55 protein-coding genes, 1 pseudogene and 1 riboswitch (2 of these 57 running past the window's edge) are annotated in these 57,671 nt (G+C 44.3%); of the genes and pseudogenes, 49 read left to right on the top strand and 7 right to left on the bottom strand.

Annotation, left to right across the window (positions count from 1 at the left end):
• The 4 genes and pseudogenes from QVE09_RS04555 to QVE09_RS04540 form a co-directional block, all read left to right on the top strand.
• On the top strand, positions 1 to 176 hold the 3' end of the coding sequence (locus QVE09_RS04555) for a phosphotransferase enzyme family protein (RefSeq protein ID WP_315935861.1). 844 nt of this gene lie to the left of the window's left edge; the window shows 176 of its 1,020 coding nt (coding positions 845-1,020); the start codon falls outside the window, past its left edge; its stop codon occupies positions 174 to 176.
• Positions 177 to 565: 389 nt separating this feature from the next.
• The gene (locus tag QVE09_RS04550; protein ID WP_315935860.1) at positions 566 to 979 is read left to right on the top strand and encodes a hypothetical protein; all 414 of its coding nucleotides are present in this window, start codon (positions 566 to 568) and stop codon (positions 977 to 979) included.
• A 599-nt stretch (positions 980 to 1,578) separates the two neighbouring features.
• Positions 1,579 to 2,245, top strand: a pseudogene (locus QVE09_RS31515) (Ger(x)C family spore germination C-terminal domain-containing protein).
• A gap of 527 nt (positions 2,246 to 2,772) precedes the next feature.
• The gene (locus QVE09_RS04540) at positions 2,773 to 4,074 is read left to right on the top strand and encodes an aldehyde dehydrogenase (RefSeq protein ID WP_315935858.1); all 1,302 of its coding nucleotides are present in this window, start codon (positions 2,773 to 2,775) and stop codon (positions 4,072 to 4,074) included.
• A gap of 103 nt (positions 4,075 to 4,177) precedes the next feature.
• On the opposite strand, the gene lexA is transcribed toward QVE09_RS04540, so the two are convergent.
• Positions 4,178 to 4,804 (bottom strand): transcriptional repressor LexA, encoded by a 627-nt coding sequence (lexA, locus tag QVE09_RS04535; protein ID WP_017688034.1) that lies wholly within the window; start codon positions 4,802 to 4,804, stop codon positions 4,178 to 4,180.
• A 297-nt stretch (positions 4,805 to 5,101) separates the two neighbouring features.
• Between lexA and QVE09_RS04530 the strand changes: the two genes are divergently transcribed.
• The 8 genes from QVE09_RS04530 (at position 5,102) to QVE09_RS04495 (ending at position 11,991) form a co-directional block, all read left to right on the top strand.
• Positions 5,102 to 5,479 (top strand): LysM peptidoglycan-binding domain-containing protein, encoded by a 378-nt coding sequence (locus QVE09_RS04530; RefSeq protein WP_315935857.1) that lies wholly within the window; start codon positions 5,102 to 5,104, stop codon positions 5,477 to 5,479.
• Between the two features lie 95 nt (positions 5,480 to 5,574).
• Entirely contained in the window at positions 5,575 to 5,784 is a 210-nt protein-coding gene (locus QVE09_RS04525; RefSeq protein WP_017688036.1) for a DUF896 domain-containing protein, read from the top strand.
• Positions 5,785 to 5,909: 125 nt separating this feature from the next.
• Positions 5,910 to 6,419, top strand: coding sequence for a hypothetical protein (locus QVE09_RS04520; RefSeq protein ID WP_017688037.1), 510 nt, complete (start codon positions 5,910 to 5,912; stop codon positions 6,417 to 6,419).
• A 28-nt stretch (positions 6,420 to 6,447) separates the two neighbouring features.
• Positions 6,448 to 7,239 carry an HAD family hydrolase gene (locus tag QVE09_RS04515; RefSeq protein ID WP_315935856.1) on the top strand — a complete coding sequence of 264 codons (792 nt, stop codon included), beginning with the start codon at positions 6,448 to 6,450 and terminating at the stop codon, positions 7,237 to 7,239.
• A gap of 583 nt (positions 7,240 to 7,822) precedes the next feature.
• Positions 7,823 to 8,752, top strand: coding sequence for an ABC transporter permease (locus QVE09_RS04510; protein ID WP_397387011.1), 930 nt, complete (start codon positions 7,823 to 7,825; stop codon positions 8,750 to 8,752).
• A 12-nt stretch (positions 8,753 to 8,764) separates the two neighbouring features.
• Positions 8,765 to 9,637: a carbohydrate ABC transporter permease gene (locus QVE09_RS04505; protein ID WP_315935854.1), complete on the top strand. Its 873-nt coding sequence runs from the start codon at positions 8,765 to 8,767 to the stop codon at positions 9,635 to 9,637.
• A gap of 56 nt (positions 9,638 to 9,693) precedes the next feature.
• A complete protein-coding gene (locus tag QVE09_RS04500) occupies positions 9,694 to 11,214 on the top strand; it encodes an ABC transporter substrate-binding protein (protein WP_315935853.1) in 1,521 nt (506 codons plus the stop codon).
• 102 nt (positions 11,215 to 11,316) lie between these two features.
• Positions 11,317 to 11,991, top strand: coding sequence for a GntR family transcriptional regulator (locus QVE09_RS04495; protein WP_091020712.1), 675 nt, complete (start codon positions 11,317 to 11,319; stop codon positions 11,989 to 11,991).
• Between the two features lie 96 nt (positions 11,992 to 12,087).
• On the opposite strand, the gene QVE09_RS04490 is transcribed toward QVE09_RS04495, so the two are convergent.
• A complete protein-coding gene (locus QVE09_RS04490; protein ID WP_047843398.1) occupies positions 12,088 to 12,633 on the bottom strand; it encodes a cupin domain-containing protein in 546 nt (181 codons plus the stop codon).
• A 179-nt stretch (positions 12,634 to 12,812) separates the two neighbouring features.
• Here QVE09_RS04490 and metH point away from each other — a divergent pair, with 179 nt between their 5' ends.
• The 26 genes from metH (at position 12,813) to QVE09_RS04360 (ending at position 40,211) form a co-directional block, all read left to right on the top strand.
• Positions 12,813 to 16,253 (top strand): methionine synthase, encoded by a 3,441-nt coding sequence (metH, locus tag QVE09_RS04485; RefSeq protein ID WP_315935852.1) that lies wholly within the window; start codon positions 12,813 to 12,815, stop codon positions 16,251 to 16,253.
• 77 nt (positions 16,254 to 16,330) lie between these two features.
• A complete protein-coding gene (gene rnz / locus QVE09_RS04480) occupies positions 16,331 to 17,269 on the top strand; it encodes a ribonuclease Z (protein ID WP_315935851.1) in 939 nt (312 codons plus the stop codon).
• A gap of 358 nt (positions 17,270 to 17,627) precedes the next feature.
• The gene (locus tag QVE09_RS04475) at positions 17,628 to 18,437 is read left to right on the top strand and encodes a TIGR01457 family HAD-type hydrolase (protein ID WP_315935850.1); all 810 of its coding nucleotides are present in this window, start codon (positions 17,628 to 17,630) and stop codon (positions 18,435 to 18,437) included.
• 6 nt (positions 18,438 to 18,443) lie between these two features.
• Positions 18,444 to 19,265: an Fpg/Nei family DNA glycosylase gene (locus tag QVE09_RS04470; protein ID WP_315935849.1), complete on the top strand. Its 822-nt coding sequence runs from the start codon at positions 18,444 to 18,446 to the stop codon at positions 19,263 to 19,265.
• A complete protein-coding gene (locus QVE09_RS04465) occupies positions 19,255 to 20,103 on the top strand; it encodes a deoxyribonuclease IV (protein WP_315936096.1) in 849 nt (282 codons plus the stop codon). Before QVE09_RS04470 ends, QVE09_RS04465 begins: the two co-directional genes overlap by 11 nt.
• A 19-nt stretch (positions 20,104 to 20,122) precedes the next feature.
• Positions 20,123 to 20,461: a cyclic-phosphate processing receiver domain-containing protein gene (locus QVE09_RS04460; protein WP_315935848.1), complete on the top strand. Its 339-nt coding sequence runs from the start codon at positions 20,123 to 20,125 to the stop codon at positions 20,459 to 20,461.
• The gene (locus tag QVE09_RS04455) at positions 20,461 to 20,778 is read left to right on the top strand and encodes a thioredoxin family protein (RefSeq protein WP_062834898.1); all 318 of its coding nucleotides are present in this window, start codon (positions 20,461 to 20,463) and stop codon (positions 20,776 to 20,778) included. The genes QVE09_RS04460 and QVE09_RS04455 overlap by 1 nt, the downstream gene beginning before the upstream one ends.
• On the top strand, positions 20,775 to 21,554 hold the full coding sequence (locus QVE09_RS04450) for an ABC transporter ATP-binding protein (protein ID WP_397386998.1): 780 nt from the start codon (positions 20,775 to 20,777) through the stop codon (positions 21,552 to 21,554). The genes QVE09_RS04455 and QVE09_RS04450 overlap by 4 nt, the downstream gene beginning before the upstream one ends.
• A gap of 6 nt (positions 21,555 to 21,560) precedes the next feature.
• Complete coding sequence (locus QVE09_RS04445) at positions 21,561 to 22,610, top strand: SAM-dependent methyltransferase (RefSeq protein ID WP_315935847.1); 1,050 nt, start codon at positions 21,561 to 21,563, stop codon at positions 22,608 to 22,610.
• A 227-nt stretch (positions 22,611 to 22,837) separates the two neighbouring features.
• Positions 22,838 to 24,316, top strand: a complete 1,479-nt coding sequence (locus tag QVE09_RS04440; protein WP_315935846.1) for a serine/threonine protein kinase — start codon at positions 22,838 to 22,840, stop codon at positions 24,314 to 24,316.
• A 26-nt stretch (positions 24,317 to 24,342) separates the two neighbouring features.
• On the top strand, positions 24,343 to 25,362 hold the full coding sequence (locus tag QVE09_RS04435; RefSeq protein ID WP_315935845.1) for an SAF domain-containing protein: 1,020 nt from the start codon (positions 24,343 to 24,345) through the stop codon (positions 25,360 to 25,362).
• 75 nt (positions 25,363 to 25,437) lie between these two features.
• Positions 25,438 to 26,151, top strand: coding sequence for a hypothetical protein (locus QVE09_RS04430; protein WP_315935844.1), 714 nt, complete (start codon positions 25,438 to 25,440; stop codon positions 26,149 to 26,151).
• On the top strand, positions 26,148 to 26,978 hold the full coding sequence (locus QVE09_RS04425) for a CpaE/TadZ family protein (RefSeq protein WP_315935843.1): 831 nt from the start codon (positions 26,148 to 26,150) through the stop codon (positions 26,976 to 26,978). The genes QVE09_RS04430 and QVE09_RS04425 overlap by 4 nt, the downstream gene beginning before the upstream one ends.
• Before the next feature lie 7 nt (positions 26,979 to 26,985).
• Positions 26,986 to 28,812 carry an ATPase, T2SS/T4P/T4SS family gene (locus QVE09_RS04420; protein ID WP_315935842.1) on the top strand — a complete coding sequence of 609 codons (1,827 nt, stop codon included), beginning with the start codon at positions 26,986 to 26,988 and terminating at the stop codon, positions 28,810 to 28,812.
• Positions 28,802 to 30,868 carry a hypothetical protein gene (locus QVE09_RS04415; protein ID WP_315935841.1) on the top strand — a complete coding sequence of 689 codons (2,067 nt, stop codon included), beginning with the start codon at positions 28,802 to 28,804 and terminating at the stop codon, positions 30,866 to 30,868. The genes QVE09_RS04420 and QVE09_RS04415 overlap by 11 nt, the downstream gene beginning before the upstream one ends.
• Before the next feature lie 62 nt (positions 30,869 to 30,930).
• The gene (locus QVE09_RS04410; protein WP_315935840.1) at positions 30,931 to 31,416 is read left to right on the top strand and encodes an ABC transporter permease; all 486 of its coding nucleotides are present in this window, start codon (positions 30,931 to 30,933) and stop codon (positions 31,414 to 31,416) included.
• Between the two features lie 16 nt (positions 31,417 to 31,432).
• On the top strand, positions 31,433 to 31,831 hold the full coding sequence (locus QVE09_RS04405; protein ID WP_315935839.1) for a hypothetical protein: 399 nt from the start codon (positions 31,433 to 31,435) through the stop codon (positions 31,829 to 31,831).
• The gene (locus tag QVE09_RS04400) at positions 31,828 to 32,379 is read left to right on the top strand and encodes a hypothetical protein (protein ID WP_315935838.1); all 552 of its coding nucleotides are present in this window, start codon (positions 31,828 to 31,830) and stop codon (positions 32,377 to 32,379) included. Before QVE09_RS04405 ends, QVE09_RS04400 begins: the two co-directional genes overlap by 4 nt.
• A complete protein-coding gene (locus tag QVE09_RS04395; RefSeq protein ID WP_315935837.1) occupies positions 32,366 to 33,349 on the top strand; it encodes a hypothetical protein in 984 nt (327 codons plus the stop codon). Before QVE09_RS04400 ends, QVE09_RS04395 begins: the two co-directional genes overlap by 14 nt.
• 138 nt (positions 33,350 to 33,487) lie before the next feature.
• On the top strand, positions 33,488 to 35,038 hold the full coding sequence (locus QVE09_RS04390) for an ABC-F family ATP-binding cassette domain-containing protein (RefSeq protein WP_062834886.1): 1,551 nt from the start codon (positions 33,488 to 33,490) through the stop codon (positions 35,036 to 35,038).
• Positions 35,039 to 35,113: 75 nt separating this feature from the next.
• A riboswitch (TPP riboswitch) is annotated at positions 35,114 to 35,223 on the top strand.
• Positions 35,224 to 35,449: 226 nt separating this feature from the next.
• A complete protein-coding gene (locus tag QVE09_RS04385; RefSeq protein ID WP_315935836.1) occupies positions 35,450 to 36,112 on the top strand; it encodes a thiamine phosphate synthase in 663 nt (220 codons plus the stop codon).
• Positions 36,113 to 36,129: 17 nt separating this feature from the next.
• Complete coding sequence (gene thiO / locus QVE09_RS04380; protein WP_315935835.1) at positions 36,130 to 37,365, top strand: glycine oxidase ThiO; 1,236 nt, start codon at positions 36,130 to 36,132, stop codon at positions 37,363 to 37,365.
• Positions 37,362 to 37,565: a sulfur carrier protein ThiS gene (thiS, locus tag QVE09_RS04375; RefSeq protein ID WP_315935834.1), complete on the top strand. Its 204-nt coding sequence runs from the start codon at positions 37,362 to 37,364 to the stop codon at positions 37,563 to 37,565. Before thiO ends, thiS begins: the two co-directional genes overlap by 4 nt.
• A 2-nt stretch (positions 37,566 to 37,567) precedes the next feature.
• Entirely contained in the window at positions 37,568 to 38,335 is a 768-nt protein-coding gene (locus tag QVE09_RS04370; protein ID WP_315936094.1) for a thiazole synthase, read from the top strand.
• Entirely contained in the window at positions 38,332 to 39,387 is a 1,056-nt protein-coding gene (locus QVE09_RS04365) for a ThiF family adenylyltransferase (RefSeq protein WP_315935833.1), read from the top strand. The genes QVE09_RS04370 and QVE09_RS04365 overlap by 4 nt, the downstream gene beginning before the upstream one ends.
• Before the next feature lie 119 nt (positions 39,388 to 39,506).
• Positions 39,507 to 40,211, top strand: a complete 705-nt coding sequence (locus QVE09_RS04360; RefSeq protein ID WP_315935832.1) for a winged helix-turn-helix domain-containing protein — start codon at positions 39,507 to 39,509, stop codon at positions 40,209 to 40,211.
• A 111-nt stretch (positions 40,212 to 40,322) separates the two neighbouring features.
• Here the strand turns inward: QVE09_RS04360 and QVE09_RS04355 are convergent, their stop codons facing one another.
• The gene (locus QVE09_RS04355; RefSeq protein ID WP_315935831.1) at positions 40,323 to 40,823 is read right to left on the bottom strand and encodes a C40 family peptidase; all 501 of its coding nucleotides are present in this window, start codon (positions 40,821 to 40,823) and stop codon (positions 40,323 to 40,325) included.
• Positions 40,824 to 41,119: 296 nt separating this feature from the next.
• Positions 41,120 to 41,761: a thiamine diphosphokinase gene (locus QVE09_RS04350; RefSeq protein WP_315935830.1), complete on the bottom strand. Its 642-nt coding sequence runs from the start codon at positions 41,759 to 41,761 to the stop codon at positions 41,120 to 41,122.
• Between the two features lie 186 nt (positions 41,762 to 41,947).
• On the opposite strand from QVE09_RS04350, the gene QVE09_RS04345 reads away from it, so the two are divergent.
• Together QVE09_RS04345 and QVE09_RS04340 are read left to right on the top strand one after the other, a co-directional pair.
• Positions 41,948 to 42,649, top strand: a complete 702-nt coding sequence (locus QVE09_RS04345; RefSeq protein ID WP_315935829.1) for a trimeric intracellular cation channel family protein — start codon at positions 41,948 to 41,950, stop codon at positions 42,647 to 42,649.
• A gap of 1 nt (position 42,650) precedes the next feature.
• Positions 42,651 to 43,121, top strand: coding sequence for a low molecular weight protein-tyrosine-phosphatase (locus tag QVE09_RS04340; RefSeq protein ID WP_315935828.1), 471 nt, complete (start codon positions 42,651 to 42,653; stop codon positions 43,119 to 43,121).
• 164 nt (positions 43,122 to 43,285) lie between these two features.
• Here the strand turns inward: QVE09_RS04340 and QVE09_RS04335 are convergent, their stop codons facing one another.
• Complete coding sequence (locus QVE09_RS04335; RefSeq protein ID WP_091020737.1) at positions 43,286 to 44,020, bottom strand: alpha/beta hydrolase; 735 nt, start codon at positions 44,018 to 44,020, stop codon at positions 43,286 to 43,288.
• A gap of 256 nt (positions 44,021 to 44,276) precedes the next feature.
• Between QVE09_RS04335 and pdhA the strand changes: the two genes are divergently transcribed.
• The 9 genes from pdhA (at position 44,277) to QVE09_RS04290 (ending at position 56,480) form a co-directional block, all read left to right on the top strand.
• Positions 44,277 to 45,344: a pyruvate dehydrogenase (acetyl-transferring) E1 component subunit alpha gene (gene pdhA / locus QVE09_RS04330; protein WP_017688072.1), complete on the top strand. Its 1,068-nt coding sequence runs from the start codon at positions 44,277 to 44,279 to the stop codon at positions 45,342 to 45,344.
• 101 nt (positions 45,345 to 45,445) lie between these two features.
• Positions 45,446 to 46,423: an alpha-ketoacid dehydrogenase subunit beta gene (locus tag QVE09_RS04325; RefSeq protein WP_278294639.1), complete on the top strand. Its 978-nt coding sequence runs from the start codon at positions 45,446 to 45,448 to the stop codon at positions 46,421 to 46,423.
• 176 nt (positions 46,424 to 46,599) lie between these two features.
• Positions 46,600 to 47,922 (top strand): dihydrolipoamide acetyltransferase family protein, encoded by a 1,323-nt coding sequence (locus tag QVE09_RS04320; RefSeq protein WP_315935827.1) that lies wholly within the window; start codon positions 46,600 to 46,602, stop codon positions 47,920 to 47,922.
• Positions 47,923 to 47,925: 3 nt separating this feature from the next.
• Positions 47,926 to 49,341 (top strand): dihydrolipoyl dehydrogenase, encoded by a 1,416-nt coding sequence (gene lpdA, locus QVE09_RS04315; RefSeq protein ID WP_036613658.1) that lies wholly within the window; start codon positions 47,926 to 47,928, stop codon positions 49,339 to 49,341.
• A 465-nt stretch (positions 49,342 to 49,806) separates the two neighbouring features.
• The gene (gene thyA / locus QVE09_RS04310; protein WP_047843377.1) at positions 49,807 to 50,601 is read left to right on the top strand and encodes a thymidylate synthase; all 795 of its coding nucleotides are present in this window, start codon (positions 49,807 to 49,809) and stop codon (positions 50,599 to 50,601) included.
• Positions 50,602 to 50,652: 51 nt separating this feature from the next.
• Entirely contained in the window at positions 50,653 to 51,141 is a 489-nt protein-coding gene (locus QVE09_RS04305; RefSeq protein WP_315935826.1) for a dihydrofolate reductase, read from the top strand.
• Between the two features lie 615 nt (positions 51,142 to 51,756).
• Positions 51,757 to 53,244 carry a glutamate synthase subunit beta gene (locus QVE09_RS04300; protein WP_315935825.1) on the top strand — a complete coding sequence of 496 codons (1,488 nt, stop codon included), beginning with the start codon at positions 51,757 to 51,759 and terminating at the stop codon, positions 53,242 to 53,244.
• A gap of 279 nt (positions 53,245 to 53,523) precedes the next feature.
• On the top strand, positions 53,524 to 54,015 hold the full coding sequence (gene fur / locus QVE09_RS04295) for a ferric iron uptake transcriptional regulator (protein ID WP_036613667.1): 492 nt from the start codon (positions 53,524 to 53,526) through the stop codon (positions 54,013 to 54,015).
• 125 nt (positions 54,016 to 54,140) lie between these two features.
• Positions 54,141 to 56,480, top strand: a complete 2,340-nt coding sequence (locus tag QVE09_RS04290; RefSeq protein WP_315935824.1) for a type IA DNA topoisomerase — start codon at positions 54,141 to 54,143, stop codon at positions 56,478 to 56,480.
• Between the two features lie 28 nt (positions 56,481 to 56,508).
• Here QVE09_RS04290 and QVE09_RS04285 read toward each other — a convergent pair whose 3' ends face one another.
• Both QVE09_RS04285 and QVE09_RS04280 read right to left on the bottom strand, forming a co-directional pair.
• Positions 56,509 to 57,273 (bottom strand): HAD family hydrolase, encoded by a 765-nt coding sequence (locus QVE09_RS04285; RefSeq protein WP_315935823.1) that lies wholly within the window; start codon positions 57,271 to 57,273, stop codon positions 56,509 to 56,511.
• Positions 57,274 to 57,322: 49 nt separating this feature from the next.
• Positions 57,323 to 57,671 carry the end of an ArsR/SmtB family transcription factor gene (locus QVE09_RS04280; RefSeq protein WP_315935822.1) on the bottom strand. 572 nt of this gene lie beyond the right edge of the window, so the window shows 349 of its 921 coding nt (coding positions 573-921); its start codon lies beyond the right edge, outside the window — the gene reads right to left on this strand; it ends in the stop codon at positions 57,323 to 57,325.

Here is a 57,671-nt window from a genome sequence, read left to right as displayed (position 1 = left end):
ATCTGGAATGTTTTTTTGTCATGTTCATGATCGAGAACTCCTGCCATCACTCCTCTGATCCAAGAGAAACAACCAGTTTAATCGATGAACAAAAGTATGCCCAAGCATATATAAAAGAATATTTAAATGGTAATCCATTTTTATTCGAAGTGATCGAGCCTGTAAATGTGGATTAATACTAACCGATACCGGGCTAAAATAATGATATCTTAAGGTGATGATTTACAATAGGTCGCTGTTTAGAGTGTTTGTTCATATCATCAAGTTTTAAAAACGTGAGCTATGACTTCGAGTTTATATAAGATCTACTTGTGTACTTAACGCTGAAACTTTTCTGTTTATTATGAAGATTTATGCTTATTCATGAAGTTTGTCCGATCCAGTTGTTCTTCAGCTTCTCTAGTTCCCCTTCATTTTCGGGGTATATTTTGACGGAGCTGTTTTGGGTCGTTTCGTGATTTTTTAAACTTGCATTCAGTTGGAATGAAGCCGACTCGGATTAGTGGGTCGTCTTTTTTCTTTTCTAGGGGCTTGATAGTTTGCGCCGGATGTGCAGGTCAGCGAGATGCCAAATACGGTTGAGGCATTATGGAAGATCGAGCTTTTATATGGAAATCATCTGTCCTATACGGAGAGTACGTATGTGGTAAAGTTAACAACGAAGCTGGAGGGTGGAGCTTCGAAGTGCTCCTTGGTCATCGATTTGAGGGATAAGTTCGATGAGTTCCTCAGAGATTTTAATGTTTTTGGAAGTATGGAGAAGGCAGATCTGCATCAAACCATTGATTATGTGAAGTACCTTAAAATTAACGGTCTATTCAGGAGAGTGCCTAACCTGCTGACGGAATTGGAAGGCTCCGCTGGTGCTGATAACAGCTTGGAGTTGTTCAGCACGGTTACATTCCTTACCTACCCTTATTTGACTATGCCTGCAGTCCCAACAACGTTCCGTTGGATAATCTTACTACACAAAAATTGACGCTACCCCCAGCCATACGAATATTTTAGAATGTAAGCTTTAAACTTCATATTCTGCAGAATTTGCATGATGTATTTATTAAGAACCCCATTATGTCTTTGAAGCTCCCTAATCCAATTGGACACTCGAAGCCACCTCAGATACACTAAATGAAATGAGGAGAGCGTCCATGAAAAGATGGAAACGGGGAGGCTACAGTCCCATCACGCACATTGAAAACAGCTTTAATCAATCCATGATCCTTCACAGACCTAGGTTTCTCGGTTGGAGCGTCCAAATGGGTAGCTGTAGGAATGATGGGAAAACTTCTGGTAAGAGATGATGGTACATGTCGAGAGAACGGTTACTGTATTCCTAATGCTGAAGGTGTTGCAACTGAAGCAATTGAGAGATATCGGGTATTAGAAAGAACATCACCCATTCAAATGAGAATAGTTGTGAAATAGTAAATTAACAAAAGGGATAACAACTAAGTTATAAGTCCAATCTTCCAGAAGATGAGCTTTTTTGTATTTTGGGATCGTCACACAGATGGTGTTTAATCTTTTGACTACGAGATCTGTATCATCAAATCTCGCTCACACCGGAAATATCGTCCTATGATTTTTTCAGCCAAGGATGCAGGATGGACACCTAATCAATCCATTGTACGGATTTGGGAGGCCCTTCAAAACTTGAATTCTTACACAGAAGATATGGTGCTACCGATGCTAAAAAATGGGGAAAGAACCTTGTTCACCTTCAAAGGAACGGCTATAATGCGCAAAGATCACATGGCAGGCACGCTTAACCAGGAAGAAACACTACTTTTTAACTTATTTAAAGGTAAATATAAGGGAGGAACAATTGAGATTGCAAAAAACACCAGCGTTCTCATCAATAATGCCCAAATAAAACATCAACCTACTTGGAGTGGGCAGATTCCAAAACGGTATACACTCATTAAGCTGAATGTTCTCATTACAGAGAGTCCTGAAGGAAAATCCAAACGCCACTATAGAGAAAGATTTGCAAGAGAAATTAGAACTTCAATTTAATCAGACGGCTAAAAAGATACAATCGTATGGTTCGGATATCCTTGGCGTGGGCATGATATACCGGCCCTACTTAACGGAAAAACAGGTGAATGCCTGGAAAACTATTTTGTTTCCTAAACTGACACAGCATATTAATGTAAAAATTAATGTGTTAAATGAATTATATTTTAAGGAAAATGTTACTGATAAACAAGAACAGGGGAAAATGCTCAAAAAAAATGCTTACTAGCAGAAGAAGTCAACAGATAAAAAATCTAAATCCGTTGACTCCATTTGATATTGGCAACATATAGCGAAAAAAATCGATTGCAGTAGCCATAAAAGTTATCATTTTTTGCTCTTTGGTCCACAGGATGCTGGTCATTACTTCTCTCACTCCTACCCAAACGTAAAGCCCTTTTTGATTTATGAAAGGAGAGTTTTTTGAGTGGTAAAATCTCTCCATCTGAAGAATTGTATCAATTCATGTAAGCGCAAAATCATTGTCATTTATCTGAAAAAGAAACTGAAAATAGAATTCTTTCTACAGTACATTAAACTGTCGAAAGCAAAAGATTTAAATCAAGCTTCCTTAGAAATTTGATAGCTAAGAAATAGGCGGGAGTATTTGCTTTCACACTTTCAAAATTCCAATCATGTTTCAAATTACATGAAAATCAATGTTTCAATTGTATGTTGAAAGTTTCATATAGAAGAGGTATACTTTAATTAAATTTTTAGCAATTTAATTTTAGATAATTAATTGGAGATGTTAATATGGATCAGGCAAAACAACTGGTGACAGAACAACGTACATTTTTTTATACAGGACAAACTAAAAATATCGATTATCGGATTAATGCGCTTCAACAGCTTAGAAAAGGAATTGAAAAGTATCAGCAGCGGATTCAAGACGCACTTCGGGCGGATCTAAACAAATCCGAGGCAGAAGCTTACAGTTCAGAGATTCGCATTGTTTTAGGTGAACTGGATTTTGCATTAGAACACCTGCAGGAATGGGCTGCACCAAAACAAGTTCCAACTAATTCGGCTATGCCGGATGGGGTGAGCACCATTTACCCTGAACCATACGGTGTGGCTCTTATTATTGCACCTTGGAACTATCCTTTCCAACTGGCCTTTGGTCCACTGATTGGAGCAATTGCAGCTGGTAACTGTGCAGTTATCAAGCCTTCTGAATTAACACCAGCGGTATCTCGTCTGACATATGATCTGATTCAGGAGATCTTCCCTCAAGAGTATATCGCAGTTATGGAAGGAGAAGTCGAAGCTAGCACAGCATTGTTGAAAGAGAAGTTTGATTATATTTTTTTCACAGGAAGCACGGGTGTTGGTCGCATCGTTATGAAGGCAGCTGCGGAGCATTTGACTCCTGTAACCCTGGAGCTAGGGGGCAAGAGTCCTGCTATTGTGCACAGTGATGCAGATCTGAAGCTGGTGGCCCAGCGTATTGTTCGTGGTAAGTTCCTGAATGCGGGGCAAACATGCGTTGCTCCGGATTACTTGCTTGTGCATGAACAAGTTCATGATGAACTGATCGATATGATTGGCGCAGAGATCAAAGATAAATTTGGGGATGATGTGTTACAGAACGCTGATTTCCCGCATATTGTTAATGCGCGTAACTTTGATCGGTTGTCGAAATTCCTCACAGATGGCAAAACGCTAATAGGTGGACGTTCTGTACGTGAGCAGTTGCTGATTGAGCCGACGGTAATTGGAGATGTGAACTGGGAGTCATCTGTCATGCAAGAAGAGATCTTTGGTCCCATTCTTCCTGTATTTACGTACAGTGACCTGAACCCCATGCTAGATGAGATTGTTCGCCGGCCAAAACCATTGGCGCTATATCTCTTCACACAGGATGAGCAACTGCAGGAACAGGTTCTGAATCAAGTATCCTTCGGTGGGGGATGTATTAATGACACACTTTCTCATATGACTTCACACTATCTCCCGTTTGGTGGTGTAGGAGAGAGCGGCATGGGCTCATATCACGGACAACAGAGCTTTGATGTGTTCTCGCATCACAAGAGTGTTCTGAAACGCAGTGAATAATTAGCAGTTAAAACAATATAAAAATACAAAAGAGGTTGTCTTGTTCATCAGGACAACCTCTTTTGTATTTCATTGCATCTAGTTTTGTTACTCAAGTTAAATATTAATGAATATCTCGGAAAAGGCCAATGACTTTACCCAGAATACTAACGTGTTTCAAACGTAAAGGTTCGAAGGTCGCATTCTCCGGTTGAAGGCGAATATGATCTTTCTCTTTATAGAACGTTTTCACTGTAGCTTCATCGTCTTCAGTCATTGCAACAACGATATCACCGTTATCAGCAGTTTGCTGTTGACGGACAATAACGTAATCCCCATTAACGATTCCAGCTTCCACCATACTATCTCCCACTACCGAAAGCATAAACACTTTTTGTTCGCCTACATAATGTGTAGGAAGGGGGAAGTAGTCTTCAATGTTCTCGGTTGCAGTGATTGGAACCCCGGCTGTAACCTTACCAACGACAGGAATACGTGCAACGCTATGAGCAAATTGATGAGAATGCTCAGATTCTTCCTGGCTCAAAAGCTCAATGGCTCTTGGCTTGGTAGGATCGCGCCGGATCAAACCTTTTTTCTCCAAACGATCCAAATGTCCATGTACTGTTGAGCTGGAAGCCAGTCCAACAGCTTCCCCAATTTCCCGTACGGAAGGAGGATACCCCTTCAACCGGACTTCATTTCGTATAAACTCCAGAATAGCCTGCTGCCTGCTGGATATCTTCGACATACCGTATCAACCCCATTTTAGTAACGTTTGGGAAAATTATAACATAGAACCTCCGTTCGTACAAACATAAGTTCTAAATAAAATAGCATTAAATCAGTGTTTTTTAACTTATAGAACAGAATTTGTCCAAAAGTCAGAGCATAATACTGCAAATGCCTTTGCAAAAGGATTTCAAATAAGATATTTCCCCTTCAAAAAAGAAGCGAACAATTGTTCTGAAAATCTATTGAACAAAACAAGTGTTCGTGTTATATTGATTTCAACAGATAGGAACAAACGTTTGGAGGCGGGTATTTAATGAGATATTCTACTTATCAAAGCATTTATGAACCGATGAATTCGGAACTGGTGAAGTCTAACATAGGGAATTACAAGAAGGTTTTAGAACGTTTCAAGATTTCTTCATGGATGTTAAAGGTAGCCATTACCTCTTTGATTATATTTATTGGATGCAGCACTGTTATAACTGTATTTGCTGGCAATGAGAATGATGTTTTGCCTGGAGGAAAGATAGCTGTTTCACAAGGGGAAACATTATGGAGTATTTCTTTGGAACATAAACCGACGAATATGGATACACGTATTTATATAGAAGCAATTAAGAAAGTGAATCAACTTTATACGACTTCCATCCAAGTGGGTCAAGTACTAGTTCTACCGCAATTTGCAGAATAAAATGCACATCAATGAGTGTTAACGCGTGTCAGCTTGACAAGCTGCCTTTATCATGGCAAAGTTAATATGACTTTGTATTTTTGGAGGGGACAAGCTTGGATATAGATAGTCTGGTAGCACGTATTAACGAATTGGCTCGTAAGCAAAAGTCCACTGGATTGTCGGAGGAAGAACTTGCTGAACGTGCCGAGCTAAGAGAGATTTATTTGAGTAATATTCGCAGTAATTTCAGACAACAATTAGATACCATTGAGATTGTTGATGATGAGAATGACAAAGGCCACCAAGGCAAACTCAAACACTAACGAAACCTAATGATATCATTATGATATTTAGGTTTCTTCCTGTTATTTTGAGTGTGCAATTTATAGGGGGAAATGTTGGTTTACAGTTATGTAAGCCGATACAAAGACACATAAGGGGGATTCTCATGTCGCGTTCGTTCGAGAGAACGGTTAAGAAAAATTCCAAGCAGTTAAATCAGCAACGCAAAAAAAGTGGTCAACCAATCACAGGTACACCAGGTGAAGAAGTCTTTAAGGGACGCAGCCTTTTGTTCCCTATATTTTTGATCGGTCTCGCCTTTTTGTATCTGTTTATGAGCACGTTCCTTGTGCAAGCTCCGATGACAACTTGGGACTGGGTGACGATGCTGCTTTACGTATTTTTGGCAGTCATCTTCATGCTTCGCCGACCATACATCAAGATTAGCAGTAATCGGATTATAACGACGAAGGGTAATCGTGAACGTTCAATCGGGGTTGACGATATTGTCAAATTCAGAATTGAACCAGGTACAGTTGTTATCGAACATAACAGTCGCGGGAAAAGATGGGTGTTTACCAAGTTATTGAACCGTTACGATACAGATGCGATTGCAGAACGTTTGCTGAAGTTTGCAAAAGCACACCAGATCACCGTGGAAACCGTCGAAAAGTAATTATTGCATAAAGGGGTAGATGATCGGAATGGCGTTAAAAGCGATTTTGTTCGACCTAGATGATACTTTATTGTGGGATGAGCGTAGTGTGCGAGAAGCTTTTCATGAGACTTGTCTAATCGCAGCGAAAGAGACTGGGGTTAAACCAGAAGAACTTGAAGAAGCTGTTCGTAATGAGGCACGTGGACTGTATGAATCATATGAAACCTTTCCTTTTACCAAAATGATTGGAATCAATCCGTTTGAAGGCCTTTGGGCAAACTTTACTGGTGGGGATCAACCTGAGTTCCGTCAGTTGGAACAGCTTGCTCCAGTTTACCGTAAAGAATCCTGGCGTCGTGGCTTGTTGAAGTTGGGTATAGATCGGGAAGATCTTGCTGAACAACTTGCTGCGCAGTTTGGAGTAGAACGGAGATCCAGACCTCATGTATACGAAGAAACGATGGATACCTTGCGTCAGTTACAAGGAAAGTACAAACTGTTGCTGTTAACGAACGGTTGTCCAGCTTTGCAACAAGAGAAGTTGGATGGTGTACCTGAATTGACTCCTTTCTTTGATGAGATTATTATCTCGGGTAACTTCGGAAAAGGAAAACCAGATCCGTCGATATTTGAACATGCTTTGAGTAAACTGGGTGTTAAACCCGAAGAGAGCATGATGGTTGGGGACAAGTTAACGACTGATATTCGTGGTGCTTTATCATCTGGCATCCAATCCGTCTGGATTAACCGTGAGCATAAGACCAACAATGAAACGTATGCGCCAGACCATGAAATAACGCATTTATCGGAATTAGATCAGCTTATTGCTAAGTTCTGAGCAGATCAGCCATAACATCTTTCCTCAGTACCCTGAAACATTGGAAACTTCAATGAACGATGATGTCGTTCTTGAAGTTTCCAATGTTTTTTTATTTGATCTTGTTGACTAAATTACCTTGTTAAATGAGATCTCCATTTTTTGCTAAAAGTTATTGAAATTAGGGGGAAGCTGGATTGGAAAATAAATAAAATACTAGTATGACTAGTATTTAGATTGTCCTAAAGCAATTTCTTTTTGACTTACTTCATTGAATGAAGCAGGGAGTTATTGCTTATTATTTTTGGTTTATTGTAAGCGCTTAATATTTTGAAATAGCTTCATTCGATTTGGAAATCACACCACTTAGTAAGTGCTAATTAATGATGTGAAGCACCTTGGATTGTGTGATTCTACATAATACATCAAATTAATATCGCTTACATTTAGCAATTATCTATTTGGTATGGGGGTGAAGTTAAAGGAGTTGTTGTCTTCTACAAGAGGAGAAACGATGGGAATTGTACATGAATTCTCTTACTTATCAAGTCCTGGATCGGAGTGAAAACACATGGAGTCGGAAACCGCTAAAACAACGTTAACCATGACATCTTTACGTAAAGAGAGCAGATTACGAACGGCAGCAACTTTGTTCCGCAAAGACTGGCAGCTGTATTCACTATTAATCCTTCCCATCATTTATCTCCTTATTTTTAAATATGGGCCGATGATTGGTAATGTGATTGCATTCAGACGTTTTGTTCCCGGGGGAAGTATATTTGGAAAAACGTGGGTTGGATTAAGATACTTCAAAATGTTCATAGAGGACCCTACCTTCTGGAGAGTATTCGGTAATACGCTGATGTTAGGCGGACTTGCGTTACTCTTTACATTCCCGGTTCCAATCATTTTTGCCTTGATGCTTAACGAAGTGAAGAGTAAACGATTCAAAAAGTTTGTACAGACCGCGTCTTATCTACCTCACTTTCTCTCCATCGTTATCGTTGCGGGTATGATCCTGCAGCTGACAGCAGTGAATGGTTCCATTAATGGACTGGTGGCTTTCTTCACCGGAGACAATATTCCTTTTATGCAGCGGGCTGAGTGGTTCAGAACAATCTATATCACTTCTGAGGTATGGCAGGGTATGGGTTGGGGAGCAATTCTGTATCTGGCTGCACTGACAACCATTGATGATTCTTTGTATGAAGCTGCGCGTATCGATGGTGCCAATCGATGGAAGCAAACGATTCATGTAACGATACCAGGGATTTTGCCCACGATTGTGACGTTATTGATTTTGAATATGGGTAATTTCCTTGCTGTTGGATTTGAAAAAATCTTACTCTTGTACAATCCGCTGATCTACGAGACATCTGATGTGATCTCCACTTACTTGTATCGGGTCGGACTGGAATCCAGTAACTTCAGTTATGCTACCGCAATTGGCTTGTTCCAATCGCTGATTGGTCTGATTCTGGTGTTCTCCGTAAATGCCATCTCACGCAGACTGACACAAAGAAGCCTATGGTAAAGTAGGAGCATCATGCAGGAATCCAGATCTTACAAGGTGTTTAAAGTATTCAATGTTATCTTTCTGCTGTTCGTGGTATTTATAACGCTCTATCCATTTTTAAATGTCGTGGCACAATCCTTCAGTAGTGAGTCCTATATTAATTCGGGCAAGGTTAGTCTGTTCCCAAGAGGATTCAATGTAGAGACATACAAGACCATCTCACGTGACAGTATGTTCTGGACCAACTATAAAAACACGATTATCTACACTGTAGTAGGTACGTTAATCTCCATGTTCATGACGACCATTTTCGCATATGCCCTATCCAAAAAGAGGTTGATGGGTCGCAAGTTTCTGACGATGTTTGCCGTATTCACGATGTTCTTCAGTGGTGGATTGATTCCAAACTATGTGTTGATTAATTCCCTCGGGTTCAACAACACCATGTGGGCACTTGTTGTTCCTGGCGCAATTAGCATATACAACATGCTGATCATGAAGTCATTATTTGAAAATATGCCTGAAGAACTGGAGGAAGCTGCCTCCATTGACGGTTTGAACACATACGGGATCTTGTTACGCATTATATTGCCGCTTAGTAAAGCAGTTATGGCAACCATGGTGCTGTTCTACGCAGTAGGTCATTGGAATTCCTGGTTCCCAGCCTTTCTGTATTTGGACAAAAAAGAACTGTTCCCGGTCACCATTTATTTGCGAAATATGATTGCAGGAGCGACAAGCGGGGCGTCTGCCGGTGCAACCTCAGCTGATAACCTGACACAGATTGCTGCCAATATTAAGTCAGTAACGATGGTATTAACCATCTTGTCGATACTCACCATCTATCCATTTGTCCAAAGATACTTTGTAACCGGTATCATGTTAGGGTCTGTGAAACGGTAATACGTAGCAGTTCTATGGCAAAGTCAACCTAAACCAAATTCAGGGGGGTAACCTAAATGAATCAAAAGCCACGTAAGTTTGTTGGTAAAATGGTGTTGGCAACAATGATGAGCGTTGTTTTGGCAGCATGTAGTAGCGGTGCTGGAACTGGTGGGGACGTCACAGAAGTTCAAACCAACGCTGCCATGGAGACTTACAATGTAGGTGACACATTCAAGGCAACTGAGCCGTTCAATCTATCGATACTATATAGCGACCATCCGATCTATCCGTATAAAAAAGACTGGTTGTTTTTTGACAAAATTACCGAACTAACGGGTGTCACGCTTGAGCCAACGATTGTACCCATGAGCGATTACGCTCAGAAGAGATCTTTGTTGATTAGCTCCGGTGATGCACCACTGGTTATTCCTAAAACGTACCCTGGTGAAGAGCCTGCATTTGTGTCCTCTGGTGCGATCTTGCCGATCAGCGATTACATTGATTTGATGCCCAACTTCAAGGATAAAGTGGAAAAATGGGGATTGGAAGAAGAACTCGAAGGACTTCGGCAAGAAGATGGAAAGTACTATGTGCTCCCGGGTCTGCATGAAGAAGTATGGCCGGATTATACATTACTGGTAAGAACGGATGTTTTTGAAGAAAATAACATCCCCATCCCGACGACATGGGACCAATTGTATGATGCAGCCAAAAAGCTGAAAGAAATCTACCCGGATTCCATTCCATTTTCGGATGGATTTAAATTCAATAGTACATTGAACATCGCTGCTACTGGCTTTGGTACCAAGGCAGGATGGGGTTTTGGTAATGGATTGACGTATAAGGAAGATCAGGATGAATTCGTATACACGGCTACAACACCAGAATACAAAGAGCTGCTGACGTACTTTAACAAGTTGGTATCCGAAGGATTGCTGGACAAAGAAAGTTTTACACAGGATGATGATCAGGCTGTACAGAAATTTGTATCCGGCAAATCTTTTATGATTAACGGCAATTCCCAAACGGTGGTGCTGCACCGTAATGATATGAACAAAACGCTGGGAGAAGGTAAATACTCTGTTGCGAAGATTACAGTTCCTGGTGGACCAAAAGGGCAATTAATGTCTGGTTCCAGACTTGAAAACGGTGTCATGATATCCGGGAAAATTCAAAAAAGCGAAAACTTCAAAGCCATTATGCAATTTATCGATTGGTTATACTACAGTGATGAGGGTCAAGAGTTTGCCAAATGGGGCGTTGAAGGCGAAACATTTACCAAAGAGGGCGGAACACGTAAATTGGTAGAAGACGTGAACTACAATGGCTTGAATCCCAAAGGCACGAAGGATACCAAGGAAGTGATCCCGGCAGAACCACCAATTCCTTACTCTTCAGAGGACCGTGAACGGGTGACACTTCTGAGTACACCACTGAAAGACTACTCTGATCAGAATACACTTAAATTTATTTTGGGTGAGCGGGACTTGTCTGAATTCGATACTTTTGCTAAAGAGCTGGACAGTCAAGGTCTATCCAATTATCTGAAGCTGGCAAATGAAACGTACAAAGCCTACAAAGAAAACAAGAAATAATATATTTGATGTTGGCCAGATTACCGTTTCACACCGATATTTAAGTGGAACGGTAATTTGTGCTAAGATGAATGAATACGGCTGATAGAAAGAGGTCTAGGCATGTCACTTAATCAAAAAATTAGAGGCTCGACCCGGGCATATTCATATAACCTGTTAAAAGAACGAATTCTGCATCTGGAACTTAAGCCGGGTACCAAGATTTCAGAGAAAGAGATTGCAGATGAACTGCAGGTGAGCAGAACACCCGTGCGAGAAGCATTCATGAAGCTTGCTGAAGAAGAACTGCTGGACATTATTCCACAGAGTGGAACGATCGTCTCTCATATCAATCTAGAGCATGTGGAAGAAGGCAGGTTTATGCGGGAGAAGATGGAGAAGGAAATCGTGACTTTGGCTTGTGTTTCTTTTCCTGAAGAGTTCAGATTTCGACTTGAAACCAACATTGCAATGCAGGAAGTCTGTATAGGAAAAAACAATTTCTATCGTCTTTTTGAACTGGATGAAGAGTTTCATCAGATTTTGTTTCAGGGCACGGGTAAGCTGAGAACATGGAAAATGTTGCAACAACTGAATATTCCGTTTAATCGGTTGCGTTTATTACGTCTAGCGGAGGACTCCAACCTGGAGGTCATTATCTCCCAGCACAAAGAGATTTATCGGCTTATCACAGAGCGTCAGACCGAGCAAGCTGTTCAGGTGATGGAAGCTCATCTTAGACTAGTTGTGATCGAACAGGAATCGATAAAAGCGAAATACCCGCATTATTTTATATAATGCACCGATGTTGTATAATACTTTCCATATGCATATGCGAAAACCCCTGTTCAATTGAACAGGGGTTTTGGTTAAGCAAGTTGTAACACGAGAGTGTTAGGCTTGTTTGATAAAAGTAGGATCAGGGTATGGATCTGCAATCCAGCCATCTTTTTCGATGAACAGACGTACAGCAATAATTTGTTTGTTCTCCATTAAAGTGAAGAAGTGCGGTGTATTCTCAGGTACAGAGATAACGTCTCCAGGAGACAGTTCTACATTAAAGTAGCCCACATCATCTGTAGCTTTGATAACAAAGATTCCTTTACCAGCAACAATCGCACGGATCTCATCTTCAGCGTGGGTGTGGATCTCTTCGAACTTGGCCAGCTTTTCTTCGATATCTGGTGTTTGTTCGGACAGCGTGATGACATCCCAGATCTGGTATCCGCGACGTGCAGCCAAATCTCTGATTTCATAATCGTAAGTTTCCAAAACCTCGGTTTTCTGTTCATCAGTTAATCCAAAGTTATTTTGCAGATCAGTGTTCAGTTTGGATGCATCCCACTTCTCATATAATACTTCGTATTTGTTCAAGAAATTTCGAACATTTTCGTCACCAGTGATGCGTTCGTTCGTATTTCGGATAACAATTTCAGCCATGTTCTTTCCCTCTTTTCCACTTGGTTTAATTGAATTATATCGGATTGCTCTGTTTTTGTCGATTCTCAAATTCCGTTCATATTCGTGCAAACCCGCCATCTTTCGGGACCAAACCCGATCTTTCACATTAAGTTAGTTTCTGTTAAACTAAGATTTAACGTTTTGCGGGGGTGAAGATATTGGATAAGATTAGTCTACACGATGCATTAAAACAACGAATATTAATCCTCGACGGTGCAATGGGGACCATGATTCAACAAGTTGATCTGACTGGCGAAGATTTTGGTGGCGAAGATTTGGATGGATGTAATGAAATGTTAGTGCTTACTCGTCCAGAGCTGATCCAGCGCATTCATGAAGAATATCTGGAGGCTGGCGCCGATTTAATAGAAACCAATACATTTGGTGCCACATCCGTCGTGCTTGCTGAATACGATATTCAGGATCGGGCACGCGAGATCAACCTGGAAGCAGCCAGAATTGCGAAAGCTGCGGTTGATCGTTTCTCTACACCGGAATCTCCACGTTATGTGGTAGGTGCGATGGGACCAACAACCAAAACACTGTCTGTAACTGGGGGAGTAACGTTCCAGGAACTTATCGACAGTTATTTGGAGCAAGCGCTTGCTTTAATAGAGGGAGGCGTTGATGCGCTACTGCTCGAAACCTCACAGGATACCCTCAATGTTAAAGCAGGCAGTATTGGAATTCAGCAGGCCTTCGAACAGAGTGGCATTACACTGCCTCTGATGATATCAGGAACGATAGAACCAATGGGAACGACCCTTGCGGGTCAGAACATCGAATCCTTTTATATATCCTTAGAACACCTTAACCCAATTTCGGTAGGACTAAACTGTGCTACGGGTCCGGAGTTCATGCGTGATCACATTCGCTCGCTTTCCGGAATGGCATCGGTTGCCGTTAGTTGTTACCCGAACGCGGGTCTTCCGGATGAGAACGGTAATTACCATGAGTCACCAGACTCGCTTGCTCAGAAGATTGGTGCTTTTGCCGAACAGGGCTGGTTGAATATTGCTGGTGGATGTTGCGGGACAACCCCTGCACATATTCGTGCTATGCGCGATACACTTGCCCAGTACCCCCCAAGAGAAATGAACGGAACACATCCACCGGCATTGTCTGGTATAGAACCAATCTATATCGAACAGGACAATCGTCCATACATGGTCGGTGAGCGTACGAATGTGCTGGGATCACGGAAATTCAAACGACTCATTGTAGAAGGCAAATATGAAGAAGCTTCAGAAATTGCTCGTGCTCAAGTGAAAAATGGAGCGCACATTGTCGATGTGTGTGTACAAGACCCAGACCGCGAAGAGTCTGAAGACATGGTGAAGTTCCTTGAACTGGTTGTGAAAAAAGTAAAGGTTCCTCTCATGATCGATACGACAGATGCTTCCGTAATCGATCTGGCTCTTCAGTACTCGCAAGGTAAAGCAATAATTAACTCCATTAACCTTGAGGACGGGGAAGAGAAATTTGAGCTGATCACGCCGTTGCTTCATAAATATGGTGGTGCGGTTGTTGTCGGAACGATTGATGAACGGGGTCAGGCGATTAGTCGAGAAGACAAGCTTGACGTAGCCAAGCGCTCTTACGATTTGCTAGTGAACAAATATGGACTCAAACCAGAAGACCTTATTTTCGATACATTGGTGTTCCCGGTAGGTACGGGAGATGAACAGTACATCGGTTCAGCCAAAGAAACCATTGAAGGTATAAGAGTTATCAAGGAAGCGATGCCTGAATGTCATACGATACTTGGGATCAGTAACATTTCATTCGGATTGCCTGAAGCAGGCCGTGAGGTGCTGAACTCTGTATTCTTGTATGAATGTACCAAAGCAGGTCTCGATTATGCCATCGTGAACACAGAGAAACTGGAGCGTTATGCGTCCATTCCGGAAGAAGAACGCAGGCTCTCGGAAGAACTTTTATATAACACAAATGATGATACACTGGCGGCATTCGTAGCGGCGTTCCGTAACAAAAAGGTTGAGAAGAAGGAAAAAATCTCGAACCTTTCATTAGAAGAGCGTCTCGCTTCATATGTTGTCGAAGGAAGCAAAGAAGGATTACTGCCAGATCTCGAACAGGCACTTGCCAAATACACAGCACTTCAAGTGATTAACGGTCCACTGATGCGAGGGATGGAAGAAGTGGGTCGTCTCTTTAACAATAATGAGTTGATTGTGGCTGAGGTGTTGCAGAGTGCGGAGGTTATGAAGGCTTCTGTAGCATATCTGGAGCAATTCATGGAGAAGAACGAAACTTCGGTTAAAGGCAAGATCATTCTGGCCACGGTTAAGGGTGATGTGCATGACATCGGGAAGAACCTTGTAGAGATCATCCTTTCCAATAACGGTTACCAGATCATTAATTTGGGTATAAAAGTACCACCAGAACGTATCATTGAGGCGTACCGAGAAGAAAAAGTTGATGCGATCGGCCTTTCGGGGTTATTGGTAAAATCCGCGCAGCAGATGATTCTTACCGCTCAGGATTTGCGAACAGCAGGTATTGATGTACCTATTATGGTTGGTGGAGCGGCGCTAACACGTAAATTCACCAAAAACCGTATCCGTCCTGAATATAACGGTATGGTTGTATATGCCAAAGACGCAATGGATGGTCTGGATCTGGCGAACAAATTGATGAATCCCGTTACACGTGAAGCGATGCAACTGGAGATGGAAGCTGAGAAAGAAGCTGATGCTTCAGGAGCTGTAGCTGTTCAGGCGCTTCCAGAGCTTACGCGAGTGGAACGTTCGGATATTGCTGTAGACCATCCGGTTCTTGTGCCGCCGGATCTGGAGCGGCATACGATGCGCAACTATCCGTTATCACATATCCTGCCCTACGTGAACATGCAGATGTTGCTTGGACACCATCTGGGGTTGCGCGGTTCAGTTGAACAACTGCTTGCCTCAGGTGATAAGAAGGCTACCGACCTGAAAGCAGTCGTGGATGAAATTATGCAAGAAGCTGTTCGTGACGGGATTATTCAGGCGCATGCCATGTATCGTTTCTTCCCGGCGCAGTCCAGTGGTAACAGCATCATTATCTATGATCCAAAGGACACGAGTAATATTTTGCATACATTTACGTTCCCACGTCAACAAGTCGAGCCGTTCCTGTGCCTGTCCGACTTCCTGAAGCCTGTTGAATCCGGTCAAATGGATTACGTTGGTTTCATGGTAGTTACTGCCGGACACGGTGTGCGTGAACTATCCACGGCGTGGAAAGATCAAGGGGATTATCTCCGCTCGCATGCTCTGCAATCCGTAGCGCTTGAAGTAGCAGAGGGATTAGCTGAACGTGTGCATCATATGATGAGAGATATATGGGGGTTCCCGGATTCTGCCCAGATGACCATGAAGCAACGTCACGGTGCACGCTATCAAGGGATCAGGGTATCTTTTGGATATCCGGCTTGTCCGGATCTGGAAGACCAAGGGCCGCTGTTCAAGTTGCTGCAGCCTGAGGATATCGGTGTGGAATTGACGGAAGGTTTCATGATGGAACCTGAAGCTTCCGTATCAGCGATGGTATTCAGCCATCCGCAAGCTAAGTATTTTAATGTAGAGAAGGCATAAATTCAGTAGAGTGTCAGGCAAAGCCCTCCGCATTGTCGGAGGTTTTTTGCTGGCAACAGAAAGAGGTGCGATCCAGAATGGAACTATATTTCCTGGGAACTAATGCTGGTGTACCTACGCTTCAACGGAATGTAACTTCCATTGGGCTACGCATGTTGGATGAGCGCAGAGCTTTGTGGTTGTTTGACTGCGGGGAAGGAACGCAGCACCAGATTTTAAGTTCTCCGCTTAAACTAAGCAAATTGGAGAAAATATTCATTACTCACCTGCATGGGGATCATGTATTTGGACTTCCAGGACTGCTTTCGAGCAGAGCCTATCAAGGTGGCACCACACCATTAACCGTATATGGTCCGCCAGGTACGGAACGAATGATCAGTACAACAATGGAGCTGAGCCAATCCCGGGTTAACTATGATCTGAATATCGTGGAACATACGGGCGGCGTCCTGTTCGAGGATGACAGTTTTTTCGTGGAAGCTGCTTTGCTTGAACATCGGATTGACAGTTATGGATACCGGATTACGGAAAAAGATCGTCCAGGAAGCCTGGACCTAGCCAAAATGGCGGAATACGGTTTGAAACCAGGCCCATTGTTCGGCCGGCTGAAACGTGGAGAAACCATTACGCTGGATAACGGTGATTCGCTTCGTCCAGAAGATGTATTGGGAGCGCCAAAACGAGGTATGGTGATCACCATATTGGGTGATACACGTCCATGTGACAACGTACAGCCACTTTCCATCAATGCAGATGTACTTGTGCATGAAGCTACATTCATGCATGATCTGGCCGATACAGCGCATGAGTACTATCATAGTACTTCTAAACAAGCGGCAGAAGCGGCTAGAGCAGCCAATGTAGGACAACTAATCATGACTCACTTCAGTTCACGCTATAAGGATGAGGATCAACTGCAGCCACTTTTGGAAGAGGCGCAGTCCGTATTCCCGAATACCAGACTTGCAAACGAACACCAGCTTATTCCTGTCGTGCATCGCAAGCAAGAATCTTAACCATGATTGCGAACCAGTGCACGGTTAAACACGACATATAAAGATCCGGGTAATTGCACGGGACTGAGGGAGAGGAACTCCCGCGGTCCCTTTTGCAATCTGGTCAGAAAGCGTGTAGGATGGGCAATATGAAGAGGGAAATGATTCAAATTATTTTCCGGGAAAGCGCAGGAAATGACAAGCTTGTACAGAAGACGCGCGAGTTAAACCGTCGGTGTTCGATCCGGTTCGACTTGTTGCGTGCACATGTCAGCAAGCCATTATTTTTTGCCTGAAATACATAGGTTCGCGGTCAAGTTCGAGGTAAATTGATTAAGGACATGAAACGTTAATGGAATAAAGAAAGGAAGTGCTGTGTGTGATTAAGGCCTATCTGATTGACTTGGATGGTACGCTCTATCATGGCAGACATCGTATCGAAGGAGCCGATCAGCTTATTCGAACACTGCAGGAGCTAGGAAAGCCGTATTTATTCGTAACAAATAATTCTTCCCGTACACCACAAGGTGTGGCCGATCATCTGAACGGGATGGGCATACCTGCCGACGCGTCTCAAGTATGTACTTCTGCTGTGGCGGCTGCTGAATATGTTGCTGAAGAGTCCCCGGGTGCAAAAGTGGCATGTATTGGAGAAGCAGGACTGCTGGAAGCCATAGAAGAAGCAGGACTACAGCTGACGGAAGATGCACCAGATTACGTGATACAGGGGATTGATCGTGAATTTTCCTATCATAAACTGACCAAGGCGCTAAGGTGGATTAATGCGGGATCAAAATTCATTATGACCAACCCGGATCTGCAGCTTCCTTCCGATGATGGACTGACACCTGGAGCGGGAACCATTGGAGCTGCAATTGAAGCCGCAACCGGAGTTCGTCCTACAGTCATAGGCAAGCCATCCAGTGTTATAATGAAGTCAGCCATCAGCCGGCTGAACTTGGCCTCTCATGAAGTGGCAGTGATCGGGGACAATATGCGAACCGATATTGCAGCTGGAGTCGCAGCAGGATGTGAGACGTTGCTGGTACTTACCGGTGTGACGACACGAGATAATATGGATGGACACATTCAAGCAGCCAAGGCTCGACCTGATCATGTGTTTGAAGATTTGCATAAATTGATGGAGTGGCTGTCACAAGAGGCAGACCAAGCTTCCAAAAAGGGGTAATGTACGATGCCGGAACTACCGGAAATGGAAAATTACCGGACCTTGCTGTCCGAGAAAATACTTGATCTACTGATTACAGGTGTTGTAATTAACCGCGATAAAACGATAAATACGGAGCCTGATCTGTTCACCAATGAACTTACAGGCAATCGCATCATATTTGTTGAGCGCCGAGCGAAGCATCTGATTTTCCACTTGGCTAATGGCAAACGTCTGGTGCTGCACCTCATGCTGGGCGGTATGATTTTCTGGGGCACGGAAGAGGAACGCCCTGATCGTTCCACACAAGTGGAAATCCAGTTTGGCGATCACATTTTATTCTTTATCGGACTGCGCTTGGGTTATTTACATCTGCTTACTTCGAAAGAAACCGAAGAGGCGATGTCTGATCTTGGACCTGAACCTTTGGATAGACGGATGAACGTGGAACGTTTTGCTTCTCTGTTGAAAGGTCGTCGGGGTACGCTCAAGACAACGTTGGTGAACCAGCATATCATTGCAGGGATTGGCAATTGTTATTCGGATGAGATTGCCTTTGCTGCTGGTCTGAGACCTAGCTCCAAAACGCAGAACATCGCGACTTCACCTGAGCTGGTGGAGCGCTTGTTCCATTCGATGCAGTCCGTGTTGCGCGAAGCAGCTTCTGAGGGCGGTTATATGGAAATGCCACTGATGCAAGGGGATACGAAGACAGGAAGCTTTGACGAGCAATGTCGCGTATACGACCGGGAAGGCGAGACTTGTCCGCGCTGCGGGGGAACGATTGAACGAGTGGAAATTACGGGCAAGAAGGCATTCTTCTGTCCGAAATGCCAGCATGAAGCCTAAAACCGGAATCGGGGCACATGTCAGCACCAGAGGCGGATTTCTTCAGGCAGCCAAGAGAGCACATGCGATGGGGGCAACGGCGTTTCAGTATTTTCCGAAGAACCCGCGTAGTCTTGGCCTGAAAAGTCTGGATCTCAAGGATGCTGAGCAGTGCAGGGATTGGTGTGAACAGCAGGGACTTGCTTCGATTGCACATTCACCCTATCCCACGAATCCGGCGTTGGGCATGACCCGTGGAGAGGCGGGGTTTCATGCTACAATAGCTTCTATTCGCAATGATCTTGAAATTTCGAATGCTTGCGGTTCTGTTGGGACGGTGGTCCATTTTGGACATATCAAAACAAACAATCCGCTGGAGGGTTATCAGAACCTCATTCATTGTCTGGATACCGCCTTGGAGAATTGGAATGGACATTCGAAGGTTCTGATTGAGAATCAGGCAGGTGATCATGGCCCGATGGGCACGACAATGGAAGAAATGATACAGATTCGCAAATTAAGCCGATATCCGGAGCATATTGCTTTTTGTTTTGACACATGCCATGCTTTTGCTTCAGGTTTGTGGTTGTCAGGCAACGAAGCGGCGATGCTCGATAAGGGCAGGATGCTCGGGTATTGGGATAATGTTGCTGCTGTCCATTTTAATGATTCCAAATATGCGTCTGGTTCTTGTAAGGATAGACATGCAAGGATCGGACAGGGATATATCGGAAATGAATCAATGAAAGCATTGTTAAATGCGCCTGAGTTTCAAAATGCGGTTGTTGTGCTCGAGACAGAAACGGGCGAAGATGGAACGCACCGTGATGATATAGCGCTCATGCGTTCCTGGTTATAATGGGGAGAGGAGCGATTGTATGCATGTTTTTTTGGATGACTATCGGGCCTGTCCGAAAGGATTTGTTCTGGCAACCAATGCTGAAGAGTGCCTGATGCTGCTAAGAGAAGGTGACGTGGACATTTTGTCTCTGGATTATGAGCTTGGTCCGGATTCGCCTAATGGCGGAGAGGTTGCAGCATCCATTGTAAGAGAAGGTTTATTTCCGCGTGAAATCTATTTGCATACGTCCAGTATGTTTGGGAAACGCCAGATGTACGAGATGTTATATAGCAATAAACCGGATTCGGTAACCATTCATAATGGTCCAATGACGGGTGAGGTCATGCTGCGTGTTGCTGCGGGAGAAGAAAATTAATGAAGCCAATTACATCCAAAATGTTAATGCGCGGCGTATGGGAAGGCATGCCACAGGCTGTATTTATATATACCCCTTTATGTGGGACATGTGCGGCAGCACGGCGTATGTTAGAGGTCGTTGAGCACATGCTGCCAGAAGGTATTTTATCCGAAATGAACATTCATGACATTCCTGAACTTGTACAACAGTTTCAAATTTCAAGCGTACCAGCCGTGATGCTGTTTGACGGCCAGCAAGATGTTCCAAAAATGGTTTATCGGATGAGCTCTGTGGAGCATTTGCTCTCGGAGATCCGGAAGGCGGTGCTGAAATGAGTATAATTTCGATGGAACATGTCTCACTTAGACGAGAAGAGAATCAAATCTTGGATGACGTACATTTGCGCATAGAACAAGGCGAACATTGGGTTATTCTGGGCCGGAATGGTTCTGGCAAAACAACGTTACTGGAAATGATGAACGGATATATGTTTCCAAGCCAGGGACGCATTGAAGTGCTGGGTAATCTGTATGGACAATGTGACGTCAGGGAAGTACGTAAGGAAATCGGTTATATCAGCCAAACGTTGATTGAGAAACTCACACCCAGAGATCCGGTATGGGAAGTCGTCGCTACAGGAGCTTATGCTTTTTTGCGTTTTTATCAGACAATTCCTGATGAAGTAAAAGCAAAGGCAATGAGTCTGTTAGATGACATGGGCTTTGCCAATCTGGCTAACAACCCGCTTGGAACGTTATCCCAAGGGGAGCGAAAAAAAGTCATGCTTGCTCGTTCATTAATGGCTGAGCCAAAATTGCTGATTATGGACGAGCCTTGTGCCGGGCTAGACTTATATGAACGTGAGAAAATGCTGGCCGAGATTGATCGTCTGCGCCAGCGTAACATTACAGTTGTGTATGTAACACATCATGTTGAAGAGATCGTACCTTTATTTACGCATGTGGCTTTAATCCGCGATGGACGTATTGCGGCGGCTGGCCCCAAGCATGAAGTTTTGACACAAGATACAATTAAGCATACGTACGATGTCCCGGTCGATATCCAGTGGGATGAAGGTCGCCCGTGGATACGCGTACGTTCTGGAGGGTAACACAATTTGAGTACACAATCGTCTTGGGAAGAAGGCAACTTCTCCCGTTTTATCTGCACGGCCAATCATGGCTTTGCCCCTTATGCACAGGAAGAATTACGCCGTACGTTTGGTGCGGTCAAGAGCACAGTACTCGTACCAGGAGAAATTTTGCTTGCGGGTCTGCCTGTAGCGGAGGAAGAAGTTGCAGGTAAACTGTTGGAAGAGTATCCAACGTTTTTACGTCATATCCAGCCTGTTCAGTTTCAGGAGAATACAGAAGATTCGGAGCAGTCTATTGAGAAATTGATTGCATTTGTGTTGAATCATAAGGAACTGACCGGTGCTTCTGTCGTACTGCAGGTACGGAAGACAGAAGGGGCTTTTTGGCAAGAAAATGCAGCCTCATTGAAGCAATTGCTGACTGAAAAGCTGGATGAACTAGGATGTGAATGGGTTGTACGTGATGCTGAATATGTCATTTCCGTATTTGCTGCGAATGATATGTTGTATGCGGGCGTATCCAGACCTGAACAGAACCTGTCAGACTGGAGTGGGGGAGCCGTGCGTTTTCAAAAAGAAGATGGACAGATCTCACGTGCTAAGTTCAAATTGCTTGAAGCCGAGCAAACGTTTGGCATTGACTTTACTTCATTTCATAAAGCACTTGATATTGGTGCAGCACCAGGTGGATGGACCTCGTTCCTGCTTGAACGCGGGCTTGAAGTAACGGCGGTAGATCCGGCGAAGATGGATGGAACACTGCTGGCATCACCAAAACTGACTTTCTTGAAGAAAAACGCAGGGGATGTGCGCTTCCGCGAAGGAGAATTCGATCTGCTCGTATGTGATATGAGTTGGAGTCCCAAGCTGATGAGCCGACTTGTATCAGACCTTCTATATAGCCTGCAACCCGGGGGAACAGCGATTGTTACCGTAAAGTTATTGCATAAAAAACCGCTCGCACTTATTAAAGATGTTATCGATACGTTTGAGCGTTCACGGATGCAGATTCAACGTTCCAAGCAGTTGTTCCATAACCGGGAAGAGATTACACTCTATATGGTCAAATATTAAGAGATCTAGCCTGGATTAAAGCAGCTAAAGGTATTATGAAATTGATTCGATTAAGCTCATTAAATTTTGTGCTTTACAATCTATTCCTGCCTGTACTATAATGATACCAATATTAACCATAACAAACCTGAGGGAAAGCATCCCGAAGCGAACGAAACCGGATATCCGGTCTGTTCTTCTTCGGTGAAGCTTTCCCTTTTTTGTTGTGAATTGAAGGAGGAATTGGTATGAGACATCCGGCCAGGCTGGAACGCGGAAGCCTGCTGGGAGGTAGATATCGTATCGTATCCATTCTGGGAACAGGCGGAATGAGCCATGTATACGAGGCAGAGGATTTGAAGCTGCCGGGCAAGATATGGGCAATTAAAGAAAGCGTAACGGCTATGCCATATGAAGGCAGCATGGAGACGGAGGCGGCTCTGCTGACATCTCTTCGCCATCCAAGATTACCGCAAATTGTTGATTTTTTTGTTCCGGATGAAGATGGGTACACGTACTTGGTGATGGAATACATCGAAGGGTTAACGCTCAGTGAGTATTTCAAGCAGTGTCGTGGGAAGATCCCGATGGAGCAGTTGACGGAGCTTGTACTTCAATTGCTGGATGTGTTGAGTTATTTGCATAATCTGAATCCACCTGTGATCTATAGGGATCTGAAACCATCAAACATCATGATCACCCCGGAACATGAAGTAAGATTAATCGATTTTGGCATCGCCAGAAGTTACAAACCGCAAAGTGCCGAAGATACCGTCAAGTTGGGAACAGCTGGTTTCGCCGCTCCAGAACAATATGGCTCGGGTCAGACCGATGCGCGTTCAGATCTATATGGACTCGGAGCATTGCTGCTGTATCTTATGACTGGTGGGGCCTATACGGAATGGATTCAGGGTGTGGAAAGCTCTATCCGAAGTGATGTTCCACGGACGTACATCCCTGTGGCAAGAAGACTGTTAAGATATAATGCCGAGGAGCGATTCCAATCTGCCGATGAGGTGCGGAAGGAACTGCTCCGAATACCCGGTGGAATAACGCCTGGTGGAGATGCAACCATGACCTTGAATGGCGGAACAAGAGTTATTGCCTTGACTGGTGCTTCATCTGGTGTAGGGGTTACCCACACTGCTATAGCTATCAGTCATTATCTCGAAAGGCAAAACTTCAAAGTAGCTGTGATTGAAATGTCACCTCGCTCTCAATCCTTTGCAAGAATTCAACAAATCGCTCAAGCGGGTAAACCGGTGCCAGCAGGCAGACAGTTTGCAGTGGATGGTGTGCATTATTGGAAACAATCCGGGCGAGCGGATATTTTGTCTTTGCTTGGAGGGAGTTATCAATTCATCGTGATGGATCTTGGTAGTGGTCAGGACCAGAATCGGCTGGAAGAATTCCTGCGTGCAGATCTGCCGATTGTTATAGGCTCAGGTGCCGAATGGAGACAGGCGGAGATTGGCGCTTTTGTTCGATCACATCATCGGTATCCACGAGAGAAATGGATATATTGTCTGCCTTTGGCAGCAAGTGAGGCTGTTCAGCGCATTCGTAAAGCTCTGGATACATCGAGTGTATATGGTCTGCCGTTACATATTGATCCTTTTGACAAGGATGTACAGATGGATAAAGTGTTTTCTCATATTTTAACGCATATGATGGCACAGCAGCCCAAGAAACGTTCGTTTTTTTCACGAAGGAAAGTACATGATTAGAAGAGATTATGAAAGGAGAGCCTCTTTTGTCTAAATTAAGAAAACAAAGCCGTCAACTGATCTATGCTGGGCTTATCGGAGCAGGAGCTGTAGGGTTGGTGTTCGGAGGATATGTTATTTATAATGTCAAAACGATGGGTGATGTCAGGTCAGCCTTAGAAGCCCGGTATTTATCGGCATATGAGGAAAAGGAAGCTGAATTAAAGCAACAATGGGATTCAGGAGCACAAGGATGGGTAACGATTCGCGATATTGAAGCAGGTGAACCGATATTACCCGAGGATCTGAAGCTCATTGCTGTTCCGGATGCACAAGCACCACGAAATCTCTGGTCCAGTACCAAGCAAATGGAGGGCCAAGTGGCCAAAATAGAGTTGAAAAAAGGAACAGCCATTACCACTGAGATGGTATATGAGGATACACCGGCTCCGCCCGATTTAAGAAATCGAGAGCTGCAAGTTGTATTACTGCCGTCCTCACTCGTTAAGGGAGATATTATTGATGTTCGTATCCAATTCCCTACCGGACAGGACTATGTTCTTTTATCGAAGAAGAAAGTGGAACGACTTAATGCAGCTACCTTATGGATTACGATGACGGAGGAAGAGATTCTGTCGCTCTCAAGTGCAATTGTAGATGCCTATTTACATAAAGCTTCAATCTATGCCTTAACCTATGTAGAACCACAGTTTCAGACACCTGCAATCGCGACGTATCCTGCCAATTCAGAAGTGTTAAAACTGCTGGAGAGTGATCCGAATATTGTTCGACGAGCCGAACAGGAGTTATCCAGACAGGTGCGAAGTTCGCTTGAAAGTTCACTGGCCGCCTCCGTGACAGCACCGTCAAAAGGGGTTGAACAGGATGTTGCACAATCCTCAGTTACCTATAACAGTCGTCCATCAGCCAATAATCCGGCAACGTCGGATGGAGTGATGTGGAATGATGGTTCAGGAAACGGAGCAGGAGCTAATTCTGGAAGCGTGAATGATCCTGCTGAAGCTTCACAAACAGAACAACAGAGCTTGCTAACGGGTGGAGAATAGAGCGAAATCCGAGGTTTATTTTATAATAATTCAGATAACAAGGAGTTTTAGAAAAAGAAAGGAGTTGTAACATCTATGTATACATGGATCTTTGCGGGTTTATGTGAGAAGAATGATCTGATGTTATATCTTTGCAAGATATTGGCTTCGACAGGCAACAAGGTCTTGCTCGTAGATGGAACCTTACAACAGAAGTATGGGTACGGCGTAGGTGATAGTCAGCAGTCTTTGCGAATTACGGAATTTGAAGGTTTTGATATCGCTTGTCATTTTGTCACTTCAGCAGCTGTAGAGAATCATCTTGAAGTAAATGGAGAGCGATTGGACAGTTATGACTATGTGTTATATGACATGGAGACCTCACATTTTGCTTCACGTAATCTCTGGCTAACCGCTGATGTAAGAGTCTGGGTGAGTGATTATGAGCGTTACAATCTGGAACGTGGCAAGGATTGGTTGAAGCGGTTGCTTGAAGAACAGTCATTGCCTGGTGAACTGTCATTTCAGCGGCTCTTAATTAACGGGGTTGACTGCAAGCTTGAAGCTCGTTATCTGTGGGCGTATCTGGAGGGCAGTCCGTTTGTGTGGACAGGAGAATCTTTAGTGCTTCCATGGGATGAGTTAACAGCCGCGGTTAAGCTTGAGAATGAGCATCATCGCCGAGTTCATCTGGGACCTTTGTCACGAAACTACAAAAAATCGTTGTGTCGTGTGGTAGAGCAGTTAACAGGTTGGGAAAGTGTTCGTAGTCGCCGTGCAATGAAAGAAGCAGAGAGGATGAGAGCATGAGCACCATTACCTTTTGGAGCCCTTTTGCGGGAACGGGTTGCACTTCAAGCACATTAATTAGTGCTTATGCGATGGCACTTCACTACAGGACAAGAGTGTTACTTGTTAATGCAGGCCTTGCCGGAACTGGCACAGAAGCTGCCCTACCATCCAAAGATACGAATTCAGCGGACTATATGTTCTCCTTCGAAGAGGGTGGCTGGGATGCGATTGAACGGCTGCATTCGAGCGGAAGTCTGAATAAGCACAATCTGAGGGATTATACCAAGCCACTTCTGAAGGAAAGACTTGATTTCCTAACCGGAAGAATTGATGAGATGGAACGTTCCCCGCAGGAACATGATGAGACAGTGAAAAAGCTGCTGAAAGTAGCTAACGAGTATTATGATCTGGTTCTTCTGGATGCGGATCACGCTGGTGTCGATTTACAGCTCAAGCTGCAACAAGCGGACTATGTTGTAATTAATCTCGATCAAAATATGCGAAATCTGGAGTTGTTCTTTGAAGAGATCCTGCCAGAACGAATGAACAATAAGAATATGCATGTTGTCATTAACAAATACGATTCGCATTCCCGTGCAACGCTTTCCAATATTCGGCGCCAGTTCAGATACAAAGGCACGATATCTGCGATCCCGTACACAACCGGATACCTGGATGCAATGAATCGGCGAGATGTCGCTAGATACTTGCAGTTGGAAAGTTTGACTGAGGATAAGGATATTCGTAAAGGGAGCTTTGCTGCAAGCATGAGCGAACTCGCTCGCCTGATTATGGACGGTGCAGGTATGCGCACAGTTCTGAAGAGGCTGGAAAGGGGAGCCTGAACCTCCGATGCTCTGGAATACCATATGGATAAGTTTAATTTTGATTTTGTGCCTGACTTATATCTGGTTCAAGTATAGAACGTTTCTGCGTGAAAAGAATGCTCGTGTTCCTGAACAGGAATCGTTCACGATTGACATGTTGATTGAGAAGGTGAAGAACTCACTTCATGAGCTTAGTCATAGTCAGCTCGCGGATGCGGGTCTGCACGAAGAAGAATATCGCCGAAGAATCAATCAACGTGCCGAGATGAGAAAAGCGCTGAAGGGCTGTGTCTCAGGCAGTATCAGCGACAAAACGTATGTCAAAAATCTGATAGGGGATCTGCTGACCCGAAGCATAGGGCTGAACAAATCTAATATAGATGAAGTTATTTTGTTTGCAGAACCAGATTTGTTGACGATCCAGGACCGATTCGAAATTGTGTTTTATCTGTACCGACAGCAATTTGGTGTGGATGCACTCTCCCGAATGATTGATACCTACGATCTTGGCAGACTGAGAATGGAGGAAGGTACGGAGGATGGAGGCAGTTATTATATTTCCGAGGAAGACATTCGCTATGTTTTCGAGTGTGAATATCGAGAGCTTGGATTCAGAGAAAAGACGGATATCATCGTGCAGCGTATCTACCAACATTACAAAGGGTTCTCGGTTGTTGATGAGATAAGGGACCAGCGTATTGACGGTGTTAGTGGTGGTGTCAGCGGTATGCTTGATGCTGTTCATAATATGGGACTTCGAAAACCCGCATCATGGAATGATTTGCTGGATCAAGGACTGGAGGATGATGCACATGAAGAACCGCTTAGCGGCATGGAAAGTGTCTGGGTTTTCTATAAAGGTAAGTCCATTCATCTATCCTTTCTGTCATTTGGCAGCATCCGTGAACTGAAAAGGGTATGCCAGAATATATATAAATACAATTATCCCGGACAGTTGTCGGAAGCAAGTGGATACAAAGTGAATGAGATGAAAGACGGTTCCCGTGTCGTTGTTGTTCGTCCTCCTTTTGCAGAATCATGGGCATTCTTCGTCCGGAAGTTTGATATTCCGAATGCTTCACTTGAACAGTTAATTACGGGTAACAACGCAGATATGCCAATTACATTGCTTCAATACCTGATGAAAGGAAGCCGGATTACAGCTGTAACCGGGGCACAGGGTTCTGGCAAAACGACGTTGCTTATGGCTATGGTCAAACACATCTATGCATCGTACACCCTTCGGGTGCAGGAGATGGCGTTCGAACTTCAATTAAGACGGATCTATAGCCGACGTAATATTTTGAGTTTCCGAGAGACTGAACACATTTCAGGTCAACAAGGACTTGATTTGCAGAAAAAAACGGATGGTACCGTCAATATTCTCGGTGAGGTTGCGAGTGATGAGGTGGCCGCATGGATGATTCAAATGTCTCAGGTTGCCAGTCTGTTCACCCTGTTTACCCACCATGCCAAAACGTTTCGTGATCTGGTCTTCTCCCTCCGTAATTCCTTGCTCAAGACAGGTATGTTCCAGCATGAACATATTGCTGAGGAGCAGGTTGTGAGTGTTATCAATTTCGATGTTCATATGAAAAAAGATGCTGAGGGACGAAGATATATCGAACGTATTACGGAGTGTCTTCCTCGTGCGAATCAAGGTGACAGCGTGGAAGAGAGGGCAGGTTTTACATTTCGTAATGTTGTGGAGTACAGAAATGGAGCGTATGTTGCAACAGCTCCAATCTCTTCTGGAAGCATGATGGATATGCGAGAACAGATGACATTACAGGATGCCAAGAAGTTTGAACAGTTTATGAAGCAACACTGGGGTGATCAGCATGACAATTAAATGGATTCTGCTCCTCGTATTAAGTATTTGTGCAGGAGGTTTGCTGATCACACTTCTGGTTTTAAGTATGTTACGTCACAGAGGAGGTGGTTCAGCAAGTCAATCCGGCATGATTTTTGCTCCTAGCGGGAAGGGATTCAAGGGACTGGGATCAATCTTGTTGCAGTCCTACCGTCTTGGAATGAAAGTGCCACTGCTATCAGCTTATATTCTACAGGTGCAGAAACGTATTTCATTCCGCCATGTTGGGGATGAGCCTTCACTTCGCAGGCTGACGATGACAGTGATTCTGATTATTCTTGGAGGTTATGGAGGCATAAGTGTCATTCTGTTTCTTCTGCAGCCGGGTATCGCTTTTGTAATACTTTCCGTACTCTGTGCTGTGGTGCTAAACAGCTTGGTATTGGATATGTGCCTCAGTCGTATGGAGAAAAGGTTGCTGGTGCAGATGTTGGATCTCTTCGCAGATGTAAGGCATCGGTATCATCAGCATGGCATGGTTGAGGAAGCGCTCTATGAAGCCGCTGAAGCAGGTACAGGAGAAGCAGCAGAACAAGTAAGACTCATCTACGAAGCTCTAACTTCTCCAGATCCGAATGAAGCACTTGAGCGTTATTATGAGGTGGCTCCCAACCGTTTTCTCAAAGGATTCGCAGGCGTTTCCTATATGGTCATGGAGTTTGGGGATAAGGACAGAGCACAAGGTTCTATTTATCTTAAAGGACTTGGTAACCTGACTCAGGAGATTCATCTGGAGATTTTGCGGCGTGATAAATTGGATTACCTGCTCAAAGGACTTAATATCATCGCGCTAGCTCCGGTATTGTTCACCGCTCCAATCGAACGCTGGGCCAGAGTCAGTTTTCCAACGATGGATGAATTTTATCGCAGCAAAATCGGTTTTGTTACCAAAATATCAATTTATGTCATCATCATCCTTGCTTATTTGCTTCTGCAAAGGCTCCAGCAATACGATGAAACTCGTTACCGGTCAGGACATAAGCACTCATGGTTGGATCAGTTGCTGTACAGGCAGACCTTTATACGGAAATTGGCGATGCTGTTTGCAGCAAAACCTGGCAGTGCACAGTACAGTCAAACGATACGGCTCATGCGGGAGAGCAGCTCAGAGTTGAAATACGAATGGCTTGCCATTCGTCGAGTGATGTTATTTGCAGGTTGTTTGGTCCTTGCGATGGGTTGCATCTTGCTGTTGCACCAGGTTGAACGTAACCACATCCTGCATGATCCGATCCGGGATGATCGAATGTTTGGTGCAATGGCTGAAGCGGATCTCAGGAAAGCTGAGGAAAAAACAGCATTGGATCAATCCGTGCTGGAAAGTGTAGAAATGAACCGAGGGGCTACATACGAAGAAGTCTCCAACGCGTTACAGCAGTTATCTCCCGTTCAGATGGACCATGATACCCAGAATGAGACCATCACGCGCATTATGCAGAAACTTGAGGTGTATAACAAGCAATATGTACGCTGGTGGGAAATGATGATAGCCATTCTTATGGGTGTAGCAGGGTACTACATGCCCATATGGCTCATGTTATTTCAGCGAAAAATGCGAAGGTTGGATATGCGACATGAAATCTATCAATTCCAGACAGTGATATCCATTCTGCGTGAGATGGACAGGATGTCAGTCGAAGAGATTTTGGAATGGCTTAATCGATTTGCCGTCATTTTCAAGCGACCGCTGCAAAAATGTTTGTTGCATTTTGAACATGGTCCAGAGCTTGCACTTGAACAATTAAAGGAAGAGGCGGGCTTGCCCGAGTTCCAGCGATTGGTTGATAAATTGCAGCTTGCCCTTGGCAAAATCTCAATACGTGAAGCCTTCGATGATCTTGAGAGCATGATGGCATTCTATTTTGAACAACGCAAGCAAGAGTACAGCAAAATGATAGATGTCAAAGCATCATGGGGAAGAACCATTGGATTTACTCCTATGTACGCCCTTATCTTTTTGTATCTGGTCATTCCATTAGTTGGCATGAGCTTCTTGCAGATGAACATTTATTATGAGCAAATTCAGAAACTGTAGCACAGTTCATCTGTGTGACAGTCTGAAATAGTTTAATAACTTATAACTTGGGAGGATTTATCATGAACAATGCATCAAGCGCTTTAAAGGTGGCAGCAGGGATTTTCTTAACAATCGCTCTGATCACAATTGTAGTTCTGTTGTTTATTTCGGCTCAGGAGGCAACCAAGACGGCCCAGAACAATTTTGCTGATATCCAAACCGAGTTGTCCCAGGCCGCATTTACGGTGTATGACGGAACAACCATCAGTGGATCACAGGTTACTAATGCACTGCGTAAATATGCTGACAAGGATCAGTTCGGTATTCAAGTTATTACAGGTAAAAATAAAGCGGGTCAATGGTACGGCAATCAATTAAATATTTCGCAGGATCTCAATAATGCGGACTACGGCTCTGTTATTGATCCTGACAGCAAAGTGGGGATTATTAACCAGACCATGAGTGAAAAAGACAATCAATATGTCAATCCAAGTGGTAAATTCAAAGCCATTATCGTAAAAGACCGATCCAACGTGGTAAGAGGGCTGATCTTCCAGCAATCCTGACAGGAGTTGGTTTAACATGTCCCGGAATACCCAGCATCTTATGTTGTTTTGTACGGCGGTTGTCCTGTTTGTGACAGCCTGCCTGTACGGGCAACAGAATGTTAGGATTTTATCAGCGGCCTTGAACGACAGAGTACAGACAACAGCAGGCATGGAAGGTCGGCTGACAACAACACTGCATACCACCAATCCGTATCAGTATAGTGGTGCGGAAGTGTTGCATACCGTGAGACAGATGACAGGTACAGGCATTCCTGTGGAGGTAGACGGGACTTCCTATGTGATCGATCCACTTGTCAGCAAAACAGCGACTATTCCTGTCCACCTCGATGCTATCTACAGACCAGAGTTTATACGAAATGAAACTGGAGAACTGCTCAAGATTGTTTTTTGGAAGGAGACCAGTGTGAATTGATTAATGCTGCATCCAAGCTGCTTGCCGTATTGCTCGCAGTCCTTCTGCTTTATGTGTACCCAGCTGCTGAAACAGCCAATCGGCAGGATGATATAGCACGTATGACGGCTGTTCAAAATGTAACACGTTTTGTTGATGCTGTCCGAACGAAAGGATATATTTCACCTCGAATGTTGGCTGAGTTTGAGGAGCAACTGGCCCAGACGGGCAATCTGTACGAGGTGTCGATGGAACATTTGCATAAGAAATATGTACCTCATTATACAGACCAGATGGACCATAACAGTTTTACCGGGACATATGAGGTTGTACAGGATGGATATTATTCAGCACAGATTCGAGAGCGACTATTCCCGGCCTCAGGTGTGATACCGGTTGATGATCCTGGCCGAAGATATACGTTGAACACAGGGGATTTTTTCACCGTGACGCTCCAAAATACAAATCGTACACCTTCCATGCTCATTCGTGAATGGTTGAGTGGTACGGCTCAGGCTTCAGCGGTATTTGTAACATACGGAGGTATGGTCCTCAATGAAGATTACTGAGCTATCCATTGTATTCGTGCTGATCTTCTTCCCGCTCTTCTGGATCATCTCACTCCATACCCAAGATGCCGAAGAGGCTAACTATCTTGGACATCGATACAGAACTGCACTTCAAACCGCAGTCATGGATGCAGGCGCAGTGATGCATCAGAATGAGAAACAAAATGATGAAGCAGGCTATGATTCAACCAAGTTTGTTAAAGCCGACAAGGAGCTTGCCTTGTTGACATTCACTCAGACGATGGCTTTGAATATGGGCATTCAGGATGATCCCGCAGCTATTCGAAACATGTTTAATTACATTCCTGCCGTAGTTATTCTGGATTACGATGGCTATTATATGTTTTCCACAGAAACAGATATGACGGGTCACCGTGAAGATTCTTTTAGGCAAGTATGGAGCCCCAAGAAACCTTATACATACTCAGATTCAAATGGGAACAGTATTAACTTTACACTGGACGACTACGTATATGCCTATGACGCAAGCGCAGGGAAATGGATTGAGGGATTTCAAAAAGAACTGGCTTCAAGCACACAGATTCCTTTACTTCAGGATACCAGCGTATTTGAACAAGTTAGACGAAGTCGGATTGTGACTACTGTGCAGGATAATCTGGCTGATGTGATTAACCGCCATAATGAGTTTGCCAGAAAGAACGGTATTTCCTATACATTTACGATGCCCCTGATTGCGCAGGAAGATTGGTACAACTCCATAAATGATACAGGGATTATGGCCTTTATCCAAGGTATAGGTGTGGGTGACCAGAAGATCAACAATTACGCAATTGGTGGAGGCAGACTTGTGAAGAAAACGGCCATCGTAGGTGGGGTAGATCCTTTAACAGGTATCAAATACTACTATCCCTCCACATGTGGTAATAGTTACCGTGCCGAAGAGGTGTTCACAGAAGCAAGACAAGCAGCTGCACAAGGCTATTTCGAATATAAATGTTCTAATCGTTAGGGAATCCTGTATGACAAAATCATGGAAGAGGTTCCTGAACTGTTTACATTACTTTCAGAAAAGACGGGACCTGTGCTAGAATAGGGTTTCGAAACAATAATAAAAGTAATGTCTAATAGATAGGAGCAACCTCATCTTATGAGTTTATTGTCAGTAGAGAACGTGAGTCACAATTTTGGAGATCGCACGTTATTTAAAAATGTATCATTTCGTTTACTTGCCGGAGAGCGTGTAGGACTTGTTGGTGCCAATGGTGTAGGTAAATCCACATTAATGAACATCCTTACCGGTAAATTGCTTAAAGACAGTGGAAAAGTGGAATGGACACCTAAGGTCCGTTATGGATATCTGGATCAGCATACAAAGCTTACGCCAGGCAAAACTATTCGTGATGTGCTTAAGGATGCATTCCTTCCGTTGCTTGAATTGGAAAAAGAAATGATGAATATTACGGACCAGATGGCAGATGCAGACCCAGATAAGCTGGAGCAGTTGCTGGAAGAGATGGGTGATATTCAGGAACAACTGGAACAGGGTGACTTTTATCTGATTGACGTAAAAGTGGAAGAGATGGCCAATGGTCTTGGTTTGTCCGCAATTGGTCTTGATCGAGATGTCGCAGCTCTAAGTGGTGGACAACGTACCAAGGTGCTTCTTGCCAAGCTTCTGCTCGAGAAACCTACAGCTCTTTTGCTGGATGAGCCGACCAACTATCTGGATGTAGAGCACATTGAATGGCTATCACGTTATCTGAAGGACTACCCGCACGCGTTTCTCTTAATCTCTCATGACACGGAATTCATGAATGAAGTCGTAAATGTCATTTATCATTTGGAATTTGCCAAATTAACGAGATATGCAGCAAACTATAACAAGTTTCTTGAGATGGCTGATATGAATAAAGCCCAGCATATTGATGCATACGAGAAGCAGCAAGAGTACATCAAGAAACAGGAAGATTTCATTCAGCGTAACAAGGCGCGGGCTTCAACTTCAGGTCGAGCGAAGAGCCGGGAGAAGCAGCTGGACAAGATTGAACGTATCGATCGTCCAGATGAGGCGGCCAAACCAACGTTCAAATTCAAGGATGCCCGCGCGAGTAGCAAAACGGTCTTTGAGGGTATTGATTTTGAAATTGGATACACGTATCCTTTGCTGCCCAAAATGACGATGACAATTGAACGTGGTGAGAAAATTGCCATCGTAGGTTGTAATGGTGTAGGTAAATCGACACTGCTGAAAACCATCCTGGGAAAAATATCTCCACTCAGTGGAAAGACCTTTTTGGGAGATTATCTCGAAACGGCCTATTTTGAGCAGGAAGTCCGTGCTGGAAATATCACGCCGATTGAGGATGTCTGGAATGAGTTTTCACATTTGACCCAGAATGAGGTCCGGGGTCATCTCGCTCGCTGCGGGTTGAAAAATGAGCACATTACTCGTCCGCTTAACATGCTGAGTGGTGGAGAGCAAGCAAAGGTTCGTTTATGCAAACTCTTGATGCGTGAGAGCAACTGGATTTTATTCGATGAACCGACGAACCATCTGGATGTAACAGCCAAAGCTGAGTTGCAACGTGCCTTGCAAGAATTCAAGGGAACGGTGTTGCTGGTATCTCATGAACCTGATTTCTACGAGGGTTGGGTCACCAAAACATGGAATGTCGAAGAATGGTCTGAGAAAAACTAGATGATTTAAGACAATGTTTAACAGAAATGACGGTGACAAAAAAATCTGTCTATGGTAACATAGGCTACAACTTCATATGAACACTAGGGGGGCCGCACGATGCGGCTGAGATGGAAGAATGCGATTCCGGACCCTTTGCACCTGATCTGGATCATACCAGCGTAGGGAAGTGGCGAGCGCGTTTCAGTGAATGACGTGAGCAAACGGCAACTCGAAAGGATTTCAACCGTCTGCTTAGCGATTTAAACATGCAGTTGCGTGTATAACGTTATGGCTATAAGGTCTATAGCTTTATTACACGAAATGAACTGTATGCATCAGTCAGTCATCTGGTCCTATAATTAATACGCAGCCACTCCCCTACGGGAGTGGCTTTTTTGTGTTTTTCATAGCATTGATGCATGGAAGGAGATGAACGGTACGGCAATTTCTCATGAACATGTACACGGATCATTTGAATTGCATGTTGTATCTACGGGTGCAGGGGATCAAGCATCTTTTGTAAAAGCAGCAAAGGACGTTTGGCCATGGGTGGACTATATTCACATACGAGAGAAACAACTCTCATGGCAAGACAAGATCGGTTGGGCTGAAAGTCTGCGTAGCATTGGCGTTCCATCTTGTCGCATCGTTGTCAATGGTTCAGAACTGCCTTCACAGAATGACATCTATGGCGGTGTACATTGGGGGCAAGATGCGATACGCAACTGTAACCCTACTGTTATAAGCAATGTGCAGCGACTTCGTCTGGGTGTATCTGTTCATTCCATCGATGAGGCAAAAATCGCTGAGGAACGGGGAGCCGATTACCTTTTCTTCGGGCATGTATACTCAACCAACAGTAAGCCTGATCTTGAACCAAGAGGATTACATGCTCTTGCTGAAGTGTGCAGGCGTGTCTCCATTCCTGTCATGGCGATCGGTGGCATCGAACCGGGAAACATTCACGCTATTCGCTCTGCAGGCGTACAGGGAGTCGCTGTGATCTCGAATGTATGGGCGAGCGATTCCCCGGATCGGGCGGTTGCATTATTAAGGCAGGCTATCGTTGCTACAGAAAGTCTGAGCCCCTGAATAAAGGAGATGAGAGGATGAAAGAGATCGTAACGGGTCAGAACAGGAATCATTTCAGTCATCAACTGAAATCTGAAACGGAATCAAGAAGCAAAGCTTTTACTGATAATCCGGATAAGATTCATGCAGAAACGATTATTGTAGGCGGAGGCGTTATTGGTTGTGCCATCGCATATGAGCTTGCTTCCCGTGGACAGGATGTACTGTTGCTGGAGCGTTCGGCGATTGCAGGAGGCACTTCTTGCGCAGCGGCTGGAATGCTGGGGGCAGATAGTGAGGATTTTGCTCATCCTTTGATGGCTAAGCTTGCCAGGCAGAGTAGACAGTTGCTTATCGAGCATCAAGTGTTAATGGCTACCCTCAGCGGGGTAGAGGTTGGCCTGCAACGCCATGGATTCCTAACCCCTTTTCGATCATACAGTGAATTAAGCAGCTATAAGAACAATCGAAATTCTGGTTTGTCTGCTGATGAGGTATGGTGGGATCGTTCCACTGTGCAACAGGAGGCATCATGGCTTAACAGAGATACTTATGGAGCCTACTACAGGCCTTACGAGAGTGAGATTCTTCCAGTCCATCTAACGAAGGCATACGCCGAATCCGCTCAAGCATTGGGAGCACGTGTTATGGAGGACATACCGGATATACGTGTGCAAGCAAACGAACACGGTGTGCAGGGGATCACCACATCGATCGGTGAGATGAAATGCAAACATGTCATTATAGCGGCTGGTTTACAGAGTGAAGAGTTGATGACACATGTGAATCTGAGCTTGCCTGTGTGGTCGGTAAAAGGAGAAATAGCCGCCGTTCAGTTTTCAGATGAACATGCAGGGTACAGACCTGACAGAACGGTGTATGCAGAGGATATCTATATTGTTCCCAAAGCCAATGGCGAAGTTTGGCTCGGGGCAACCAGTCTGCCAGGCAGAACGGATCTGAACGTTTCTGTACAGGGTGTTCAGAAGCTGCTAACAGCGGCTACCCACTGGGTGCCTGGGATGAAAGAAGCGCAATTTATACGAGCTTGGGCAGGCGTAAGACCGGCAACTCCCGATGGACTGCCTTATATAGGTGCTTGCAAGAGTATACCCGGGCTGTTCGCCGCCTTTGGGCATTACCGCAACGGTATCTTGCTTAGTGCGATAACAGGCAGGCTTATCGCTGAGTTGCTCGCTGGCAAAAGCTCAGAAGAACTCGGAATTGAGGCGCTGAGCCCTGAGCGATTGAACAGAAAGGGAGTGGTGCAGTGAATATCATCGTTAATGGTCAACGGATGGAGATTGAAGACAGATTGAATCGTGTGGATAAACTGCTTAAATCATTTGACCTGCAAGTCAAGACTGTAGTTGTTGAGCTGAACAGGCATATCTTAACGCGTGAGTATCATGAGTCAACGGCATTAAGAGAAGGCGATCGAATTGAGATTGTACATTTTGTAGGAGGCGGTTGATGATGTTGAACATTGGTAAATATACGTTTGAGTCCAGATTGTTGCTCGGAACAGGCAAGTTTTCGGATCTGGAAGTGCAAAGTCAGGCTGTGGAAGCATCTGAAACGGAAGTTTTAACCTTTGCTGTTCGTCGTCTGAATCTGGAGGAACGTAACCAGAAGCATTTCCTGGATACGTTGGATCTGGACAAATACACTCTTCTTCCGAATACGGCTGGGGCTTCCACTGCGGAAGAGGCGGTGCGGATTGCCGAGCTTGCGCGGGCTTCAGGACTTTGTGATATGATAAAAGTCGAAGTCATCGGAGATGGAATAACATTGCTTCCAGATCCGATTGAAACGTACAAGGCTTGCGAAATTTTGCTTGAAAAGGGCTTCACGGTATTGCCTTATATTTCGGATGATGTCATTCTGGCCAAAAGGCTGCAATTGCTTGGCGTACATGCTGTAATGCCTGGCGCTTCTCCCATCGGAGCTGGCAGAGGCATCATCAATCCCTATAACCTTGAGATCATCATTGAGCAGGCTGTTGTACCTGTAATTGTGGATGCAGGATTGCGCTCCCCAAGAGATGCTGCTTATGCGATGGAACTTGGTGCAGATGGTGTATTGTTGAATACAGCTGTATCCGGATCAGGAGATCCAGTGGGCATGGCTAAAGCGATGCGATTGGGGGTAGAAGCGGGCAGACTGGCATATGAAGCAGGCATGATTCCCGTAAAGCGTTATGCAGCAGCCAGTAGTCCGGTGGAAGGAATGGTTCATACATGACAGATCAATTAACATCATCATCCTCAGAACAGGCCGATCGTTATTCCAGACAGGAACGTTACGCGCCACTTGGCAAGGAAGGCCAGGCCAGATTAAAGGGCAGCAGAGTTTTAATTGTAGGCGCTGGCGCACTCGGAACAGGGATTGCAGAAACGTTAGTTCGTTCAGGAGTAGGACATTTAACGATTGTGGATCGTGATTATGTGGAGTGGAGTAACCTGCAGCGGCAGCAATTATATGTAGAACAGGACGCGATGGAGCGGATACCGAAGGCAATGGCGGCGGAAAAACGATTATCTGCTATTAATTCCACGGTTCATGTGGAAGGGAAAGTGTTGGATGTCAGAGTAGATGAATTGGAAGAACTCGTCCAGCATACCGACTTGATCATGGATGCAACGGATAACTTTGATACCCGACTACTCATTAACGATATGGCACAAAAACACCGTATTCCCTGGATTTATGGTGGATGCGTAGGTAGTTACGGCATCACCTATACGTTTATGCCTGGAGATACGCCATGTTTAAATTGTTTGCTGGGTGAAGTCCCTCTGGGTGGAGATACCTGTGATACGTCTGGCATCATACCCCAAGCGGTACAGATGGTAACGGCAAATCAGACAGCAGAAGCGATGAAGTTGCTTAGCGGCAATGCAAATGCAATGAGGCGCAAGTTGTTGTCATTTGACGTGTGGAGGAACGAATACATATCCATCAATGTGGATGGTGCAAAAAAGAAAGACTGTCCTTCCTGTGGCACTTCGGCAACGTATCCATATCTTTCTGCGTCCAATCTGGAGAAAACCGATGTGTTGTGTGGCAGGGATACTGTTCAGATCCGCCCTGCACGGCGTATGAATCTGGATCTTCAACATACGGCGGATCGCCTGAATAGACTTGAAGAGGGAAAAGTGGAATCCAATCCGTTTCTGGTTTCTTTTACAACAGGAGTCCATAGAATGGTCATTTTCCAAGATGGACGTGTCCTCGTACACGGAACAAAAGATACAGCTGAAGCACGTACGCTCGTTCATCGCTACTTTGGTTAAAGCAAAAAAGAAGCAAAGTCTATTCCCTTGAGGGAATGGACTTTTTCATTTTACGGCATGCTATCTGTACCAACCATTGCTGCGAGCAGCGGGGATAGAGACAGGCCGGGTGAAAAAGAGTGAAAACAGCCATTTTGCTGATTGGAGCAGGAGAGCAGGTCAGCCTTATTCAGGATGTTTTATGTACCGAAGGGTATGAGGTGCAACGAATGGAGTGGTCCGAACTAAACCAATCCGTTGAACCTTCTTTGCTGCGTATTAACCTGATCATCCTGATAGACCGGGAAGAAGGAAAGGAACATTGTGGCCAGGATCAGAAATTAGAGTTAAAACGGTGGATAGATAAAGGTCAGGTTACACCTCTACTAGTTATCACTTCAAATGCATCTCCTCAGTGCATCGTGGAATGGCTTGATTACGGAGCTAATGACGTGATGGAGGAACCCATCCACTTGACCGTGATGCTCGCCAGAATACGAAACTTATTGCGTGTTTTTGCGAATGCAACCCCAGAGGGGGAAGAAGTAATTGTAGTTCATGATCTTAAAGTGAATTTGCGTTCAAGACGGGTAAATCGGGCGGGTGAATACCTGACATTAACCCCAAAAGAGTACGAATTGCTGGAATTTTTGGCCCTGCATGTGAATGAAGCATGTACCCGGAGTGATATTTTACGAGAGGTATGGGGGTATGAGTATGCGATGGATACCAACGTTGTGGACGTGTATATCAAACATCTGAGGGTTAAGGTGGATAAGGGAAGAAGTGTGAAACTGATTCATACTGTGCGTGGGATCGGTTATATGCTTCATGATAAAAATTAGATATTTCACCGCATTCCATGAATCTCCAGTTTAAAGTTTGGTGAAAAGAGGGTAAACATAAAAAAGGCCGGATCATTGCCTCCGGCCCTTACTCATTAGCTATAAACGGTACTAAAGTACACGACGAGCTTTAACGTACGTTCTCTTCCAAGTACCGGAGTTCAGATCCGAGATCGTTACGCCTGGAGACCCATACGTATGCAGAATCTTTCCGTCCCCTGCGTATACGCCTACATGAGTAACGTTGGAGCCCGTAGAACGGCTACCGCTGGAGAAGAACACCAGGTCACCAACACGCAGATTTGCTTTGGATACAGCTGTACCTTCTTTGGATTGGCTTACGGAAGTGCGCGGCAAGTCTACACCATACTTTTTGAAAATATATTTCATAAAAGAAGAGCAGTCAAAAACTTTGGTTGTTGATGTTGAAGCACCAAATTCATATGGAGTTCCAGTGAATTGTTTACCATAGTTAACAATCTGTTGACCTGTAGACACAGATGCAGTTGCTGCCTGTGCAACAGGGGCGTTAGTCATTAATACAGCTCCAAAACCTAGTGTAGCGCACAACCCGACGGTTACGGCCTTTTGGACAAAGATGTTTGTTTTCATATTAGTTAGTACCTCCAAAATTCGTTTTCGTTAAGTTGCTAGAGCGAGTATAACAGCTTTGTAACAGCCTAGAAATTGGATAAGGATGTGTAATCCCTTGCGCCACAGTGGTTTGGGTATGTTTATTAAAATATAATTAAAAATGTCAAAAAATTAATCATTGACGAATGATAAACAAAGATAAAATAGAAAAGACCCTTGAGTCTCAAGGGTCTTTGTTGTGTATGGACCTATTTTCTTATCGAAATCATTGGTTACAAAAACGTAATAATTAAGAATCAAGCAAGGGGATACATTTAATCTTTGCTCTGAATAATCAGTAGTAAGCCACTATCGATAGTGACTGTGCCAGAGGAACCTAAGAGTTGATTGCTTACACCCAAGGATTGTCCCATGCGAATGGTGGCTTGATCCAGCGGATACATGAAACCATCTAGAGTTATTCCTGTAACTTCATGAGTTAAGGGGAGCAGAGAAACATATTTATAGTCACGGTGCTCAACCACAGCTTTGGATGTTGTCAGTGTCATGTAGTTGTGTTTGTCCTGAATGGCACAGGAGATATGATGCTGCATCGCCCGAACCATGATATGTACATTGGCGAGTGTGTGATCCATACGTGTACCTGTAGCACCTAACATAAGAATATGAGAAGGTTCGTGATCTAGCGCTGTCTCAAAAGCCATTTCCGTATCGGTAAGATCCTTATGAACAGGGTCGCATGTAATGAATTTAGTGCTATTGTTACTAACAATTATACGTTCCTCTTCGGAGATAGAGTCGAAATCTCCAACTGCAACATGAGGCTTAATGCCGTGTTCAATTAAAAATAATGCGCCGCGATCGGCCGCGATGATCATGTCATCTTCACGTATTTCCTGAAGTAATTCCGGAGATAGATTTCCGCCTGTAAAAATAACAATCCGTTTCACCGTCATTTTATTTCATCCTTCCTAATTCAGAGAAAAATAGTTCGTTCATTGTTCAAATATAATGTTGGAACCTGTACAAATATATTCACCAAACCAGTATAATCCACAAAATGTGGTTGCACAATTTCAGTGCTCGCGGATACAATGGGTAGAGCGACATGGAGATGACTTGAAAAGTGAGGTTTGAACAGGTTGGACTTACACATTTTTGAAGTATTCAGCATTATAGGTACTATCGCATTTGCAATGTCCGGTGCCTTCGTGGCAATGGAAGAGGAGTATGACATTTTGGGTGTACTGGTGCTTGGGCTTGTCACGGCATTCGGAGGCGGGATTATCCGGAATGTACTTATAGGTATACCTGTAACGACACTATGGAGTCAGGGATCACTTATTATGTTAGCCTTAGTATCTGTAGCGATTGCGTTTATATTGCCTCTCAAGTGGATTAGTCACTGGAAGCGAACAGAGGCGTTGTTCGATGCAATCGGACTCGCAGCATTTGCAATTCAAGGGGCGCTGTACGCGGCGAACATGGGACATCCTATTAGCGCAGTTATCGTTGCAGCAGTAATGACCGGTATTGGTGGAGGCGTTATTCGTGATGTGCTTGCTGGACGTAAACCGCTTGTATTGCGTGACGAAATCTATGCTGTATGGGCAATGACAGCCGGTTTTGTTATAGGTATGGGCTGGTTAACAACGAATGCTGGATTATTGCTTTGTTTTGCGGCCGTTGTGTTCTTCCGGATGTGTTCTGTGCATTATAAATGGAAACTGCCACGCCGTTCGTTGGTGCCATCTGAGACTGGGAACGTCAGTCCTAAGCCGGAAAGCATTGCAACACAGCCAACATCGTCGGTACTTCAAGGTACGTTAAGCAAGGGGGATTAATATGATTCACGTTTTGTTTGTATGTCTGGGCAATATATGTAGATCACCAATGGCTGAAGCCGTTTTGCGTCACAAAGTCCTGGAGAAGGGGCTTGAACACCAGATTCGTGTGGACTCTGCGGGTACAGGGGACTGGCACGTTGGTAAACCTCCGCATGAAGGGACTCGAAAATTGCTGGATTCGTACCAGATTTCTTATGCCAACATGGCAGCAAGACAATTCGCCAGCGAAGACTTTACTCAATTTGATTACATTGTGTGTATGGATAATTCGAATGCAGATAATGTGCGCAATGTTCCAGGCGGAGCTGAGGTGGACATTATTAAGTTTATGGACATGCTTCCAGAAGAAAAACTCAGGGAAGTACCTGACCCGTATTACACAGGCAATTTTGAAGAGGTGTACGACTTGGTTAACGCAGGCTGCGAAGTTCTGTTGAGAAAGATTGAAGAGGAACATTCTTTAACCTAGTAAATAAACATGATCTGATATGTAACTTGTAATCGGACAAAGAAGCAGGAGCGAGCACTCAAGCAAGCAGGATATCCTGCTTCTTTTTCAGATTACAATTGTAAGCGGTATCATTGTAATTTAAAACAAAAGCGGCATTTCAGCCGCATGTTGATGTGGTCCAATTATCTTTCCTGAAGAAAATATAGCAATGCTTCTGGTAATTCCTTCTGCCAAAAACCCCATTGGTGTTTTCCGTCTTTCTCCTGGTAGGAGACGAGAGCACCTCGTTTTTCCAGCAATTCTCGAGTATCCCGGTTTAATTGAACAAAATCATACGTACCTGTGTCTGCCTCGAAATCAGTCTCCTGCAAACCAACGATCATCCAGATCGAAAGCCAAGACAGATCTTCAGCTGCGGCATAGATTTCCTGTGAAGCAGAGTAGAAGGCACCAGACATGCTGATGACACGTGTGAACAGATCCGGATATAACAGAGCAAGATGAAGCGAAACACTGCCACCAAGCGAGTCTCCGGCAAGAATGCGTTCCTGCGGAGAACGACGCACAGGATATTTCTCTTCTATATAGGGAATAATCTCTTCAGCGAAGCAAGCGGTATATGCCTTGAACCGATCTCCGAATGGAGCATATTCCTGCGTTCTCACAGACACATCGACCTGAACCCCTACAATAATGAAAGGCTCGGCTCCTTCGTCCAGAATAATTTGGTTAGCTGTTGTAGCAATTCGTCCGAAATTAAAAAATTCTTCGCCATCCTGACAATAAACGACAGGGTAGCTAAGCAATTCGTTATAACCCGGAGGAAGGTAAATACGGAGCGTTCGCTTCTCTCCGAGATAGCGACTTTCAATCTCTTCCTTCACAATCGTGCGTTTCAAATAGCGGGAATCCGTCATAAAACGTCACCTTTCTCGGTTAATTTTTTGCATTCGACCGCGCAATACGGTAAGATTACCCTTGTGCGGGGTTAGGTCAAACACGCAATCATGTATTATGCTGTTATACCAATATTAAGCCCCTGTTATACATACAATCCGGCAGGAAACATAAAAAAATTACGGATTTCTTTGACGTATGGAGTGAAACAGGTGTATAATAATATTATAACAGCGGAACTTGATATTCAAATTTTTTGTTGAGGTGAAGAAAAAAATGAGCAAGGTTCCTTATGAAGTGTATACAGAGGATGTAGAAGCTCTGTCCGTGCTGTCTCCTGACGGCGAAATTGTTAACAAAGACATGATGCCTACACTTTCCGATGATCAATTAAAAGAAATTATGTACCGCATGGTATTTACCCGTACTTGGGATGACCGTGCAGTAAACCTGGGCCGTCAAGGTCGTCTTGGTTTCTATGCTCCAGTATCTGGTCAAGAAGCTACAATGGTTGGTAGTGAATTTGCAATTGAAAAAGAAGACTTTGTATGTCCTGGCTATCGTGACATTCCGCAACTCGTATGGCATGGACTTCCTCTTTATCAAGCATTCTTGTACTCCCGTGGACACCAACATGGTGGACAAATTCCAGATGGCGTTAATGTATTGATGCCACAAATCATCATTGGTGCACAAATTCTGCATGCAATGGGTATCGCTATGGGTTACAAATTGAAGAAACAAAAACAAGTTGTTATCACGTACACAGGTGATGGCGGTTCTTCTGAAGGTGACTTCTATGAAGGTCTGAACTACGCTGGTGTATACAAACTGCCTGTTATCTTCTTTGTACAAAACAATGGTTATGCTATCACAACTCCTTTTGCTAAACAAACAGCAGCTCTGTCCATCGCTCACAAAGCGGTAGCAGCAGGTATTAAAGGTGTTAAAGTTGACGGTATGGACATCTTCGCTGTTATCAAAGCTGTTCAGGAAGCTGCTGAGCGTGGACGTAACGGAGAAGGTGCAACATTGATCGAAGCAGTAACATACCGTTTCCGTCCTCACTCCCTTTCGGATGATGCTTCCAAGTATCGTACAAAAGAAGAAGAGGCAGAATGGTCTGCTAAAGATCCTATCGCACGTTTTGCTAAATATCTGGAGAAAAAAGGTCTTTGGACTGAAGAAGATACAGCACGTGTGAAAGAAGAAGCAAAAGCTAAAGTAAATGAAGAGATCAAAAAAGCGGAAAAAACCGAGAAAATGACGATTTCAGGCTTGATCGACAGCATGTTCGAACAAACGCCTAAGCACTTGGAAGAGCAAAAAGCTGATTTCCAATAAGTTTTTTCCGATAAAGCATAAACATCCGCGACTTTAATGTCCTGGTATACATGTACGAATTCAAATGTGAACTGTCAATGTTTAAGGAGGAAATGAAGCAAATGGCACAAATGAACATGAAAGAAGCAATCCGTGATGCGCTTCGCGTGGAGTTGAAACGTGATCCTAACGTTCTGCTTTTCGGTGAAGACGTAGGTAATGTAGGCGGCGTTTTCCGTGTAACGGAAGGTCTGCAAAAAGAGTTTGGCGAAGAGCGTGTATTTGATACACCACTGGCTGAGTCCGCTATTGGTGGTCTGGCTGTAGGTCTGGGTGTACAAGGCTTCCGTCCGGTTGCTGAGATCCAATTCGTTGGTTTTATCTTCGAAGCCCTTGACCAAATGGTAGTGCAAGCTGCTCGTATGCGTTTCCGCTCCGGTGGAAAATACAATTCTCCAATCGTATTCCGTACACCATTCGGTGGCGGCGTAAAAGCGGCAGAATTGCATACAGATTCCCTGGAAGGTCTGCTCACGCAAACACCAGGTATCAAAGTCGTTGTTCCTTCTAACCCTTACGATGCAAAAGGTCTGATGATCGCTTCTATTCGCGACAACGACCCTGTATTCTTCATGGAGCACTTGAACTTGTACCATGCTTTCCGTGCAGAAGTGCCTGAAGAAGATTACGTTGTTGAATTGGGTAAAGCGAACGTTGTTCGTGAAGGTTCCGATGTAACAATCATTACTTACGGTATGATGGTTCACACTTCTGTGAAAGCAGCAGAGGAACTCGAAAAACAAGGAATCAAAGTTGAAGTTATCGACCTTCGTACGGTTAGCCCGATCGACATCGATACTATCGTTGCTTCCATTAAGAAAACAAACCGTGCAATTGTTGTACAAGAAGCTCAAAAGAGCGCAGGTGTTGCAGCTGAAGTCATTGCCCAAATCAATGAAAAAGCAATCCTGCACTTGGAAGCACCGGTTCTGCGTGTAGCTGGTCCGGACACTGTATATCCATTTGCACAAATCGAAGATACATGGCTGCCTAACCCAGCGCGTATCGTTGCTGCGGTTAACAAAGTCGTAAATTTCTAATTTAATCATCTGACATGCCGCAAGGCGCAGTATGGTGATTCACACCGCAGCGCAAGCTGCACTGTAAACAGCCATTAGCCCCTTGAGTAACAGTTATTTGCATTAGCAGTAACAGTTGTTTCTTGGAGTTAAGGGTTGTTTTCAGGATTGAGCACATAATCAAGGAGGTTTTTCAGTTGGCTAAATTTGAATATAAATTCCCTGAATTGGGCGAAGGCCTACACGAAGGCGAAATCATCAAGATGCACATCAAAGTCGGTGACAAAGTAACTGACGACGACATCATCATGGAAGTACAGAACGACAAAGCGGTTGTAGAAGTACCTTGTCCGGTTAACGGAACAGTTACAGAAGTATTCGCTAAAGACGGTCAAATCTGCCACGTTGGTGAAGTTGTAGCGATCATCGATGCAGAAGGCGAAATTCCTGAGCAAGACGACGCTCCTGCTGGCGATCAAGGTGAGCAAGAGAAAGATGCAGCTCAAGGCGGAGCTGACACAAGCGGTTCTTCTGCAGCAGCTTCCAGCACGGATGCAGCTAAAGAAGGCGGCAATAACAACGTTCCGGCAGTACCTGCCAAAGACGTTCTGGCAACACCAAGCGTGCGTAAATTTGCTCGCGAACAAGGTGTAGACATCGCTCAGGTTAACGGCACTGGCAACAACGGTAAAGTAACCAAAGAAGATGTTGAATCCTTCAAAAACGGTGGCGGTTCTTCCGCAGTGGCATCTTCCGAAGCTCCGGCTCAAGAAGAGAAAAAATCCGCAGCACCAGCAGCAGCTGCAGCTGATCAATACCTTGAAGAAGAGCGCGTACCATTCAAAGGTATCCGTAAAGCGATCTCTAATGCAATGGTTAAATCGGCTTACACAGCACCTCACGTTACAATCATGGACGAAGTGGACGTAACTGAATTGGTTGCTTTCCGTACTCGCATGAAACCAATTGCAGAGAAAAAAGGAACAAAAGTTACTTATCTGCCATTCATCGTTAAAGCACTGGTTGCGGCTTCCCGCCAATTCCCGGCTCTGAACGCTATGATTGATGAAGAAGCTAACGAAATTGTTTACAAAAAATACTACAACATCGGTATCGCTACAGATACAGACAACGGCTTGATCGTTCCTGTTATCAAAGATGCTGATCGTAAATCCATCTGGATGATCGCTGATTCTATCCGTGATCTGGCTGCTCGTGGTCGTGACGGCAAATTGAGCGCGAATGAAATGAGAGGAAGCACAATCTCCATCAGTAACATCGGTTCTGCTGGCGGTATGTTCTTTACTCCAATCATCAACTTCCCTGAAGTTGCTATTCTCGGAACAGGACGTATCAGCGAAAAAGCAGTGATCAAAAACGGCGAAGTAGTTGCAGCACCTGTAATGGCTCTTTCCCTGAGCTTTGACCACCGTATCATCGATGGCGCAACAGCACAAAACTTTATGAATTACATTAAACAGCTGCTCGCTAACCCTGAGCTGCTTGTTATGGAGGTGTAAGATATGGTAGTAGGCGACGCTTCTCTCAATATCGACACATTAGTAATTGGTGCGGGTCCTGGCGGCTATGTAGCTGCCATCCGCGCTGCTCAACTGGGCCAAAGCGTATTGATCGTAGACAAATCCGAACTGGGCGGTGTTTGTTTGAACCGTGGATGTATTCCATCCAAAGCCCTGATCTCTGCTGCTCACCAATATGAGTCTGCACTTCACGGTGAAGCTTTTGGTATCTCTGCTGAGAACGTGAAAGTGGACTTCAGCAAAACTCAAGAGTTCAAAAACGGCGTTGTTAAGAAAATGACTGGCGGCGTAGCTGGTTTGCTCAAAGGCAACAAAGTTGAAGTTTTCAACGGTGAGTGCATGTTCATCAACGAAAACGAAGCTCGTGTATTCAATGATCACGAGTCTCCACGTTACAAATTTAAAAATGCAATTATTGCAACAGGTTCTCGTCCAATCGAACTGAAACCTTTCCCGTTTGGCGGACGCATTCTGTCTTCAACAGAAGCTTTGAACTTGCCTGAAGTACCAAAAAGCATGATCGTTATCGGTGGCGGATATATCGGTGCTGAGCTTGGTCAAATGTACTCCAAATTCGGTGCAAAAGTAACAATCATCGAAGGTTTGGATACAGTACTGCCAGGTTTCGATAAAGACATGACTAGCCTTGTAGCTAAAAACATGAAGAAAACAGGCATCGAAATCGTAACGGGTGCAAAAGCTGAAAGTGCTGAGCAAACGGATAAAGATGTAACTGTTAAGTATTCTGTAAATGGTGAGTCCAAAGAAGTTACTGCAGATTACCTGCTGGTAACTGTTGGACGTCGTCCAAACACAGATGGAGAACTGGGTCTCGATATGATTGGTGTTGACGTTGACGAGCGTGGATTTGTCAAAGTTGACCACCAAGGTCGTACCAGCATTCCTCACATCTTTGCTATCGGTGACATCGTATCTGGCTTAGCTCTGGCACACAAAGCTTCTTATGAAGGTAAAGTGGCTGCTGAAGCAATCGCAGGACAACCATCTGTAGTTGACTACAAATGTATGCCAGCTGTTGTGTTCACAGATCCAGAGTGTTCCAGCGTAGGTTACACTGAGAAAGAAGCTAAAGAAAAAGGTTACAAAGTAAAAGCAGGCAAATTCCCTTATGCGGGTAACGGCCGTGCTGTATCTTTGAACCACGCTGAAGGCTTCGTGAAAATCGTAGCTGACGAAGAAAGCGGCCTGGTATTGGGTTGCCAAATCGTAGGTCTGGAAGCTTCCAACTTGATCGCTGAGCTTGGTTTGGCAATTGAAATGGGTGCAACTTTGGAAGATCTGGCTCTCACAATTCACGCTCACCCAACTTTGGGCGAAATCGTGATGGAAGCTGCGGAATTGGTTATGGGTCACCCGATCCACATCATCTCCCGTTAAGATCATCTAAGCTTCGGATCCGTCCGGCATTATACGTATATCAGAAGAGACGAATGACGCTAACGCGTTATTCGTCTCTTTTTTCTGAGCAAAAGCTGAGAAATTCAAGATAGTTGTGTATGTGATATGATGAAAAGTTACACGCTCAAAAGTTTCAGTGAATTGATTTTATCCAACAACTCAATTGTGGTACACTGTAGTAATGATCAGCCATGATGTGGCTCCAAGCCAATCACGGTCTATGTATTTAGTATTGAAGTTAAACTAATCTTTTACACGAGAACGTAGAGGACAGAAATAACCTGAAGAAGCGGAGTGTTCGCCTTTATCCCCGCATTTTTACTTTGGAAAAGGAAATCAAAAAAATCTGGGGATAACAGCGATCGGAAGGTTGTTCTGTCATCGGAGTGGTAAGTGTAAATAATCTTTAGTTTAGTACGAATAAAAGTGCGAGGGGATATCAACATGAAAAACTATCTCGATTTATTACAGGATATTCTGAACAACGGCGTGCATAAAGGAGATCGTACCGGAACAGGAACACAATCTGTATTTGGCAGACAGCTCCGTTATGATCTCTCTGAAGGATTTCCGCTGGTAACAACCAAACGAATTCATCTCAAATCGGTTATTCATGAACTGTTATGGTTTTTGAGTGGCGATACCAATATATCTTATCTGAAAGAAAACGGTGTGAAGATCTGGGACGACTGGGCGGACGAAAATGGAGATCTTGGACCGGTATATGGATCGCAGTGGCGCACATGGGAAGCACCAAACGGAGAAAAAATTGATCAGATCGCCGCAGTGATTGATTCAATCAAAAATAATCCAGATTCACGTCGTCACCTTGTCAGCGCATGGAATGTGGCTGAGATCAACAATATGAAGCTTCCACCTTGTCATTTTGCGTTTCAGTTTTACGTTGCAGAGGGTAAATTATCATGTATGCTTACAATGCGTTCCGTGGATACGTTCCTCGGGTTACCGTTTAACATCGCGAGTTATGCGCTCTTGACTCATATGATTGCCCAGCAATGTGATCTTGAGGTGGGTGATTTCATTTGGTCTGGAGGGGATGTTCACATCTACTCTAACCATGTTGATCAGGTTAAAACTCAGCTGAAGCGTGAACCTTATGCTTTACCTAAGCTGGTAATCAAGCGTAAGCCGGATTCTATTTTTGATTATAAGTTTGAAGATTTCGAGTTTGAGAACTACCAGCATCATCCGGGCATTAAAGCTCCAATTGCAGTCTAATTTATGTGTTCAATCTCGATAAGAGACTTGGATTGAAGGAGTGTATTACCCTTGAGTATTGAATTGGTATGGGCAATGGGGGAGAACGGTGTGATCGGATTGAATAATTCGATTCCATGGCGTTTACCCAAAGATATGGCCTTTTTCAAACAACGTACGTTAAACAAAACGATTATCATGGGGCGTAACACGTGGGAATCTTTTGGTGGTAAGCCGCTTCCTCAGCGCCGAAATATCGTAGTGACAAGAGATCTGGACTATAAAGTGGACCAAGCTGAAATCGTACATACGATTGAAGAAGGGCTGAGTATAACCAAAGGTGAGGAACTGTGCGTAATTGGGGGTTCCCAAGTATATCGTGAGTTCTTGCCCCTCGCCGATCGTCTTGTGGTAACCAAAATTCATGAGAATTTTGAGGGAGATACGTTTTTCCCTGAAGTGGATTGGTCCGAATGGGAACTGATTGAACAGATTGAAGGCGAACAGGATGAAAAAAATGTTCATGCGTATACATTCGAATTTTATGAACGTAAACAATAAATGTGGCATAAGAAAATCCTGACTTCGGTCGAACCTGTATGATGAGAGGCGCTGATTGCGAAATATTCGTGAACAGCGTCTTTTCTTTAGAAAAAAATGAGTCACTTGTTTAAACTGGAATACATATTACATTAATATAACACAAGTAATTGATATTCATGTATATTATACATACGACCAAGCATTAAACAGTAAAAAAGTGTAAAAGTTTTGAGGTTTTAACGTTGTGAAGCCCTAAAAGGGGTCTGATATTCGGAATTAAGAACGATTTATAGCAAAATATGTTGGATTTCATGACAAATTATCTGACATTCACTTAACGTTTCGACCTTTTATTTCTTTAACACACAACAGATTTCGCAGTTCAAATCCGCATTTAACACCAAAATAAGGGTATTGACCATGGGTAGACTTGAAAGATATGATGTATAAAATACAAATAATTATGCGGATAATCCATTTAATATTCAGCACATTAAATGCTACTATAATTGAAATATCTTCGAGAAGATTTTGTGATACAATAGACAAAAACTCAAGTAATGAGTAATCCATTTCATATAGAACCATGCACATGAAGGGATTAAGACAAGAACGGATGGGGGAAAACGTAAGATGTCTACACCTACTGGATTTATGGAATACAAACGTCAACTGCCAGCAGATCGTGAGCCAGCGGAGCGGATTAAGGATTGGGAAGAGTTTCATAAACATATGGCTGAAGAAGAGCTCAGAACACAAGGTGCACGATGCATGGATTGTGGTACCCCGTATTGCCATACAGGTATAGATATGATTGGAGGCACGTCAGGTTGCCCCGTGCATAACCTGATTCCGGAATGGAATAATCTTGTATATCGCGGACTGTGGAGAGAAGCACTTGAGCGCCTTCACAAAACGAATAATTTCCCGGAATTTACAGGTCGCGTCTGTCCAGCTCCTTGCGAAGGATCATGTACAGTTGGCTTAATCGGTCAGCCTGTAACCATCAAAACGATTGAAGAAGCAATTATTGAAAAAGGTTTCGAAGAAGGATGGGTCGTTCCCCAACCTCCTGAAAAACGTACGGGTAAACGTGTAGCTGTGGTAGGTTCAGGTCCAGCGGGATTAGCTACTGCGGCTCAATTGAATAAAGCAGGACACTCGGTAACCGTATATGAGCGTTCGGACCGTGTCGGTGGATTGTTGATGTACGGTATCCCAACGATGAAATTGGATAAAAAAGTAGTTCAACGTCGTGTTGATCTGCTTGAAGCAGAAGGTGTTCAATTCATCACGAATACCGAGATCGGTAAGGATATTGCAGCACAACAACTCGTAGATGATTATGATGCTGTTGTATTGTGTGGTGGTGCAACCAAGCCGCGTGAATTCAATATTGAAGGCAGCGACTTGAAAGGCGTTCATTACGCGATGGATTTCCTGAATGGCAGCATTAAGAGTTATCTGGACTCCAATCTGGAAGATGGTCAATATCTGTCCGCGAAGGATAAAGATATTATCGTCATTGGTGGCGGTGATACAGGATCTGACTGTGTAGCTACATCGTTGCGTCATGGTTGTCGTACTATTACTCAATTCGGTACGCATACACAAGCGCCTATGGAACGTGATCGTATTAACAACCCTTGGCCGCAATTCCCGAACGTATACACACTTGATTATGCACAAGAGGAAGCCAAAGCGTTGTTTGGTCAAGATCCGCGTGAGTTCTCCATCATGACAACGAAATTTGTCGGAGACGATGAGGGGAACCTCAAAGAATTGCATACCGTACAGATCGAGCGTATTGTGGATGAGACTGGTCGCAAGATTTATCAGCCGATTCCAGGTACAGAGCGTGTATTCCCGGCACAGATGGCCATGATTGCTATTGGTTTTGATGGACCGGAACAAACGTTGGTAGAGCAGCTGGGACTTGCAACAGATCGTCGCACGAACGTTAAGGCACGTTATGGCAAATACAACACCAATGTGGATAAAGTATTTGCAGCAGGTGACATGCGTCGTGGTCAAAGCTTGGTTGTATGGGCGATTAATGAAGGCCGTGAGGCTGCTCGTGAAGTGGACAAATACTTGATGGGTGCTTCGGTACTGGTGTAACAATTTACAATAAGTCAAGTAACACACGAATACTAAAAACAATGTAAAAAGTATAGAACAGGATATCAATGACAACCTTCGCTTTCAGCGAGGGTTGTTTGCTGTTATTTTAACCAATTTGACTACATATTTCATGTAAGTGTGAGCAATAGCATTGCTTTTTAAGTGATAAAGATTTATTATTATATTATAATGATTATAAATAAGGATTAACTGAAACCAACAATCAGAACGATAAAAGTAAAATCTAATGAATATAAACCGGAGGTGCGACCTGCTATGGCAAGTAACCGGGACAAGTCCATTTCAGAACAGATCTTTCACATTAAAAATCAATTGGTTGAAAAAGGATATAAGTTAACACAACAACGGGAAGTTACTGTACGTGTATTGCTTGAACATGAAAAGGATCATTTTAGCGCAGAGGAAGTATTTCTTCTAGTTAAGGAGCAGTTCCCTGAGATTGGATTGGCTACCGTATACCGCACTCTCGAACTGCTGAGTGACCTTCAGGTCGTTGAAAAGATTAACTTTGGTGACGGCGCTGCGCGCTTTGATCTGCGAAGTACAGACGGTTCCCATCACCACCATCATTTGATCTGTACAGAATGTGGTAAAGTGGAAGAGATCATGGAAGATGGTCTGCTTCGTTTGGAACAACAAATTGAGCGTCAGTATGGCTTTGCTGTTACGGATCATCGTCTGGATTTCCAGGGTGTATGCAAAGAGTGCAGACAAAAGCATGTATTAAAGGAACAGGCAGCAGGATAATTCATTTCGGGAAGGTGCTCCCGAATCCAAAATCTGATATAATGAGTTTCAGAAGCAAGGGGCTTCCGTCGGCGGAATGCCCCTTTTTGCCGTCATGCGGACGGTGAAGGAGGAGAGATGGACGGATGAAGACACTGGTTATAGCGGAAAAACCCGACATGGGTCGAACCATTGCCGCCGTCATAGAACCAAAGGCCAAGAACAATCGCACGTATCTGGAGGGTGATCATTACATCATCACTTGGGCGATAGGGCATTTGCTTGGACTGGCTGAACCGGATGCCTATGATACGAAGTACAAGCGCTGGAATATAGCGGACCTGCCGATCATACCCGATCAGTTCAAGATTGTACCCAATCCGAGGACAAAAGATCAGCTCAAAATGATTGGAGAACTGGCGAAACGGGCTTCAGTGATCGTTAATGCTTGCGATGCAGGGAGAGAAGGGCAGTACATCTTCGCCCTCATACAACAGCAATTGAAGCTGCGTCAGCCTGTAAAGCGTTTATGGATATCGGATTTGACGGCTGAGAGCATTAAACGTGGTTTTGATGGTCTGAAGGATGCCTCTGAGTTTGAAAATTTGACCCATGCTGCTCGCGCCAGAAGTGAAGCCGATTGGCTGATCGGCATGAATGCCTCACGGGCGTTTACAACCCGCCATAATGCATTGTTGTCTGTGGGCCGTGTGCAGACGCCGGTACTCGCGCTAATCTACGATCGGGAAATAGAGATTGAAGCGTTCCAGTCACAGACCTTTTATGAAGTGGCCGCCTGGTTTCGACAGGAAGGTGTCGAGTACCGGGGACTGCGTCAGGGAGATAAGCTGACCGATGCGGAGGCAGCAGAGGCCATTGCAGCCAGTGTGAAGGGCAAGACAGGTCAGATTACCAAATACGAAGCAAAGCAGACGAAGGAGTATCCGTATCGTTTGTATGACCTGACCCTTTTACAGCGTGAAGCCAATGCCAAGTTCGGATATGGTGCCAAAAAAACACTGGATATCGCGCAGGCCTTGTATGAAAAACACAAGGTAATTTCGTATCCGCGGACAAACTCCAACTATGTTACAGAACAGAATATTGAAGGTATGCACAAAACGCTAAACCTGCTTAAAAATGGTACCTATAGTGAGCTTGCACAAGGGGCCAAGCCAGAGCTTGTTCATAAAAATAATAAAGGGGTATGTAATCCGAGCAGGGTTGAGGATCACCATGCGATCCTACCTACTTTGAAGCGACCAGGTACCTTATCCAAGGATGAACAGAATATCTATGATTTGATTGTCAGACGTTTCTTGTCTCACTTTTATCCTCCGGCGGAGTATAAGCAACATACCGTGCTCACGGAAGTGGAGAAACATCAGTTTAAGACATCTGTCAAAGAGCTGCTGTCCCTCGGATGGAAAGTGGTTCTCGGTTCTGGAGATCAGGAACAGGGCGGTGCAGGCAAGAAGAAGACTAAGAAAAACGGCAATGAGGAAGAGGAAGCTGAAGAGTGGACGGATAAAGCTTTTGCTGTACAACCCGACTTGCCTGTTCAATGTACGAAGAGTGAGTTCAAGGAGAAGGCGACCCAGCCTCCCAAAAGTTATACCGAGGGAACATTGCTCAAAGCGATGGAGAGTGCAGGCAAACAGATCGAGAATGAAGAGCTGCGAGATGCGATGAAAGACAGTGGTTTGGGTACTCCGGCTACACGTGCTGCTACGATTGAGCGCCTCAAAAACGTAGGTTACATTACGCTGCAAGGGAAGAAAATGCAGTTAACGCTCAAAGGCAGAACGGCTATCGAATTGATTCGTCGAGCAGGCGTAGATCTGTTAACTTCACCTGAGATGACCGGGCAATGGGAAAGAAGGTTATATCAGATTTCCAAAGGTGAAGCGGGTCAGGACAAGTTCATGGAGAACGTTAAGAAATTCACCTTGTCCATCATTGAGAAAGTGCGTGTACAAGCTCCGGCGCCGGCAGATGCTTTTGGTGAAGATTCACGTGCAGGCAGAGGGAAAGGCAAAGGATCCAGAACCCAGGCCGGCAATACAAGGACATCTGCCAAGACAGCTAGTGGCGGTTCAACTGTAAAAACGTCCCGTCAGACTTCGGCATCTTCATCGAGAGCTGGCAGTGGGAAAAGCACGACTACCAAGGCGCCGTCTTCAAGTGCGAGCTCATCCGGAGTGAGAGAGTTACTGGCACCTTGTCCGTCTCCCGGCTGCTCGGGTCAGATTATAGAGGGCAAGAAGGGTTATGGATGCTCACGTTTCAAAGAAGGCTGTTCATTTGTAGTCTGGAAAGAGTATGCGGGCAAAAAAATCACCAGTACGATGTTAAAATCGCTGATTGAGAAGGGGAGTACGCAAGTACTGTCTTTCAAACGAAAAGACGGGAGTACGGTGAAAGCACGTATTATTTTGCAAGACGTGGTAACAGGCAAGTTATCTGGCGAGAAGCAGGATGCTTGATATTAGTTAACATACAGCAAAAGGACCCTTAACCAAGGGTCCTTTTCTGTTGCTGCTGTTGTATATTTTCGTGTATGACTTTGGGTACCTCTTCCAGTGCAGTAATGGTATACATCGACGTTTCCGGATTAGGCTGAAGTTCTACGATGTTGTATTGCCATTCATTCGGTTGTTTGATATAAATGCTGTGAATTCCGGCTTTTACCGCAGGCATAATATCTGTGCGTAGTGAGTTGCCAATCATCCAAGTTGCACGACGATCAAACGGACCATTAGACAGAATGCCTTCCAGTGCCTCGACGTTTTTGTGTTGTCGGATATAGATCCGATCATCAAAATAAGCCGAGAGTTTCATCTGATCAATCTTGCGCTGTTGAATCACGGTTTCGCCGCCAGTATATAAGTAGAGGGAATGTCCAGCACCTTTGAGGTTCTCAAGTGTTTCAACCATATGGGGGTAGGGTTCAACCTCCTGATCGTACACACTCATGCCCAACTTGCTCAGATAAGACTCTTCTCTGGAAGAAGTTGATCTGGCGAACCTCCCAGAAAAGTAACGATAGGTATCAATCAGGGATTGCGGGAAATGATGACTCGCAAAGCCAAGCTTGTTCACTCCGGTTACATCGATTTCCAGTTGTTTTTCACGAATCTCTTGCGTTGTCAGAGAATGTCCATCAAACCACTCCTGCATATTCTCAAAGAATTCTCCCAAAATCAGGTTGAAATACTTGTTGCAGTATACGAGTGTATCATCAAGGTCAAACAAGATATGTTGTTTCATTAATTTCATGATCTAACTCACTCCTTGTAGCCAGCAAATCCACAATGGTTCAACTAAATTATATGCGAATGTAGGATTCCAGAAACATATTCAATTCAGATACGCCATCCGGCCGAATACTGTATTTCTCTTTACGATTACTTCCGAGCAGATGGGTCCGTAGCAGACCTGCGATGCGTAGCGCCATCACCTGATCTTTGACCGTGTCTTCGTCTTTACCCAATTCTTCACACATCTCAGCGAGGGACTTGGGTTCATCCGATACGTAACGAAGCAGGCGAAGTCTCTCAGGATCAGCCAGTGCATGGGTGAAACGTAAAAGGCATGTTGGCGGCTGGTCTTCATTCTCTTCAGGTGCATCTACGGGATACTGCATAATCATCATACCCTCATAGAAGCAATACATA

Source organism: Paenibacillus sp. ClWae2A, assembly GCF_032452295.1.
GTDB lineage: Bacteria > Bacillota > Bacilli > Paenibacillales > Paenibacillaceae > Paenibacillus.
Note: the sequence above shows the minus strand (reverse complement) of the source record. Positions and strands in the feature narration are given on the sequence as shown.

Coding starts and splice junctions, on each gene's coding strand:
- QVE09_RS04550 (WP_315935860.1), top strand. CDS start 566: ATGCCAAATACGGTTGAGGCATTATGGAAGATCGAGCTTTTATATGGA.
- QVE09_RS04540 (WP_315935858.1), top strand. CDS start 2,773: ATGGATCAGGCAAAACAACTGGTGACAGAACAACGTACATTTTTTTAT.
- lexA (WP_017688034.1), bottom strand. CDS start 4,804: ATGTCGAAGATATCCAGCAGGCAGCAGGCTATTCTGGAGTTTATACGA.
- QVE09_RS04530 (WP_315935857.1), top strand. CDS start 5,102: ATGAGATATTCTACTTATCAAAGCATTTATGAACCGATGAATTCGGAA.
- QVE09_RS04520 (WP_017688037.1), top strand. CDS start 5,910: ATGTCGCGTTCGTTCGAGAGAACGGTTAAGAAAAATTCCAAGCAGTTA.
- QVE09_RS04515 (WP_315935856.1), top strand. CDS start 6,448: ATGGCGTTAAAAGCGATTTTGTTCGACCTAGATGATACTTTATTGTGG.
- QVE09_RS04510 (WP_397387011.1), top strand. CDS start 7,823: ATGACATCTTTACGTAAAGAGAGCAGATTACGAACGGCAGCAACTTTG.
- QVE09_RS04505 (WP_315935854.1), top strand. CDS start 8,765: ATGCAGGAATCCAGATCTTACAAGGTGTTTAAAGTATTCAATGTTATC.
- QVE09_RS04500 (WP_315935853.1), top strand. CDS start 9,694: ATGAATCAAAAGCCACGTAAGTTTGTTGGTAAAATGGTGTTGGCAACA.
- QVE09_RS04495 (WP_091020712.1), top strand. CDS start 11,317: ATGTCACTTAATCAAAAAATTAGAGGCTCGACCCGGGCATATTCATAT.
- QVE09_RS04490 (WP_047843398.1), bottom strand. CDS start 12,633: ATGGCTGAAATTGTTATCCGAAATACGAACGAACGCATCACTGGTGAC.
- rnz (WP_315935851.1), top strand. CDS start 16,331: ATGGAACTATATTTCCTGGGAACTAATGCTGGTGTACCTACGCTTCAA.
- QVE09_RS04470 (WP_315935849.1), top strand. CDS start 18,444: ATGCCGGAACTACCGGAAATGGAAAATTACCGGACCTTGCTGTCCGAG.
- QVE09_RS04465 (WP_315936096.1), top strand. CDS start 19,255: ATGAAGCCTAAAACCGGAATCGGGGCACATGTCAGCACCAGAGGCGGA.
- QVE09_RS04460 (WP_315935848.1), top strand. CDS start 20,123: ATGCATGTTTTTTTGGATGACTATCGGGCCTGTCCGAAAGGATTTGTT.
- QVE09_RS04455 (WP_062834898.1), top strand. CDS start 20,461: ATGAAGCCAATTACATCCAAAATGTTAATGCGCGGCGTATGGGAAGGC.
- QVE09_RS04450 (WP_397386998.1), top strand. CDS start 20,775: ATGAGTATAATTTCGATGGAACATGTCTCACTTAGACGAGAAGAGAAT.
- QVE09_RS04440 (WP_315935846.1), top strand. CDS start 22,838: ATGAGACATCCGGCCAGGCTGGAACGCGGAAGCCTGCTGGGAGGTAGA.
- QVE09_RS04430 (WP_315935844.1), top strand. CDS start 25,438: ATGTATACATGGATCTTTGCGGGTTTATGTGAGAAGAATGATCTGATG.
- QVE09_RS04425 (WP_315935843.1), top strand. CDS start 26,148: ATGAGCACCATTACCTTTTGGAGCCCTTTTGCGGGAACGGGTTGCACT.
- QVE09_RS04420 (WP_315935842.1), top strand. CDS start 26,986: ATGCTCTGGAATACCATATGGATAAGTTTAATTTTGATTTTGTGCCTG.
- QVE09_RS04415 (WP_315935841.1), top strand. CDS start 28,802: ATGACAATTAAATGGATTCTGCTCCTCGTATTAAGTATTTGTGCAGGA.
- QVE09_RS04410 (WP_315935840.1), top strand. CDS start 30,931: ATGAACAATGCATCAAGCGCTTTAAAGGTGGCAGCAGGGATTTTCTTA.
- QVE09_RS04405 (WP_315935839.1), top strand. CDS start 31,433: ATGTCCCGGAATACCCAGCATCTTATGTTGTTTTGTACGGCGGTTGTC.
- QVE09_RS04395 (WP_315935837.1), top strand. CDS start 32,366: ATGAAGATTACTGAGCTATCCATTGTATTCGTGCTGATCTTCTTCCCG.
- QVE09_RS04390 (WP_062834886.1), top strand. CDS start 33,488: ATGAGTTTATTGTCAGTAGAGAACGTGAGTCACAATTTTGGAGATCGC.
- QVE09_RS04385 (WP_315935836.1), top strand. CDS start 35,450: ATGAACGGTACGGCAATTTCTCATGAACATGTACACGGATCATTTGAA.
- thiO (WP_315935835.1), top strand. CDS start 36,130: ATGAAAGAGATCGTAACGGGTCAGAACAGGAATCATTTCAGTCATCAA.
- QVE09_RS04370 (WP_315936094.1), top strand. CDS start 37,568: ATGTTGAACATTGGTAAATATACGTTTGAGTCCAGATTGTTGCTCGGA.
- QVE09_RS04365 (WP_315935833.1), top strand. CDS start 38,332: ATGACAGATCAATTAACATCATCATCCTCAGAACAGGCCGATCGTTAT.
- QVE09_RS04355 (WP_315935831.1), bottom strand. CDS start 40,823: ATGAAAACAAACATCTTTGTCCAAAAGGCCGTAACCGTCGGGTTGTGC.
- QVE09_RS04350 (WP_315935830.1), bottom strand. CDS start 41,761: ATGACGGTGAAACGGATTGTTATTTTTACAGGCGGAAATCTATCTCCG.
- QVE09_RS04340 (WP_315935828.1), top strand. CDS start 42,651: ATGATTCACGTTTTGTTTGTATGTCTGGGCAATATATGTAGATCACCA.
- QVE09_RS04335 (WP_091020737.1), bottom strand. CDS start 44,020: ATGACGGATTCCCGCTATTTGAAACGCACGATTGTGAAGGAAGAGATT.
- pdhA (WP_017688072.1), top strand. CDS start 44,277: ATGAGCAAGGTTCCTTATGAAGTGTATACAGAGGATGTAGAAGCTCTG.
- QVE09_RS04325 (WP_278294639.1), top strand. CDS start 45,446: ATGGCACAAATGAACATGAAAGAAGCAATCCGTGATGCGCTTCGCGTG.
- lpdA (WP_036613658.1), top strand. CDS start 47,926: ATGGTAGTAGGCGACGCTTCTCTCAATATCGACACATTAGTAATTGGT.
- thyA (WP_047843377.1), top strand. CDS start 49,807: ATGAAAAACTATCTCGATTTATTACAGGATATTCTGAACAACGGCGTG.
- QVE09_RS04300 (WP_315935825.1), top strand. CDS start 51,757: ATGTCTACACCTACTGGATTTATGGAATACAAACGTCAACTGCCAGCA.
- fur (WP_036613667.1), top strand. CDS start 53,524: ATGGCAAGTAACCGGGACAAGTCCATTTCAGAACAGATCTTTCACATT.
- QVE09_RS04290 (WP_315935824.1), top strand. CDS start 54,141: ATGAAGACACTGGTTATAGCGGAAAAACCCGACATGGGTCGAACCATT.
- QVE09_RS04285 (WP_315935823.1), bottom strand. CDS start 57,273: ATGAAATTAATGAAACAACATATCTTGTTTGACCTTGATGATACACTC.